General features: G+C 69.7%; 60 protein-coding genes (2 of these 60 cut by a window edge). 22 read left to right on the top strand and 38 right to left on the bottom strand.

Annotated elements, in window-relative coordinates; translation table 11 throughout:
• Window positions 1-535 carry the 5' end (the start) of a cysteine--tRNA ligase gene (cysS, locus tag HCT63_RS03850; protein WP_167001452.1) on the bottom strand. It extends 911 nt beyond the left edge of the window, so 535 of the gene's 1446 nt are visible here — the first part of the coding sequence; its start codon is at window positions 533-535; its stop codon lies off the left edge, out of view.
• A gap of 46 nt (window positions 536-581) precedes the next feature.
• Here cysS and HCT63_RS03845 point away from each other — a divergent pair, with 46 nt between their 5' ends.
• Together HCT63_RS03845 and ispF are read left to right on the top strand one after the other, a co-directional pair.
• Window positions 582-1832: a peptidase C39 family protein gene (locus HCT63_RS03845; RefSeq protein WP_167001451.1), complete on the top strand. Its 1251-nt coding sequence runs from the start codon at window positions 582-584 to the stop codon at window positions 1830-1832.
• 22 nt (window positions 1833-1854) lie between these two features.
• Window positions 1855-2334: a 2-C-methyl-D-erythritol 2,4-cyclodiphosphate synthase gene (gene ispF / locus HCT63_RS03840; protein WP_167001450.1), complete on the top strand. Its 480-nt coding sequence runs from the start codon at window positions 1855-1857 to the stop codon at window positions 2332-2334.
• Here ispF and nirD read toward each other — a convergent pair.
• Both nirD and HCT63_RS03830 read right to left on the bottom strand, forming a co-directional pair.
• Entirely contained in the window at window positions 2318-2671 is a 354-nt protein-coding gene (nirD, locus tag HCT63_RS03835) for a nitrite reductase small subunit NirD (RefSeq protein ID WP_167001449.1), read from the bottom strand. The two genes, ispF and nirD, sit on opposite strands and share 17 nt — an antisense overlap.
• A 141-nt stretch (window positions 2672-2812) precedes the next feature.
• Window positions 2813-3298: a CarD family transcriptional regulator gene (locus HCT63_RS03830; protein WP_139086947.1), complete on the bottom strand. Its 486-nt coding sequence runs from the start codon at window positions 3296-3298 to the stop codon at window positions 2813-2815.
• Between the two features lie 266 nt (window positions 3299-3564).
• Between HCT63_RS03830 and HCT63_RS03825 the strand changes: the two genes are divergently transcribed.
• Window positions 3565-4158 (top strand): hypothetical protein, encoded by a 594-nt coding sequence (locus tag HCT63_RS03825; RefSeq protein ID WP_167001448.1) that lies wholly within the window; start codon window positions 3565-3567, stop codon window positions 4156-4158.
• Between the two features lie 7 nt (window positions 4159-4165).
• Here HCT63_RS03825 and HCT63_RS03820 read toward each other — a convergent pair whose 3' ends face one another.
• The 3 genes from HCT63_RS03820 to HCT63_RS03810 all read right to left on the bottom strand — a co-directional run bounded on the left by HCT63_RS03820 (window position 4166) and on the right by HCT63_RS03810 (window position 6897).
• Window positions 4166-4960 (bottom strand): deoxyribonuclease IV, encoded by a 795-nt coding sequence (locus HCT63_RS03820; RefSeq protein ID WP_167001447.1) that lies wholly within the window; start codon window positions 4958-4960, stop codon window positions 4166-4168.
• Between the two features lie 78 nt (window positions 4961-5038).
• On the bottom strand, window positions 5039-5719 hold the full coding sequence (locus HCT63_RS03815) for a response regulator transcription factor (RefSeq protein WP_167001446.1): 681 nt from the start codon (window positions 5717-5719) through the stop codon (window positions 5039-5041).
• Window positions 5716-6897, bottom strand: coding sequence for an ATP-binding protein (locus HCT63_RS03810; protein WP_243842870.1), 1182 nt, complete (start codon window positions 6895-6897; stop codon window positions 5716-5718). The genes HCT63_RS03815 and HCT63_RS03810 overlap by 4 nt, the downstream gene beginning before the upstream one ends.
• Window positions 6898-7030: 133 nt before the next feature.
• On the opposite strand from HCT63_RS03810, the gene phoU reads away from it, so the two are divergent.
• Entirely contained in the window at window positions 7031-7678 is a 648-nt protein-coding gene (gene phoU, locus HCT63_RS03805) for a phosphate signaling complex protein PhoU (RefSeq protein WP_167001444.1), read from the top strand.
• A 94-nt stretch (window positions 7679-7772) separates the two neighbouring features.
• Here phoU and HCT63_RS03800 read toward each other — a convergent pair whose 3' ends face one another.
• Together HCT63_RS03800 and HCT63_RS03795 are read right to left on the bottom strand one after the other, a co-directional pair.
• Window positions 7773-8582, bottom strand: coding sequence for a sulfite exporter TauE/SafE family protein (locus HCT63_RS03800; RefSeq protein WP_167002319.1), 810 nt, complete (start codon window positions 8580-8582; stop codon window positions 7773-7775).
• Between the two features lie 3 nt (window positions 8583-8585).
• The gene (locus HCT63_RS03795; protein ID WP_167001443.1) at window positions 8586-9335 is read right to left on the bottom strand and encodes a phosphoglyceromutase; all 750 of its coding nucleotides are present in this window, start codon (window positions 9333-9335) and stop codon (window positions 8586-8588) included.
• Between the two features lie 79 nt (window positions 9336-9414).
• On the opposite strand from HCT63_RS03795, the gene HCT63_RS03790 reads away from it, so the two are divergent.
• Entirely contained in the window at window positions 9415-10425 is a 1011-nt protein-coding gene (locus HCT63_RS03790; RefSeq protein ID WP_167001442.1) for an NAD-dependent epimerase/dehydratase family protein, read from the top strand.
• Between the two features lie 2 nt (window positions 10426-10427).
• On the opposite strand, the gene HCT63_RS03785 is transcribed toward HCT63_RS03790, so the two are convergent.
• The 3 genes from HCT63_RS03785 to mshA all read right to left on the bottom strand — a co-directional run bounded on the left by HCT63_RS03785 (window position 10428) and on the right by mshA (window position 12998).
• A complete protein-coding gene (locus HCT63_RS03785; protein ID WP_167001441.1) occupies window positions 10428-11144 on the bottom strand; it encodes a Clp protease N-terminal domain-containing protein in 717 nt (238 codons plus the stop codon).
• A 32-nt stretch (window positions 11145-11176) separates the two neighbouring features.
• Window positions 11177-11653, bottom strand: coding sequence for a YbjN domain-containing protein (locus HCT63_RS03780; protein WP_167002317.1), 477 nt, complete (start codon window positions 11651-11653; stop codon window positions 11177-11179).
• Between the two features lie 76 nt (window positions 11654-11729).
• Window positions 11730-12998, bottom strand: coding sequence for a D-inositol-3-phosphate glycosyltransferase (gene mshA, locus HCT63_RS03775; protein ID WP_167002315.1), 1269 nt, complete (start codon window positions 12996-12998; stop codon window positions 11730-11732).
• Window positions 12999-13087: 89 nt separating this feature from the next.
• On the opposite strand from mshA, the gene HCT63_RS03770 reads away from it, so the two are divergent.
• On the top strand, window positions 13088-13846 hold the full coding sequence (locus HCT63_RS03770; protein WP_167001440.1) for an SDR family oxidoreductase: 759 nt from the start codon (window positions 13088-13090) through the stop codon (window positions 13844-13846).
• Here HCT63_RS03770 and HCT63_RS03765 read toward each other — a convergent pair.
• Window positions 13800-14387 carry a TetR/AcrR family transcriptional regulator gene (locus HCT63_RS03765; protein ID WP_167001439.1) on the bottom strand — a complete coding sequence of 196 codons (588 nt, stop codon included), beginning with the start codon at window positions 14385-14387 and terminating at the stop codon, window positions 13800-13802. The genes HCT63_RS03770 and HCT63_RS03765 overlap by 47 nt on opposite strands.
• 65 nt (window positions 14388-14452) lie before the next feature.
• Here HCT63_RS03765 and HCT63_RS03760 point away from each other — a divergent pair, with 65 nt between their 5' ends.
• Complete coding sequence (locus HCT63_RS03760; RefSeq protein WP_167001438.1) at window positions 14453-15616, top strand: acyl-CoA dehydrogenase family protein; 1164 nt, start codon at window positions 14453-14455, stop codon at window positions 15614-15616.
• Between the two features lie 7 nt (window positions 15617-15623).
• On the top strand, window positions 15624-16421 hold the full coding sequence (locus HCT63_RS03755) for an SDR family NAD(P)-dependent oxidoreductase (protein ID WP_167001437.1): 798 nt from the start codon (window positions 15624-15626) through the stop codon (window positions 16419-16421).
• A gap of 22 nt (window positions 16422-16443) precedes the next feature.
• On the opposite strand, the gene HCT63_RS03750 is transcribed toward HCT63_RS03755, so the two are convergent.
• On the bottom strand, window positions 16444-18000 hold the full coding sequence (locus HCT63_RS03750; protein WP_167001436.1) for a DHA2 family efflux MFS transporter permease subunit: 1557 nt from the start codon (window positions 17998-18000) through the stop codon (window positions 16444-16446).
• 226 nt (window positions 18001-18226) lie between these two features.
• On the opposite strand from HCT63_RS03750, the gene typA reads away from it, so the two are divergent.
• A complete protein-coding gene (typA, locus tag HCT63_RS03745) occupies window positions 18227-20101 on the top strand; it encodes a translational GTPase TypA (protein ID WP_167001435.1) in 1875 nt (624 codons plus the stop codon).
• Window positions 20102-20190: 89 nt separating this feature from the next.
• Here the strand turns inward: typA and HCT63_RS03740 are convergent, their stop codons facing one another.
• From HCT63_RS03740 to HCT63_RS03715, 6 genes are all read right to left on the bottom strand, one after another.
• The gene (locus tag HCT63_RS03740; RefSeq protein ID WP_167001434.1) at window positions 20191-20532 is read right to left on the bottom strand and encodes a DUF2200 domain-containing protein; all 342 of its coding nucleotides are present in this window, start codon (window positions 20530-20532) and stop codon (window positions 20191-20193) included.
• Window positions 20533-20733: 201 nt separating this feature from the next.
• Window positions 20734-21363 carry an alpha-ketoglutarate-dependent dioxygenase AlkB gene (locus tag HCT63_RS03735; RefSeq protein ID WP_167001433.1) on the bottom strand — a complete coding sequence of 210 codons (630 nt, stop codon included), beginning with the start codon at window positions 21361-21363 and terminating at the stop codon, window positions 20734-20736.
• Window positions 21364-21428: 65 nt separating this feature from the next.
• Window positions 21429-21776: a YrdB family protein gene (locus HCT63_RS03730; RefSeq protein ID WP_167001432.1), complete on the bottom strand. Its 348-nt coding sequence runs from the start codon at window positions 21774-21776 to the stop codon at window positions 21429-21431.
• Window positions 21773-22060, bottom strand: a complete 288-nt coding sequence (locus tag HCT63_RS03725) for a DUF2516 family protein (protein ID WP_208322254.1) — start codon at window positions 22058-22060, stop codon at window positions 21773-21775. The genes HCT63_RS03730 and HCT63_RS03725 overlap by 4 nt, the downstream gene beginning before the upstream one ends.
• A 76-nt stretch (window positions 22061-22136) precedes the next feature.
• Window positions 22137-22817, bottom strand: a complete 681-nt coding sequence (locus HCT63_RS20185) for a hypothetical protein (protein WP_208322253.1) — start codon at window positions 22815-22817, stop codon at window positions 22137-22139.
• Complete coding sequence (locus HCT63_RS03715; protein ID WP_167001431.1) at window positions 22814-23227, bottom strand: helix-turn-helix transcriptional regulator; 414 nt, start codon at window positions 23225-23227, stop codon at window positions 22814-22816. Before HCT63_RS03715 ends, HCT63_RS20185 begins: the two co-directional genes overlap by 4 nt.
• A 108-nt stretch (window positions 23228-23335) precedes the next feature.
• Between HCT63_RS03715 and cysC the strand changes: the two genes are divergently transcribed.
• From cysC to HCT63_RS03690, 5 genes are read left to right on the top strand one after another with little or no spacing between them, the layout of a single operon-like run.
• Window positions 23336-24493 carry an adenylyl-sulfate kinase gene (gene cysC, locus HCT63_RS03710; RefSeq protein WP_208322252.1) on the top strand — a complete coding sequence of 386 codons (1158 nt, stop codon included), beginning with the start codon at window positions 23336-23338 and terminating at the stop codon, window positions 24491-24493.
• On the top strand, window positions 24490-25440 hold the full coding sequence (locus HCT63_RS03705) for a sulfite exporter TauE/SafE family protein (protein ID WP_167001429.1): 951 nt from the start codon (window positions 24490-24492) through the stop codon (window positions 25438-25440). Before cysC ends, HCT63_RS03705 begins: the two co-directional genes overlap by 4 nt.
• Window positions 25437-26159 carry a lysoplasmalogenase gene (locus tag HCT63_RS03700; protein ID WP_167001428.1) on the top strand — a complete coding sequence of 241 codons (723 nt, stop codon included), beginning with the start codon at window positions 25437-25439 and terminating at the stop codon, window positions 26157-26159. The genes HCT63_RS03705 and HCT63_RS03700 overlap by 4 nt, the downstream gene beginning before the upstream one ends.
• Before the next feature lie 49 nt (window positions 26160-26208).
• Window positions 26209-27120 carry a sulfate adenylyltransferase subunit CysD gene (gene cysD, locus HCT63_RS03695; protein WP_220471286.1) on the top strand — a complete coding sequence of 304 codons (912 nt, stop codon included), beginning with the start codon at window positions 26209-26211 and terminating at the stop codon, window positions 27118-27120.
• Window positions 27120-28415 (top strand): GTP-binding protein, encoded by a 1296-nt coding sequence (locus HCT63_RS03690; protein WP_243842869.1) that lies wholly within the window; start codon window positions 27120-27122, stop codon window positions 28413-28415. The genes cysD and HCT63_RS03690 overlap by 1 nt, the downstream gene beginning before the upstream one ends.
• 431 nt (window positions 28416-28846) lie before the next feature.
• Here the strand turns inward: HCT63_RS03690 and manA are convergent, their stop codons facing one another.
• The 3 genes from manA to HCT63_RS03675 are packed head-to-tail and all read right to left on the bottom strand — an operon-like array spanning window position 28847 to window position 32767.
• Window positions 28847-29998, bottom strand: coding sequence for a mannose-6-phosphate isomerase, class I (gene manA / locus HCT63_RS03685; protein WP_167001427.1), 1152 nt, complete (start codon window positions 29996-29998; stop codon window positions 28847-28849).
• 3 nt (window positions 29999-30001) lie between these two features.
• Window positions 30002-31777 (bottom strand): DEAD/DEAH box helicase, encoded by a 1776-nt coding sequence (locus HCT63_RS03680; RefSeq protein ID WP_167001426.1) that lies wholly within the window; start codon window positions 31775-31777, stop codon window positions 30002-30004.
• 12 nt (window positions 31778-31789) lie between these two features.
• A complete protein-coding gene (locus tag HCT63_RS03675; RefSeq protein ID WP_167001425.1) occupies window positions 31790-32767 on the bottom strand; it encodes an NAD-dependent epimerase/dehydratase family protein in 978 nt (325 codons plus the stop codon).
• 133 nt (window positions 32768-32900) lie between these two features.
• Between HCT63_RS03675 and HCT63_RS03670 the strand changes: the two genes are divergently transcribed.
• Window positions 32901-34184, top strand: coding sequence for a nucleotide sugar dehydrogenase (locus HCT63_RS03670; RefSeq protein ID WP_167001424.1), 1284 nt, complete (start codon window positions 32901-32903; stop codon window positions 34182-34184).
• 2 nt (window positions 34185-34186) lie between these two features.
• Here the strand turns inward: HCT63_RS03670 and HCT63_RS03665 are convergent, their stop codons facing one another.
• The 5 genes from HCT63_RS03665 to HCT63_RS20350 are packed head-to-tail and all read right to left on the bottom strand — an operon-like array spanning window position 34187 to window position 39844.
• The gene (locus HCT63_RS03665; protein ID WP_167001423.1) at window positions 34187-34834 is read right to left on the bottom strand and encodes a GNAT family N-acetyltransferase; all 648 of its coding nucleotides are present in this window, start codon (window positions 34832-34834) and stop codon (window positions 34187-34189) included.
• A 13-nt stretch (window positions 34835-34847) separates the two neighbouring features.
• Window positions 34848-35450: a sugar transferase gene (locus tag HCT63_RS03660; protein WP_167001422.1), complete on the bottom strand. Its 603-nt coding sequence runs from the start codon at window positions 35448-35450 to the stop codon at window positions 34848-34850.
• Window positions 35447-36619, bottom strand: a complete 1173-nt coding sequence (locus tag HCT63_RS03655) for a DegT/DnrJ/EryC1/StrS family aminotransferase (protein ID WP_243842868.1) — start codon at window positions 36617-36619, stop codon at window positions 35447-35449. The genes HCT63_RS03660 and HCT63_RS03655 overlap by 4 nt, the downstream gene beginning before the upstream one ends.
• The gene (locus tag HCT63_RS03650) at window positions 36616-38619 is read right to left on the bottom strand and encodes a nucleoside-diphosphate sugar epimerase/dehydratase (RefSeq protein ID WP_243842916.1); all 2004 of its coding nucleotides are present in this window, start codon (window positions 38617-38619) and stop codon (window positions 36616-36618) included. Before HCT63_RS03650 ends, HCT63_RS03655 begins: the two co-directional genes overlap by 4 nt.
• Entirely contained in the window at window positions 38513-39844 is a 1332-nt protein-coding gene (locus tag HCT63_RS20350; protein WP_167249114.1) for a hypothetical protein, read from the bottom strand. The genes HCT63_RS03650 and HCT63_RS20350 overlap by 107 nt, the downstream gene beginning before the upstream one ends.
• Before the next feature lie 121 nt (window positions 39845-39965).
• Here HCT63_RS20350 and HCT63_RS03645 point away from each other — a divergent pair, with 121 nt between their 5' ends.
• A complete protein-coding gene (locus tag HCT63_RS03645; RefSeq protein WP_167001420.1) occupies window positions 39966-40553 on the top strand; it encodes a class I SAM-dependent methyltransferase in 588 nt (195 codons plus the stop codon).
• Here HCT63_RS03645 and HCT63_RS03640 read toward each other — a convergent pair.
• Window positions 40534-41799 (bottom strand): oligosaccharide flippase family protein, encoded by a 1266-nt coding sequence (locus HCT63_RS03640; protein WP_167001419.1) that lies wholly within the window; start codon window positions 41797-41799, stop codon window positions 40534-40536. The two genes, HCT63_RS03645 and HCT63_RS03640, sit on opposite strands and share 20 nt — an antisense overlap.
• A 72-nt stretch (window positions 41800-41871) precedes the next feature.
• Here HCT63_RS03640 and HCT63_RS03635 point away from each other — a divergent pair, with 72 nt between their 5' ends.
• A complete protein-coding gene (locus tag HCT63_RS03635) occupies window positions 41872-42927 on the top strand; it encodes a glycosyltransferase (RefSeq protein WP_167001418.1) in 1056 nt (351 codons plus the stop codon).
• Between the two features lie 15 nt (window positions 42928-42942).
• Here HCT63_RS03635 and HCT63_RS03630 read toward each other — a convergent pair whose 3' ends face one another.
• A complete protein-coding gene (locus HCT63_RS03630; protein ID WP_167001417.1) occupies window positions 42943-44061 on the bottom strand; it encodes a glycosyltransferase in 1119 nt (372 codons plus the stop codon).
• Window positions 44062-44213: 152 nt separating this feature from the next.
• Between HCT63_RS03630 and HCT63_RS03625 the strand changes: the two genes are divergently transcribed.
• Window positions 44214-45626: a polysaccharide biosynthesis tyrosine autokinase gene (locus tag HCT63_RS03625; protein ID WP_243842867.1), complete on the top strand. Its 1413-nt coding sequence runs from the start codon at window positions 44214-44216 to the stop codon at window positions 45624-45626.
• A 2-nt stretch (window positions 45627-45628) separates the two neighbouring features.
• On the opposite strand, the gene HCT63_RS03620 is transcribed toward HCT63_RS03625, so the two are convergent.
• The 3 genes from HCT63_RS03620 to HCT63_RS03610 are packed head-to-tail and all read right to left on the bottom strand — an operon-like array spanning window position 45629 to window position 48451.
• Window positions 45629-46942, bottom strand: coding sequence for a UDP-glucose/GDP-mannose dehydrogenase family protein (locus HCT63_RS03620; protein WP_167001416.1), 1314 nt, complete (start codon window positions 46940-46942; stop codon window positions 45629-45631).
• Between the two features lie 23 nt (window positions 46943-46965).
• Entirely contained in the window at window positions 46966-47949 is a 984-nt protein-coding gene (locus tag HCT63_RS03615) for a folate-binding protein YgfZ (RefSeq protein WP_167001415.1), read from the bottom strand.
• Window positions 47942-48451: an FABP family protein gene (locus HCT63_RS03610; RefSeq protein ID WP_167001414.1), complete on the bottom strand. Its 510-nt coding sequence runs from the start codon at window positions 48449-48451 to the stop codon at window positions 47942-47944. Before HCT63_RS03610 ends, HCT63_RS03615 begins: the two co-directional genes overlap by 8 nt.
• Window positions 48452-48513: 62 nt before the next feature.
• On the opposite strand from HCT63_RS03610, the gene dtd reads away from it, so the two are divergent.
• Both dtd and HCT63_RS03600 read left to right on the top strand, forming a co-directional pair.
• Window positions 48514-48975, top strand: a complete 462-nt coding sequence (dtd, locus tag HCT63_RS03605) for a D-aminoacyl-tRNA deacylase (RefSeq protein ID WP_167001413.1) — start codon at window positions 48514-48516, stop codon at window positions 48973-48975.
• 95 nt (window positions 48976-49070) lie between these two features.
• Window positions 49071-50186, top strand: a complete 1116-nt coding sequence (locus HCT63_RS03600) for an LCP family protein (RefSeq protein ID WP_167001412.1) — start codon at window positions 49071-49073, stop codon at window positions 50184-50186.
• Window positions 50187-50261: 75 nt separating this feature from the next.
• Here HCT63_RS03600 and HCT63_RS03595 read toward each other — a convergent pair whose 3' ends face one another.
• From HCT63_RS03595 to HCT63_RS03580, 4 genes are all read right to left on the bottom strand, one after another.
• Window positions 50262-50567 (bottom strand): DUF1416 domain-containing protein, encoded by a 306-nt coding sequence (locus HCT63_RS03595; protein ID WP_167001411.1) that lies wholly within the window; start codon window positions 50565-50567, stop codon window positions 50262-50264.
• Window positions 50568-50569: 2 nt separating this feature from the next.
• Window positions 50570-51418, bottom strand: coding sequence for a sulfurtransferase (locus tag HCT63_RS03590; RefSeq protein ID WP_167001410.1), 849 nt, complete (start codon window positions 51416-51418; stop codon window positions 50570-50572).
• Between the two features lie 69 nt (window positions 51419-51487).
• The gene (locus tag HCT63_RS03585) at window positions 51488-51967 is read right to left on the bottom strand and encodes a DUF4395 domain-containing protein (RefSeq protein ID WP_167001409.1); all 480 of its coding nucleotides are present in this window, start codon (window positions 51965-51967) and stop codon (window positions 51488-51490) included.
• 220 nt (window positions 51968-52187) lie between these two features.
• Window positions 52188-52658, bottom strand: a complete 471-nt coding sequence (locus tag HCT63_RS03580; protein WP_167001408.1) for a thioredoxin family protein — start codon at window positions 52656-52658, stop codon at window positions 52188-52190.
• A gap of 22 nt (window positions 52659-52680) precedes the next feature.
• On the opposite strand from HCT63_RS03580, the gene HCT63_RS03575 reads away from it, so the two are divergent.
• A complete protein-coding gene (locus HCT63_RS03575; protein ID WP_167001407.1) occupies window positions 52681-53364 on the top strand; it encodes a DNA alkylation repair protein in 684 nt (227 codons plus the stop codon).
• 17 nt (window positions 53365-53381) lie between these two features.
• Here HCT63_RS03575 and HCT63_RS03570 read toward each other — a convergent pair whose 3' ends face one another.
• Both HCT63_RS03570 and HCT63_RS03565 read right to left on the bottom strand, forming a co-directional pair.
• Window positions 53382-54206, bottom strand: a complete 825-nt coding sequence (locus tag HCT63_RS03570; protein ID WP_167001406.1) for a hypothetical protein — start codon at window positions 54204-54206, stop codon at window positions 53382-53384.
• On the bottom strand, window positions 54203-54589 hold the full coding sequence (locus HCT63_RS03565) for a MoaD/ThiS family protein (protein WP_208322251.1): 387 nt from the start codon (window positions 54587-54589) through the stop codon (window positions 54203-54205). Before HCT63_RS03565 ends, HCT63_RS03570 begins: the two co-directional genes overlap by 4 nt.
• Before the next feature lie 77 nt (window positions 54590-54666).
• Between HCT63_RS03565 and HCT63_RS03560 the strand changes: the two genes are divergently transcribed.
• A protein-coding gene (locus HCT63_RS03560; RefSeq protein WP_167001405.1) for a response regulator transcription factor crosses the window boundary here: on the top strand, window positions 54667-55385 show its 5' portion. The gene runs 40 nt beyond the window's last position; only the first 719 of its 759 coding nucleotides appear in the window; its start codon is at window positions 54667-54669; the stop codon falls past the right edge of the window.

The following is a 55385-nucleotide window of genomic DNA, read 5'->3' as shown; positions in this document are numbered from 1 at the left end:
CGCGCTTGCCGCGCGGGTCGGCGTCCTCGGCGTCGCGCATGTCGTCGATCTTCTGGTGCGACAGCTCGCCATAGTCGGGCCACGCCCGCACGTCGAAGTAGACGTCGCCGGAGCCGTCGGGGGCAACGTAGGCGTGCCCGCGGTCGATCAGCGTCTCGACGAGCTCGAGGATCTCGGGGACGTGGCCGGTGGCCCGCGGCTCGTACGTCGGCGGCAGGCAGCCGAGCACGTCGTACGCCTGGTGCAGCGCGCGTTCGTTCTCGTACGCCACGGCCCACCACGGGCGGTCCTGCTCGACGCCCTTCGCGAGGATCTTGTCCTCGATGTCGGTGACGTTGGCGACCAGCGTCACCTCGTAGCCCTCGTGCGTCAGCCATCGCCGCAGCACGTCGAAGACCACCTCCTTGCGGATGTGGCCGAGGTGGGGCGGGCCCTGGACGGTGAGCCCACAGTGATAGATGCCCACCCGTCCGTCGACGAGGGGCACGAAGGGCTGAGTCTGCATCGTCACAGAGTCGTAGAGGCGCACGGTCACGATGACCAGAGTAGTGGCTGCGCCTGATCCGCCTTAGCATCGACGGATGCTGGAGCCAATGGGGGGAATCGTCCGAAAGAGCCTGGTTCTGCTGTGCGGATGCGGTGCGGTCGTGGGAGCGTCGCTGACCGCCCCTGCGCACGCAGCCACCGCGCAGGCGTCGTCGGTCCGCTGGTCGTCGACCGCACAGCTCCAGAGGGGTGCGGAGGCGGGGACGACGGTGAGCGGCGGCACGATCCGCTTCGGCCGCGCCACCGGCACCAAGCGTCTCGGCGGCCGGACGTACGAGACGGCGCGCTGGACGTCGCCGTGGGCCTCGACCGGCTTCGCGGCCGACGAGCTGATCCCGTCGTGGAACGCCCGTACACCCGCGCGCTCGGCGGTCACGGTCTCCGTCCGCGTCCGGACAACCGCCGGCCGTACGGGCAGCTGGGACACCGTCGCCCGCTGGGCCGAGCGCGACACGACGCACAAGCGCCGGTCGGGCCCCGCGCAGAGCGACGACGTGGCGCGGGTCGTGACCGACGCCGTGCGTGCGAACAGCGGGCACCGCATCGCCTCGTGGCAGGTACGGGTGACGCTGCTGCGCCCTCGGGGCACAGCCACCAAGCCCCGGGTGACATCTGTCGGCGCCGTCGCGTCGGCCTCGGCGAAGGCGAGCCGTCCCACCTCTGCGACCACGATGACACGCACGGTGGAGCTGCCGGTGCGCCGCTACTCGCAGATGCTGCACCGCGGCCAGTACCGCCAGTACGGCGGCGGAGGCGCGGCCTGGTGCTCCCCGACCGCGACGACGATGGTCCTGCGCAGCCTCGGCAAGGGCCCGACGAAGGCCCAGTACGCGTGGGTCCGCAAGGGCGTCAAGCAGCGCTTCGTCGTGCACGGCGCCCGCAGCACGTACGACCACCGCTACCGTGGCGCCGGCAACTGGTCGTTCAACACCGCGTACGCGGGGACGCGGGGCACCGACGCCTTCGTCACCCGGCTCACTTCGCTGCGCGACGCCGAGGCGTTCGTGAAAGCCGGGATCCCGCTCGTCGTCTCGATCCGCTTCGGCCGCGACGCGCTGTCCGGAGCTCCGATCCGCTCGACGGCGGGGCACCTGGTCGTGATCCGGGGCTTCACCGCGAGCGGCGCCGTGATCGTCAACGATCCCGCCGCGTCGAAGGCGTCGACGGTGCGGCGGGTGTACCGGCGCGACCAGCTCGAGCGCGCGTGGCTGCGCGGCAGCGGCGGTGTCGCGTACGTCATCCGTACGAGCAAGCCCCTCCCGTCGCTCCCCGGCCACACCTGGTGACGCCCCACGGCATGATGGACCGGTGAGCATCCCTCGTACCGGTATCGGCACCGACGTCCACGCGTACGAGGTCGGGCGCCCGATGTGGTGCGCGGCGCTGCACTGGCCCGACGAGCCTGCGGGTCTTGCCGGGCACTCTGACGCTGACGTGGTCGCGCACGCGATCTGCGACGCGCTCCTGTCGGCGAGCGGGCTCGGCGACCTCGGGAGCAACTACGGCACCGCCGACCCCGACTGGTCCGGCGCCTCGGGCGTCGCCTTCCTTACCGAGACCGCGCGCCGCGTCCGAGAAGCGGGGTTCACCGTCGGCAACGTCGCCGTGCAGCTGATCGGCAACCGACCGAAGGTCGGCTCGCGGCGCGACGAGGCGCAGCGTGTCCTGTCCGAGGCGGTCGGAGCACCGGTCACGCTCGCAGGCACCACGACGGACGGGCTCGGCCTGACCGGCCGGGGCGAGGGCGCTGCCGCGATCGCGACCGCCTTGGTCATCCCCTCGTCGTGATGCAGACCTCGACGAACCCATTGACGACGCGCACCGGATAGGTCGGGACCCGGGTCATCGGGTCGTCGACGCACTGGCCGGTCTCCAGGTCGAACAGCTCGCGCCCGGCCGGTGCGGCCAGCAGCGTGTGCCCGTCGCGCTGGACGACCAGGCCGCGGGCCATCGTCTGGGTGCCCGCGTAGGGGTCGCGGTTGCCGACGGCCCGCAGGGAACGCTCGTCGGTCTTGAAGAGCGCGACCTGCTTACCGCGGATCAGCGCGGAGACGCCGATGCCGACGACGAGCTCCCCCGCGTCACACACCTTGACCCAGGTCGCCACCCCGCTCGACGTCGCCATGACGTGACGCTAGGCACTGCGCATTTCGGGAGGATTACGTCAAGATACGCCACAGAAAACAAACCCCTCGCACGCCGAAGCCGCCCCGTCGGACGGGGCGGCTTCGGCGTACCTGGCGTGGCGCGAGGCCACACCCCGGGCTCAGGACGCGAGCACCTCGTCGAGGAGGGTCTCGGCCTTGTCCTCGTTGGTGTTCTCGGCGAGCGCCAGCTCGGAGACGAGGATCTGGCGCGCCTTGGCCAGCATCCGCTTCTCACCGGCGGAGAGTCCGCGGTCACGCTCACGGCGCCACAGGTCGCGGACGACCTCGGCGACCTTCATGACGTCGCCGGAGTGGAGCTTCTCGAGGTTTGCCTTGTAGCGACGCGACCAGTTGGTGGGCTCCTCAGCATGCTCTGCCCGAAGCACACCGAAGACCCGGTCCAGTCCGTCCTTGTCAACCACGTCGCGCACACCGACCAGGTCGAGGTTGCACGCCGGCACCCGTACGACGAGATCGTTCTGGGCGACGATGCGGAGTACGAGGTACTGACGCTCCTCGCCCTTGATCGTCCGGACTTCGATGTCCTCGATGACCGCCGCACCGTGATTGGGGTAGACAACCGTTTCGCCAACAGTGAAAGTCATATGTCCATAGCCCTTTCTTAGGTGACTAGGATAACACGGGCCCCCAACGCCAGCCGGTTCGTTTATGCAGGTCAGAGGCCGAATCGTGACTTGACAAAGCGACATCTCGGTGGCAGGCGCACGCGCGTGAACGTGCTCTCGACCGACCTCACCGCACGTCACGGAGCGCCCGAAGATACGCTGTCCAGGTCCGCGTCGTGCCGTGCGTCCGCGCTGCTCAACGCGGCACTCACCTACGCTGTTCTCCTTCACGAAAGGGTCGGGCTGTGCTCACTCGCTCCCGCCGCGCTCTCGTCACCGCCGTCGTCGCAGGCCTCGCCCTGACCCTCGCCGGATGTGGCACCGGGTTCAACGCACAGACCAGCGCGGTCTACCAAGCAGCGATCGGCACCAACAACCGCTCGACCGACGTCGAGGTGCTCAACGCGCTGTTCGTGAAGAACGAGGACGGCACGGCGACCCTGTCCGCAGGCCTCGTCAACCAGGCGCTTCAGAGCGACAGCCTCACCACCATCAACGCAGCGACGCTCGCGGGCACGCCGGTCGAGGTGACCTTCGAGGGTCCCTTCGCCGTTCCCGTCCGCCGCCTGGCCCACCTCGGCACGAAGCCGCAGGCCGTGATCGCCGGAGACGAGCTCTTCGCCGGGCAGTTCCTCAACATCTCGCTGACCTTCGCCAACGCGGGTGACGTCGAGATGCAGGTCCCGATCGTGACCCGCACGGCGATGTACGACTCGGTGGCCACCCCGGCCCCGGCCGAGGCCGAGGGCGCCGAGCAGCAGGCCGATGCCGAGCAGCAGGAAGAGGAGGGCATCGCGCCCGACCAGTCCGCTGCCACCGACGAGGCCGAGGGCAACTGACCCCAGCTCAGCCGAGCTGTTCGCGCAGCCAGCTGATGTCGTCGCCGGTCATGTCGTCGGCGTGCGTCTCGATGATCACGGGCGCCTGCGCCTGACGGGCGACCTCCACGAGCTGGTCCGGCGGGATCGTGCCCTCGGTGAGGTGGGCATGACGATCGGCGCCTGAGTCGAACGCGTCGCGGCTGTTGTTGCAGTGGACGAGGTCGATCCGTCCGGTGACGCCCTTGATCCGGTCGACGATGCCGTCGAGGTCGATGCCGCCCGCCCAGGCGTGGCAGGTGTCGAGGCAGAACCCCCACGCATCTCCCGCACCGCCGGCCTGGATCGCCTCCCAAGTCCGCGCGATGCGGTCGAAGCGCCGCGCCATCGAGTAGTCGCCGCCGGCGGTGTTCTCGAGGAGGATCGGGACCTTCGCGTCGATCGCCTCCACGGCTTTGCGCCAGTTGTCGAAGCCCTTGTCGAGATCGGCCTCGGAGTCGACGTAGCCGCCGTGCAGGATCACCCCCTTTGCGCCGATCGCGGCGGCACCGTCCACGGCGTTCTGGACGAGCTTGCGGCTGGGGATGCGGACGCGGTTGTTGAGGCTCGCGACGTTGAGCAGATAGGGGGCGTGGACGTACAGCGGGATGTCCTTGGCCTCCGCGTCGTCACGCAGGGCGTCGGCCCCGCCCGCGTACTCGTACTGCGGCCACTTCCAGCTCTGCGGGTTGCCGAGGAACAGCTGGACGACGTCCGCCCCGACACGCGCGGCGTCGTCGAACGGGTGCTCCTGGTCGACGTGGGTCCCGATGCGGGTCTTCATGCGCCCAGCCTAGAACCCCCCGCGGACAAGCCGCTCGAGCCTGTCGAGACCCCTCCCGACGGTCGAGCCTGTCGAGACCTACGCCTCGTACTTGTAGCCGAGCCCTCGTACGGTCACCAACGTCGAAGGACGCGACGGATCAGGCTCGATCTTGGCCCGCAGGCGCTTGACGTGGACGTCCAACGTCTTGGTGTCGCCGACGTAGTCCGAGCCCCACACCCGGTCGATCAGCTGCCCGCGCGTCAGCACCCGGCCGACGTTGCGCAAGAACAGCTCGAGCAGCTCGAACTCCTTGAGCGGCAGGCGTACCTCCTGGCCGTCGACGGTCACCACGTGCCGGTCGACGTCCATGCGGACCCGCCCGACCTCGAGCGCCGCGTCGCCACCAGCGTCCTGCTCACCGCCGCGGCGCAGGACGGCACGGATGCGGGCGACGAGCTCGCGCGGGCTGTACGGCTTGGTGACGTAGTCGTCGGCCCCGAGCTCGAGCCCCACGACCTTGTCGACCTCGGAGTCCTTCGCGCTCACCATGATGACCGGCACCGAGGACGAGGCGCGCAGCTTGCGGCACACCTCCGTGCCGCTGATCCCCGGCAGCATCAGGTCGAGCAGCACGATGTCGGCGCCGCTGCGGTCGAACTCCTCGAGGGCGGCGTGCCCGTCGGTCGCCACCGCGACCTCGAACCCCTCTTTGCGCAGGACGTACGAGAGCGCGTCGATGTAGCTCTCCTCGTCCTCGACGACGAGCACACGGGTCACGGTCGGACCTCCTGGATCGGTTCGGGCTCAGGACGCGAGCGGGTCTCGTCGTGCTCGCGGGTACGGGCGGAGGCGGGCAGGACGAGCGTGAACGAGGAACCCTCTCCGGGCTCGCTCCAGACCTCGACGTAGCCCGCGTGGCTGGCGGCGACGTGCTTGACGATCGACAGGCCGAGACCGGTGCCGCCCGTGCTGCGGGCACGCGCCGGGTCGACCCGGTAGAAGCGCTCGAAGATCCGCTCCAGCTCGGGCTCGGGGATACCGACACCCTGGTCGCGCACGGTGATCCTGACCTCGTCACCGGCAGCGGCGGCGTCGACCGCAACGTGGGTGTCACCCTCGGAGTACGCGACGGCGTTCTCGACGAGGTTGTTGACGGCCTGGAGCAGCTGCTCCCCGTCGCCATGGACGAAGAGCTCGTCGTCGCAGCGAGTCGTGAGCTCGATGCCGCGGGCCTCGGCATCGACGGCGTTGCGCTCCGCGGCGGTCGCGATCATCGCGGCGACGTCGACCTCGTACGGGTCGTCGACCAGCGCGTCGCCCTGCAGCCGCGAGAGCTCGATGATCTGCTGGACGAGGCGCGTCAGGCGGGCCCCTTCACGCTTCATGCGGCCGCTGAATCGGACGACCGCCTCCGGGTCGTCACGCGCCTCCGCGACGGCTTCGGCGAGCAGGTTGAGCGCGCCGACCGGGGTCTTGAGCTCATGGCTGACGTTGGCGACGAAGTCACGCCTGATCATCTCGACGCGGCGCTCGGTGGTCCGGTCCTCGACCAGCACGAGCACCAGACGTGAGGTCAGCGGCGCGACCCGGACGAGCACGTGCCGCTGGCCACCGCGCCCGATGCCGAGGGCGAGCTCTTCCTCACGCACCTGCCCGTCGCGCCGGACCAGCCGGACGAGGTCGCGCAGCATCGCGTTCTCGAGGCGGGTGTCCTGGAGGAGTCCCATCGCGTGGGCCGGGGCGGAGGCCTTCACGACCCGGTCGGCAGCGTCGACGATGACGACCGAGGAGCGCAGGACGGCGAGGACGTCGTCGGCGCCGGCCGGCACCTCGGGGTCGGGACGGTCGGGTACGTCCTCCTGCTGGCGCTCGCTGTAGCGCCACGCCCACACCACGCCGGCCCCGAGCAGCAGGCCCACCGTGGTGCCGAACGCGAACGCGATGTTCGGATCCACATCTCGATCGTACGCACTCGCCTGCGACGCACCCGGCCTCTCGCGCTCCGGGGCGACCGCGGTTCCGCGAGAGTTCACCCGCCGTTCACCGCAGGTCGGGAGGGGTTCACCGGGCGGTCCTAGGTTGCGGAGCATGCGTGACTTCTACGACGACCAGCTCGATGCCCTGGACGCTGACCTGGTGGCGATGACGACCGCGGTGCGCTTCTCGCTCACCCGGGCCTCGACGGCACTCCTCGACGGTGACCTCGGTGCCGCCGAGACCGTGATCAGCGGCGATGCGGTGATCGATGCCGCCCGGGAGTCGTGCGAGAGCGACGCGATCTCGCTGCTCGCGACGCAGCAGCCGGTCGCGACCGACCTGCGCCGCGTCGTCGCCGGGCTACGCATCGCCGGGGACCTCGAGCGCATCGGCGACCTCGCCGTGCACGTCGCCAAGCTCGCCCGGATGCGGATGCCCGAGGCCGCCGTCCCGCCGTCGGCCCGGCCCATCATCGCGAAGATGGCACGTGTCGCCGAAGGCATGCTGGAGTCGGTCGCGATCGTGCTCGGGACCCACGACCTCGATGCGGCCGCGGCGCTGCTGGCCGCCGACGACGAGATGGACGGGCTCTATCGCCGGATGTTCCGCAACCTACTCGACGCCGAGTGGGACGGCGGCGTGGAGGCGGCGGTCGACGTCGCACTGCTCTCGCGCTACTACGAGCGCACCGGCGACCACGCGGTGTCGATCGCGCGTCGCGTCGTCTACCAGGTCACGGGCGAGGTCCCGCAGGCCTAACCCTGCCCGCCCCCGCGATTTGACGCCTTTCCCACCGAGTCGCGCCCGCACTACGTGGGAAGGGCGTCAAATCGCGGAGGAGGCGGCGGGGCGGTCAGCGCATGCCGAGGATGTTGTACAGCGCGACGAGGCCGAGCACGATGATGCAGGCCCGCAGCAGCGCAGGTGGAAGGCGGCGCCCGACCCCTGCCCCGATCACACCGCCGACCAGCGAGCCGGCGGCGACGAGGCCGACCGCCGTCCAGTCGAGCTCGTGCGTGCCACCTCCCCAGGTCGCGACGACGATGTACGTGGTCGCTGACACGACGTTGACCCCGAGCACGAGCACGTTCTTGAGGGCGTTCATCCGCTGCAGCGCCAGGGGTACCAGCAGGCCGAGGGCGCCCATGAGGAGGATCCCCTGCGCCGCCGCGAAGTAGCCGCCGTAGATGCCGGACAGGAACACCGTCACGGCCACGGCGGCCTTCCGCGGCACGCTCATCGTGTCGAGCGTGACGGCAGCGGCCCCGGAGGCTTCACGCCTCGCCTTCAACCAGCGCTGCAGCGGCGGCTGCACGACGACGAGCACCAGCGCGAGCACGAGCAGCACCGGCACGACGGCGATGAACGCGTCCTCCGGCAGGTGCAGGAGCAGGTAGGCGCCGACGACCGAACCGAGCAGCGACGCCGGGAGCAGGCGCTTGACCAGGAACGCCTGGCCGGCCAGCTCCCGGCGGTAGCCGAACGAGCCCGTCACGTTGCCAGGCACGAGTCCGATGGCGTTGCTCATCGTCGCCGTCACCGGCGGCACGCCGAACGCGACCAGCGTCGGGAACGTGATGAGCGTGCCGGACCCGACGACGGTGTTGATGACTCCGGCACCGACCCCCGCGAGGAGGACCAGCGCCATCTCGAGGACGGACAGAGGTCAGCGCCCCTGGTTGGCGACGGCCTCCGCAGCGGCCCGAGCAGCCTCGGGATCGAGGTAGCGGCCGCCGGACGTGAGCGGACGCATGTCCTCGTCGAGCTCGTACAGCAGCGGCATTCCGGTGGGGATGTTGAGACCGACGACGGCCTCCTCTGACAGTCCGTCGAGGTGCTTGACGAGCGCGCGGAGGGAGTTGCCGTGCGCGGCCACCAGCACCGTACGGCCGACACGCAGGTCGGGGACGATCGCGTCGTACCAGTACGGCAGGGCCCGGTGGAGCACGTTCGCGAGCGCCTCCGTACGAGGACGCACCTCCGGCGGCAGGTCGGCGTACCGGATGTCGTGGAACTGGCTGTACTCGGCGTCCTCGGGCAGTGGCGGCGGCGGGACGTCGTACGAGCGACGCCACTGCATGAACTGCTCCTCGCCGTACTCCTCAAGGGTGGCCTTCTTGTCCTTGCCCTGGAGCGCTCCGTAGTGGCGCTCGTTGAGTCGCCACGAGCGGCGCACAGGGATCCAATGGCGGTCGATGCCGTCGAGCGTGATCTGCGCGGTGCGGATCGCGCGGCGCAGCAGCGACGTGTGCACGACGTCGGGGAAGAGCCCTGCTTCGGCGAGCAGGGGCGCGGCGGCCCGCGCCTCGGCCTCGCCCTTCTCAGTGAGGTCAACGTCGACCCAGCCGGTGAAGAGGTTCTTCTGGTTCCACTCGCTCTCGCCGTGGCGCAGCAGGATCAAGGTGTACGGGCTCATGCGTCTCAGCCTAGCGACGGCTCGTCTGCCCACGGCAGAACACCTTGCCCGCGAGACGGCGGCCGACGAGGGTGGGCGGATGAGACTGCTCGTGCTCGGAGGAACCCACCACGTCGGACGGGCCGCGGTGGAGGAGGCGCTCGCCCGTGGGCACGAGGTCACCACGCTGACCCGCGGGACCAGCGGCCCGCCTGCCGACGGTGTCGACGCCCGGTACGCCGACCGGCGCGACCCGGCGGCCGTCGCGGCTGCACTGGGCGACGACTCTTGGGACGCGGTATTCGACACGTGGTCGCAGGAGCCGAGCACCGTACGGACGGGAGCGCGTCTGCTCGCCGACCGCGTCGCGCACTACGGCTACGTGTCGAGCCGGTCGGTGTACGCCTGGCCACCGGCCCCGGGGGCCGACGAGTCCGCGCCGGTCGTCGACGGTGATCCGGACATCGACGACGCGAGCGACTACGGCGCCGCCAAGCGTGGCGCCGAGCTGGCGGTGCTCGACGCCTTCGGCGAGCGGGCGCTCGTCGCTCGCGCCGGGCTCGTGATCGGCCCGTACGAGCAGGTCGGGCGGCTGCCGTGGTGGCTCGAGCGGGTCGCACGCGGCGGAGAGGTGCTCGCGCCCGGGCCGGCCGACCGGCCGCTGCAGTACGTCGACGGTCGCGACCTCGCCGCGTGGATGCTCGACTGCGCCGAGGCAAAGACGGGCGGTGTCGTCGACGCAGTCAGCCCGCCCGGACACACGACGACGCAGGCCCTGCTCCACGCATGCGTCGCGGCGACCAGAGCGGACGCATCGCTGGTGTGGGCGCCGCCCGAGGTGCTCGCCGCCGAAGGGATCACCGGCTGGAGTGACCTCCCGATCTGGGTGCCGCCGACCGGAGACCTGGCCGGCCTGCACGAGAGCGACACCCGCGCCGCGTACGAGGCAGGTCTGCGCTGTCGGCCGATCGAGGAGACGGTCGCGGACACCTGGGCCTGGCTGCAGGCCGAGGGTCGGCCGACGTCGGCGCACCCCGAGCGCCAGCCGTCCGGGATCGACGCCGAGACCGAGCGACTGATCCTCGCACGCGTGCGAGGATCAGTCGGCTGAGCTCAGCCGGCCGCGCTCGCGCGGAGCTGCTCGTCGACCGCGGCCGGATCAGCCCCGGCAGCCGCGAGGGCGTCCGCGACGGCGGCGTTGTCGAGGAGTGCCAGGAGCACATGCTCGGTCCCGATCTGGGTGGCGCCGAGCCCCTGGGCATGCGCGAAGGTTGCCTCGAGAGCCCGGCGCGCGTCGTCGTCGAACGGGATCAGCGCGGGAACGACGGCGACCGGATCAGGCAGGGTCACGACGAGGGCGCTCCGGAGCGCCTCGAGATCGACCTGCGCCGCGAGCGCCTGCGACGCCGTCGCGTCGGATCGATCGAGGAGCCCGATCACGAGATGCGCGGGGCGGATCTGGTCGTGGCCCGCCGTACGAGCCAGCTCCTGCGCACCCACGACCACCTGCCGCGCGTGCGCGGAGTACTGGCTGAAGCCGGCGGCCGGGTTGAGCGTAGGTGCTGCGTCGGTGGCCGGTCGCGCGACGAACCGCTTCTGCGCGGCCTGCTTGCTGACCCCCATGCTTTGACCGATCTGGGACCACGATGCTCCGGTGCGACGGGCCTGATCGACGAAGTGACCGATGAGGTGGTCGGAGATATCTCCGAGGCTCTCGGCGGCGACCACTGCGCTGGAGAGCTGGTCGAGCGGGTTGTCGTAGCCGCGCTTGACGGCGTCGATGAGGTCGTCGAGGCGGACAGGGAGCTGCGTGCGGGATTCTTCAGGCATTCGTCAACCGTATGTTGACGAATGCCTGGGCGTCAACCCTGAGTTGACTCATTTTCGAGCAGGTGCCGGAACGCCTCGAGGTTGCGGGTCGACTCGCCTCGCGAGACCCGCCACTCCCACTCCTTGCGGATCGACGTCGCGAAACCGAGCTCGAGGATCGTGTTGAACGACTCGTCGGCATACGTGAGCACCGACCCGAGGATGCGGTCGACCTCGTCCTCGGTGATCGCGTGCAGCGGCAGGCGGCCGTCGAGGTAGATGTCCCCCGCACTGTCGACCGCGAAGGCCACCCCGTACATCCGCAGGTTGCGCTCGAGCAGCCAGCGATAGACGGCTTCGTGGTTCTCGTCGGGCCGACGTGCCACGAAGGCGTGTACGCCGAGGGCGTGGTCACCGACCTCAAGCCGGCAGGTCGTCTGGAGCTTGCGCACCCCTGGAAGCGTGATCTCGAAGACGCCCGGTCGGAACTCGGTGTGCTCGAGCTCGGCTGTGGCCAGCGCGCTCCGGATCGTCGCCGCAGCCGCCCAGGGCGCGTCCTTCGTGTCGTCCACTGCATCCCCTCCGTGGGCGCCGGCGCGCGGCGCTCTACTGTCCGACGGCCGTCGGCAGCGCCTGCATCTCGGCGACCGCGTCGGCGTACACGGCGAGCGTACGCTCGGCCGTCGCGTCCCAACCGAACCGCGACGCGTGGCGAACCGCGGCGCCCGACATCGACGCGTGCAGGCCAGGCTGGTCGAGGATCTGCGCGAACGCCGCCGCATAGTCGGCCGGGTCGTGCCCGTCGACGAGCATCCCGGTGACACCGTCGTGGACGGCCGTCGCGAGGCCGCCGACCTTCGCCGCGACGACCGGCGAGCCGCAGGCCTGTGCCTCGACCGCCACGAGCCCGAAGGACTCGTTGTAGGAGGGCACGCAGACGATCGAGGCAGCGGCGTACCAGAGCGCGAGCTCGTCCTGCGCGACCGGCGGGACGAACCGGGCCCGATCGGAGATGCCGAGGCCGTGGGCGAGGTCGAGCAGGGCAGTCGGGCGCTCGAGCCCGCTGCCGGACGGACCGCCGACGACCACCACGGTCGTCCGGTCGCGGCGCCCGGACGACATCAGACGCGCCGCCGCCTCGAGCACCACGTCGGGCGCCTTGAGCGGCTGGATGCGTCCGGCGAAGAGGATCACGTCGCCGTCCTGCGGCAGCCCGAGCGCGGCCCTGGCGGCGGCACGGCCGCAGGGCTTGAAGCGTTCAAGGTCGACTCCGGGATGGACGACCTCGACGCGCGACGCGACGGCTCCGTACAGGTCGACCATCTGGGACGCCTCGTCGGCGGTGTTGGCGATCAGCCGGTCGGCCACGTCGACGAGCTGCTGCTCCCCCGCGACCCGACCAGCAGGCTCCGCGTGGTCGCCCGCAGCGAGGCTGGCGTTCTTGACCTTCGCCATCGTGTGCATCGAGTGGATCAGAGGCACGCCCCAGCGGTCACGGGCGACCAGGCCGACCTGCCCGGACAGCCAGTAGTGGCTGTGGATCGCGTCGAACCAACCGACGGGATGCGTCGCCTCTGCCCGCAGCACGTCGCGGACGAACGTGCACATCTGGGCCGGGAGGTCCTCTTTGCCCAGGCCCTCGAAGGGGCCGGCAGGGACGTGGCGGACGCGCACGCCCGGCAGCGCCTCGACGACCGGCGGCTGGTCGGAGGACGTGGCTCGGGTGAAGATCTCGACCTCGACCGAGCGCGCGGCGAGGCGGCGGGCGAGCTCGAGGACGTACACGTTCATGCCCCCGGCATCACCGTTGCCCGGCTGCGCGAGGGGCGACGTGTGTGCCGAGAGCATCGCGACGCGGCGCACCTCGGGGGACATCCTCACGATTCCATCCTAGGCAGGCACGCCAGGGGACTCGGGCAGGACCAGGTGCGCCATGGACCGTCGGTCGTGGCAGCATCTGCAGCATGCCGGACGCCACTGACACTTCCCGCCGTACCGCCGTCGTCACCGGTGCCAGCAGCGGGATCGGAGCCGCCACCGCACGCCGCCTGGCTGCCGACGGGTTCCGCGTCGTGTGCGCGGCCAGGCGCGCCGATCGCATCGAGGCGCTGGCCGACGAGATCGGCGGGATCGCGGTCGTGTGCGACGTGACCGACCAGGCGTCGGTCGACGCGCTCGCCGCCGCCGTCGGGCCGGACCTCGCCGTCCTGGTCAACAACGCCGGTGGCGCCGTCGGCCAGGAGCCGATCGAGCAGACCGACCCCGAGGCGTGGCGGCAGATGTACGACTCGAACGTCCTCGGGACGCTGCGGGTCACCAAGGCACTGCTCCCCGCGCTGCGCGCCAGCGGGGCAGGCACCGTCCTCAACGTCGGCTCCATCGCCGGCCACCTCGCGTACGAGGGTGGCGCGGGCTACACGGCGGCGAAGCACGGCGTCGCGATGATCACCGAGACGCTTCGCCTCGAGCTCAACGGAGAGCCGGTCCGCGTCACCGAGATCGCACCGGGCATGGTGCAGACCGAGGAGTTCGCGCTGGTGCGTTTCGGCGGCGACCAGGCGAAGGCGGACGCCGTCTATGCAGGCGTCGAGGAGCCGTTGACCGCCGACGACGTCGCCGATGCGATCGGCTGGATGGTCACGCGCCCGCAGCACGTGAACATCGACCTCATGGTCATCAAGCCGATCGCCCAGGCCGCGCCGTGGAAGGTCGCGCGGGGCTGACGCCGGCGACGAGGAGGCTGGCGAGCTGGTGGTAGGCCGTGGCGTCGTCCACGCCGGTCTGCGCCTCGAGCTCGCCGCTCTGGATGGACAGCATCACCTGGGCCGCGACGACGCCGGCGAACGCCGGGTCCACTCCGCTGCCCTGCGGCCCGAGGTCCGCGACGAGCTGGCGGACCCGTCGCGCCGCCCACTCGGTGTTGCGCCGATAGACGTCGCGCGCCGGCGCGAAGGCGTCGACGTCGGCGAAGAAGGCCGGCGACGCCGGGGCCAGCTCGCAGGAGATCGCCTCCAGGTACGTCCGGAGCCGTGCGACGGGGTCGGACTCCTCGGCGAGGCTCACCTCGACGTGCTCGGTCGCACCGCGGAAGAAGGCGCGGACCGCGGCCGCGATGATCTGCTCCTTGCTCGGCGCGATCGCGTACAAGGTCGTACGGGAGCAGCGCAGCCGCGCGGCGAGGTCGCCGATGCCGAACGACAAGAAGCCCTCGGCGAGGAAGAGCGAGATCAGCTCGTCCATGAGCGCGTCGCGGCGGGCTGGCATGCGGCGACAGTACCAGGATCGCTTCTGCAGTACTCTGCTCGATACACGACTACGAGAGGGGTGCCATGCCCGTCGAGCGCCTGATGCCGACCGAGGAGTCGGCCGATCTCATCGCCCTGACCCGCGACCTCGTCGAGGGCGAGCTGCGGCCCCGCGTCGACGAGGCGGAGCGGACTGCCACCTTCCCCCGCGAGGTCTTCCGCACGCTCGGGCGCGCCGGTCTACTCGGGCTCCCCTACCCCGAGTCGTACGGCGGGGGCGGGCAGCCGTACGAGGTCTATCTCCAGGTCGTCGAGGAGATCGCGTCCGCATGGGCGTCGGTCGGCGTCGGCACCAGCGTGCACGCGCTCTCGTGCTTCGGCCTGTTCACCGCGGGCACCGCGGAGCAGAAGCACGAGTGGTTGCCCGACATGCTCGGCGGCGAGCAGCTCGGCGCCTACTGCCTCTCCGAGGCCCACGCCGGCTCTGACCCGGCGGCGATGCGCACGCGCGCGGTCCGGCAGGGCGACGAGTACGTCATCGACGGCGCGAAGGCGTGGACCACCCACGGCGGTCAGGCCGACTTCTACAAGGTGATGGCGCGGACCGCGGACCCTTCGACAAGCTCAGGACAAGCAGCCGGCCGCGGGATCTCGTGCTTCCTCGTCCCCGCCGACACGCCTGGACTGGTCGCCGACAACCCCGAGGACAAGATGGGCCTGATGGGCTCGACCACGGCGACGATGCTGTTCGACGGCGTCCGTGTGCCGGTCGAGCGCCGCCTCGGCGCCGAGGGGCAGGGGCTGTCGATCGCGCTCGCCGGCCTCGACTCCGGCCGCCTCGGCATCGCCGCGGTCGCCACCGGCGTCGCGCAGGGCGCGCTCGACGTGGCCGTGCAGTACGCCAAGGAGCGCGAGACCTTCGGCAAGGCGATCATCGACCACCAGGGCCTCGGGTTCGTGCTCGCCGACATGGCGGCCGCGGTCGAGTCGGCGCGGGCGACCTACCTCGCCGCCGCGAGGCTCAAGGACGCCGGGCGACCGTTCGGCCGCCAGGCGTCGATCGCGAAGCTCGTCGCGACCGACAACGCCATGAAGGTGACCACCGACGCCGTCCAGGTGCTCGGCGGCGCCGGCTACACCAAAGACTTCCCCGTCGAGCGCTACATGCGCGAGGTGAAGGTCATGCAGATCTTCGAGGGGACCAACCAGATCCAGCGGCTCGTCATCAGCCGCGACCTCGCCCGATAGGAGCACCATGGACCTCGCCAACACCGCCGCGATCGTCACCGGAGGGGCCTCCGGCCTCGGTGCGGCCACCGCCGCCGCGCTGGCCGCACGCGGTGCGAGCGTGTACGCGCTCGACCTCGCGCCGGCGATCGAGAAGGTCTCGACAGGCTCGACCGGCGAGGGAGCCGTCGCCGGCGAGGAAGCCGTCGCCGGAGTCACGTACGTCGAGACCGACGTCACCGACGGCGCCTCCGTACGCAACGCGGTCGCGGCGGCGGTGTCGAGCGGTCTGCCGCTCCGTACGGTGGTCAGCTGCGCCGGCATCGGCCCGTCGGCCCGCATCTTGTCCAAGCGCGGCCCGCACGACCTCGACCTGTTCGCGAAGGTCGTCCAGGTCAACCTCGTCGGCTCGTTCAACGTCATGACCGTCGCCGCCGAGGCGATCGCGCAGACCGAGCCCGACGCGGACGGGCAGCGCGGCGTCATCGTCAACACCGCCTCGATCGCCGCGTACGACGGACAGGTCGGCCAGGCGGCGTACGCGGCCTCCAAGGGCGGCATCGTCGGCCTCACCCTGCCGGCAGCGCGCGACCTCGCGCAGTACGGGATCCGGGTCTGCACCATCGCTCCCGGCATCGTCGACACCCCGATGCTCGCGACGGTGTCGGAGGAGTTCCGCGCCGGGCTCGCCGCCGGCATCCCGTTCCCGCAGCGCCTCGCGAAGCCGTCGGAGTTCGCCGACCTCGTCACGATGATCGTCGATCACGACTACCTCAACGGCGAGGTCATCCGGATGGACGGCGCGCTGCGCATGGCACCACGCTGACGCCGGCTGCCGCCCCGTACGGTCAGTGCGCGGGCGGCACGGTCGCGTCCTCGGTGTCGAGCACCAGCACCTTCTCTCTGCGGCGAGGCAGGAAGGCCACGGGGATCAACGTGAGCAGCATCAGCACCCAGGCCACCCAGAACGTGCTGGCGAAGGCCTCCCCGGCATCGGCGAGGAACGCGTCGACCACCCGTTGGCCACCGAGCTGCGGCACGAGCTCGGGGTTGTCCCACGACCCGACGACGGCGTACCAGATCCGCTGTGGCGGCAGCCAGTTCGTGAGCAGCACCGACATCACCGCGACGCCCACCGAGCTCCCGATCTGCTGGTTGATGTTGATGAGCGTCGTGCCGCGCGCCACCTCGTGGTGCCTCAGCGTCTTGAGGGCCGCGGTGAACATCGGCATCATCGTGCCGCCCATGCCCAGGCCCATCACGAACAGCGCGAGCACGATCTTCCAGTAGTCGGTCTCTGACGTGATCTGGGTCAGCGGGAACATCCCCACGAGGATCCCGAGGATCCCGAACGGCACGATGCGGCCGATCGGGATCCTGTCGGTGAGGCGACCCGCGATCGGCATCGTCACCATCGCCCCGATGCCCTGCGACGCCACGAGCAGGCCGGCATTGAGCGTCGACTCGCCACGCACCTGCTGGAAGTACGTCGGGACCAGCAGCAGGCTGCCGAAGAACGCGGCGACGAACAGGAACATCACGATCACCGAGATCGTGAGGTCGCGGTTGCGGAAGAGCCGCAGGTCCAGCAGCGGGTGCTCCGGGCGGAACGAGTGCCACACGAACGCGAGCATCAAGAGCGCACCGACGAGCATCGAGACCCAGACGCGCGGGTCGGCGAACGTGCCCTTCTCAGGGATCGACGAGACGCCGAACAGGAACAGCGCGAGGCCTGGCGACAGGAGCAGCATCCCCACGACGTCGAACGACTCCGACGGCTCCGGCCGATCACCGGGAAGCGCCCTCCACGCGTAGATGACCGTCACGATCCCGATCGGCAGGTTGATCAGGAAGATCCAGTGCCAGCTCGCGTTCTCGATCAGCCAGCCGCCGATGATCGGGCCCAGGATCGGGCCGAGCAGCATCGGGATGCCGAGGATCGCCATCAGGCGGCCCATCCGGTTGGGGCCGGCGGCACGGGTCATGATCGTCATGCCCAGCGGCATGATCATGCCGCCACCGAGTCCCTGCAGGACGCGGTAGGCGATGAGCTGGTTGATGTCCTGTGCCGCGGCGCACAGCACCGAACCTGCGGTGAACAGGCCGATCGCGACGATGAAGAGGCGTTTGGTGCCGAACCTGTCGGCCGCCCAGCCTGTCACGGGGATGACCGTGGCCAGCGCGAGCGTGTACGCGGTGACCGTCCAGGCGACATGGGAGTACGCCAGCGGATCCTCGGCGGAACCGAACTCCTCCTGGAACGTCGGCAGCGCGACGTTGACCACCGTGATGTCGAGGATCGACATGATCACCCCGAGGATGACGACCCCCGCGATCTTGAGGACCGCGGCGTCGATGTTCTCTGGGTACTCCGGCTGCTGGGTCGAGCTCTGCGTGTCAGCCATGTGCAACGTCGCCTTCCATGACGGAACCGGCACCCCGTGGTGTCGTCCTTCCACAGTGACCCCCGCCACCGACAGATGTCATCGGAATTTGCCCAGAGCGAACGAGAGACGGCAGTCACACACGGCTCATGGCCACCGATTCGTCCACGGTCGGTAGGATGGACGATGCTCTGCGCCGTGCGTACCGTCCGGCGCCTTCTCCCACGCAAGGACCGAACGCCACCGCATGCCCACACGCTCCGATCTCCGCAACGTCGCGATCGTCGCGCACGTCGACCACGGCAAGACCACCCTCGTCGACGCCATGCTTCAGCAGCAGGGCACGTACGACGAGCACCACCAGCTCGCCGAGCGCGCGATGGACTCCGGTGACCTCGAGCGCGAGAAGGGCATCACGATCCTCGCGAAGAACACCGCCGTCTCGTACTCCGGCCCCGGCGCCCCCGACGGCGGCGTCACGATCAACATCATCGACACCCCGGGCCACGCCGACTTCGGCGGCGAGGTCGAGCGTGGACTCTCGATGGTCGACGGCGTGGTCCTGCTGGTCGACGCGTCTGAGGGCCCGCTTCCGCAGACGCGGTTCGTGCTCCGCAAGGCGCTGCACGCCAAGATGCCGGTCGTCCTCGTCGTCAACAAGGTCGACCGTCCGGACGCCCGCATCAGCGAGGTCGTCGAGGAGGCGTACGAGCTGTTCATGGACCTGCTCGACGACTCCACCGACGCCGACGCGCTCAACTTCCCCGTGGTCTATGCCTCGGCGAAGGCCGGCCGCGCGTCGCTCACGCAGCCCGCGGACGGGGGTCTGCCCGACAGCGAGGACCTCATGCCGCTGTTCCAGACGATCCTCGACACCGTCCCCGCACCGACCTACACCGAGGACGCGCCGCTCCAGGCGCACGTCACCAACCTCGACGCCTCGCCGTTCCTCGGTCGTCTCGCGCTGATCCGCGTCCACGAGGGCACGCTGCGCAAGGGCGCCCAGGTCGCGTGGTGCAAGCGCGACGGCTCGGTCGACCGGGTCAAGATCACCGAGCTGCTCAAGACCGAGGCGCTCGAGCGGGTCCCCGCCGAGGAGGCCGGCCCCGGCGACATCGTCGCAGTCGCCGGGATCCCCGAGATCATGATCGGCGAGACGCTCGCCGACGCCGACAACCCGCAGCCCCTGCCGCTCATCCAGGTCGACGAGCCGGCGATCTCGATGACCATCGGCACCAACACCTCGCCGATGGCGGGGCGCGAGAAGGGCACGAAGGTCACCGCCCGCCTGGTCAAGGACCGCCTCGAGCGCGAGCTGGTCGGCAACGTCTCGATCAAGGTCCTGCCGACCGAGCGTCCGGATGCGTGGGAGGTGCAGGGGCGTGGTGAGCTCGCCCTGGCGATCCTGGTGGAGCAGATGCGCCGCGAAGGCTTCGAGCTGACCGTGGGCAAGCCCGAGGTCGTGACGCGCATCGTCGACGGCAAGGTGCAGGAGCCCGTCGAGCGCCTGACGATCGACTGCCCCGAGGAGTACCTCGGCACCGTCACCCAGCTCCTCGCCGTCCGTAAGGGCCGCATGGAGCAGATGACGAACCACGGCACCGGCTGGGTCCGGATGGAGTTCCTCGTCCCGGCGCGCGGCCTGATCGGTTTTCGCACGGAGTTCCTCACCGACACCCGAGGCACCGGCATCGCGCACCACGTGTTCGAGGGGTACGAGCCGTGGCTGGGCGACATCTCGACGCGTCCGAGCGGCTCGCTGGTGGCCGACCGTGCGGGCGCCGCATCGGCGTACGCGATGACGAGCCTGCAGGAGCGCGGCGTCATGTTCGTCGACCCGACGACCGAGGTGTACGAGGGCATGATCGTCGGCGAGAACAGCCGCGAAGACGACATGGACGTCAACATCACCAAGGAGAAGAAGCAGACCAACGTGCGCTCCGCAACCTCCGACAACTTCGAGAAGCTGATCCCGCCGAAGAAGCTGTCGCTCGAGCAGAGCCTGGAGTTCTGCCGCGAGGACGAGTGCGTCGAGGTCACGCCGAGCAACGTCCGGATCCGCAAGGTGATCCTGGACGCCGGCGAGCGCGCGCGTTCGAAGCGCCGCGGCCCCAAGGGCTGACCCTCCACCCTCCGCGTTGGTCGCTGAGTGGTCACCCGCCGATCCCGGGTGACCACTCAGGCACCGACGTGTGCGAGGGACGCTGATTCCTAGGCCCGGAGAATCTTCTCCATCGCCTTGCCCTTGGCCAGCTCGTCGACGAGCTTGTCGAGGTAGCGGATCTTCTGCATCAGCGGGTCCTCGATGTCCTCGACCCGCACCCCGCAGACCACTCCGGTGATCAAGGGCGCGTTCGGGTTCAGCCGCGCCTCGGCAAAGAAGTCCTCGAAGGTCGTCTCCGCGTCGAGGTGACCCTTGAGCTCCGCGTCGTCGAAGCCGGTCAGCCACTCGATCACCCGATCCACCTCGGCCTTCGTACGCCCCTTCTTCTCGACCTTCTCCACATAGAGCGGATAAACCGAGGCGAAGCTGACGGTGAAGATACGGCTCATGCTCGCGAGGGTACGCGGCGTGCCGCCGCGGCGAGAACCCCTGCACGTCACTCACGAACCGACGCTACGTACGGCGGGAGCGGATCTTCCGGAACAGGGCGCGGGAGTCGCGTCCGAACACCGGCGAGGGCCCGTCGTAGCCGAGCCGGACCAGGTCCGCGTGCTCCTCAGGCACCGACGCGCGGGGCCGGGGGCGCGAGGCTAGAGGACGCCGCGGGGGCGGAGCTGGACGCTGATGCGCGGCCCCACAGGCTTCGCGGTCTTGGGGATCGCGTGCTCCCAGGTGCGCTGGCACGTGCCGCCCATCACGAGCAGGTCGCCCGAGCCGAGCGTGAACGACATCGAGGCGCCCCCACCGCGAGGGCGCAGCGCGAGACGCCGCGGCGAGCCCAGCGACAGGATCGCGACCATCGTGTCCTGCGAGCGGCTGCGCCCGATCCGGTCTCCGTGCCACGCGACGGAGTCGCGCCCGTCTCGGTAGAGGCACAGCCCGGCCGTCGCGAAACGCTCGCCCAGCTCGGCCTCGTAGTGGTCACCGAGCTCGTCGCGCGCACGGTCGAGCAGCGGGTGCGGCCACGTCGCGCGCTCGCCGAACCAGGCGAGCAGCCGAGGAACGGCGACCACACGCTCGTACATCTCGCGCTCGTCGGCACGCCACTCCACCCGGTCGTGCAGGTGGGCGAACAGGTCGTCGGCACCGTCCACCCAGCGGGGCCGCAGGTCGATCCATGCCCCGTACGCGAGGTCGTGGCGCACGAGGCCGTCAGCGAGGGGGCCGAGGGTGGGCTCGTCGGCGGTGTCGAAGAGCGACCCCTGGAACTGGACGGACATGACCTCAGCGTACGCCCTCGATCGAACATGTGTTCGATCTTTCGCCACGGCGGGTCGCTGGCGGCTCAGTCCCGGCGCAGCGCGGCAGTCGTCACCGCCACCGCGACGAGGACCAGCGCCCACAGCGAGAAGCCGGCGAGCGCACCGAGCGTCCCGACCGCGATGTAGAAGGCGGCCTTGACCCACAGTCGTTGCGGCATCGCGACGCGACGCGGCGAGGTCGGAGCGAGCCAGCGCCCCCAGAACCAGACCGCGACGGCAACCAGCGCGGCCGCCAGGACGAGCCCGCGCCACCAGCCGTCACCCAGCACCCAGCCCGCGAGCGCGAGGAGGACGAGCGCGGCCAGCTCGCACGTGAAGGCGAGAAGGTCGAGGGGTCCGACGCGTTGCGCCTCGGGCTGCGCTCCGCTCACCGTCCGCTGACTTGCTGCAGAGCGGGACGTGCGTCAGCGAGATAGACCAGCGCGGCGACGATGCCTGCGAGGTTGAGCAGGCTGATCGGCTGCCAGATCAGCAGGTTGGCGACCAGCGAGAGTCCGAGGACAATCAGCCAGAACGGCTTCGTCTGCTTGTCGGCCGCCACGAACGCCTGCGGGGTGCGCGAGACCGCGTCGATGGCGGCGAACGCCTTCACGGCGATCATCGCGATGGTGATGAGCAGCTCGACGAGGTTCTGGACAGCGAAGAGATCGAACACCTTACGAGCCTATCTTGAGCACAGCGCCGTACGGCAGCCTTCGACCCGCCAGAGCGCGTCGAAGGCGGCCGGAGGGTCAGCTCGCGTCAGAGGAGGGCGTCGCCTTCTTGGCAGCGGGCGCGGTCTTCTTTGCCGGAGCGGACTTCTTGGCGGGGGCAGCCTTCTTGACCGCCGGCGCCTTCTTGGCGGGGGCAGCCTTCTTGACCGCCGGCGCCTTCTTGGCGGGGGCAGCCTTCTTGGCGGGGGCAGCCTTCTTGGCCGCGGTCTTCTTGACCGGCGCCTTCTTGGCAGCAGCCTTCTTCGCGACAGGCGTGTCGCCGGCCGGAGCGGACTGGGCCTTGGCGGCCGACGTCGTGGCGGTCTTCTTCGTCGCCTTCGGGGCGGGCTTCTTCGCCAGCGGCGATCCGGCGGCGACGTCTGCGGCAGCCTTGCGCGCGACCGCAGCCAGCATGACGACGAGCTCCTTGACGTCCTCGGCGATGTCCTCGAGCTTGTCCTCGATCTTGTCCTCGAGCCCGTCGAAGAGCTCCTCGACGTCGACGTCCTTGAGGCGCTTGACGACGTCGCCGTACAGCGCGCCGGCCTGCCCCGGGAGGGCCTTGGCGTCGGACTCGACCTTCTTCTGGAGCTCGTCGAGATCGAGCTCGGCGAGCTGCGAGACGAGTGCGGTGGCGGTTGCCTGCGCCTGTCCGGCGAACGCGGTCGCCTGCGCGGGAAGGCCCTTGACGGTCTTGGTGATGCTGTCCTGGATGCTCATGAGCGGGTGTCCTGTTCTGGGTTGTCGGTGGCGTCGGCAGTGTCGGGGACGGAGTCCACCACACCGACGAACGAGCGGTAGATCTCGAGCAGGGCGCGGCGCTGGGCCTCGTCGAGCCGGGGGTCGGCCGCAATGGCCGCCTCGACCCCGCCCCCGCCGAGGGAGTCGTCAGGATCGAGCAGGCCGGCCTGGACGTAGACGGACTCGGCGGAGATCCGTAGCGCCTGCGCGATCTGCTGGAGCACCTCGGCCGAGGGCTTGCGCAGGCCACGTTCGATCTGGCTCAGGTAAGGGTTGGAGACGCCCGTGAGGTCGGCGAGCTGCCGCAACGAAAGCTGCGCATGCTTGCGCTGGTCTCGGAGGTATCCCCCGAGGTCACCCACGGTCTTTCCGACGCTGATCCTGGCCACGCCTCCATTGTGCTTGCAAGAGCAAGCAAACGCAAGCTGGGAGCATCCGCCCCGCCAGCATCCGGCTCACGAACATCGTTCTCAATCTCGCGTGGAACAATCCCCTTCGTGAGCGATGCCCAGTGGACCCCGGACGCACGGGAGCTCGCCGACCTCGAGCTCGTCCTGCTCGGCGCGTGGCCGCAGGACCGCCGGCTCGACGTCGTCGTGCCCGGCGACGTCACCGATCCCGTCGAGCTGCTCGACCCCGAGGGCCTGCCGCTGGCTGAGTACGACCCGGCGTCCGGTGCGGTCCGCCCGCTCGACACCCCCACGTACGGGGCGTTCCGGCGCCTGCACCTGTCGCCCGCCGAGGTTCGCGCAGCCCACTCCCACGCCCTCGCGGTCATGGTCGACCAGCCCCTCACCACCGACGACGTCGCCGCGATCGTCGACGCCGAGGACCGTACGGGACGGCGGGCCGTCCTCCTGGTCCGCTCCGGCCCGGACCCCCGCCGTACGGTCACGGTGCCCGCACTGATCCGCGCCACCAAGGCGGCACTGCCCGACCACCCGGTCGTGGCCGTCGCTCTCGCCCGGCGTGACGACGCCGAGGACGACCGGAGCCTGAGCGACGCCGTCGTCGCCGCGTACGCCGACGAGCGCGTCGACCTGCCTCGTACGGGCGTCCCGTCCGACGCCGTCGCCGCCCTCGTCGCGGCGGACCAGCCCCCGCTCGACCAGCGTGGCCTCGTCGTCTTCTTCACCGGCCTGTCCGGCTCCGGCAAGTCGACGATCGCCCGGGCGCTGTACGACCGGGTGCTCGAGGAAGGCCGCCGTACCGTCACCAGCCTTGACGGCGACGTCGTCCGCCACCACCTGAGCAAGGGTCTCGGCTTCTCCAAGGAGGACCGCGAGACCAACATCGCCCGCATCGGATGGGTCGCCGCCGAGATCGCCCGCCATCGCGGTCTCGCGATCTGCTCGCCGATCGCGCCGTTCGACAGCACCCGCAAACTGGTGCGTGCGATGGTCGAGGAGGCGGGCGGCTCGTTCGCACTGGTCCACGTCGCGACCCCGCTGGAGGAGTGCGAGCGGCGCGACCGCAAGGGCCTGTACGCCAAGGCGCGTGCAGGACAGATCCCCGAGTTCACCGGCATCTCGTCCCCGTACGAGGCACCCGACGACGCGCTGATCGCGGTCGACACCACCGGCCGTACGGTCCCCGACGTGCTCGACGAGATCGTCGCCGCCCTCGTCGCGGCGGGGCTCTGGGAGCGCGTGTGACGGAGATCCTCACCTTCTCCGCGCTGTCGATCCTCGCGGTCAGCTTCGGCGTCGGGATCGTCGTCGGCCTGACGGGCATGGGCGGCGGCGCGCTGATGACACCCGCGCTGATCTTCCTGGGGGTCAACCCGACCGCCGCCGTCGCCAACGACCTCGTCGCCGCCTCGGTCAACAAGTCGGTCGGCGCCGCGGTCCATGCCCGCGAAGGCTCCCCCAACTGGCGGCTCGCCGGCTGGCTGATGCTCGGCTCGATCCCGACCGCAGCGGCCGGCGCGTTCATCATCGACGCGATCGGCGCCCACGACGACCAGACCGCGTTCGTCAAGACCGCGATCGGCGTGGCGCTGCTGCTCACCGCGGCGACCTACACGCTCCGCTCGTACCTCAACGTCCGTGCCGCCCGCCAGGGCAAGGCCGTCTCGAACGACAACCCGACGATCAAGCCGCTGGCGACGTTCGCGGTCGGCGCGGTCGGTGGGCTCCTCGTCGGCGTGACCTCCGTCGGCTCCGGTTCGCTGATCATGGTCTCGCTGCTCCTCCTCTATCCGACGCTCACCGCCGTGCGGCTCGTCGGCACCGACCTCGTGCAAGCGGTGCCGCTGGTCCTGTCCGCCGCGATCACCCACGTGATCGTCACCGGCGTCGACTTCGGGGTCCTCATCCCGCTCGTCGTCGGCGGGATGCCGGGGACCTACCTCGGCGCCCGCATCGCGAACCGCGTGCCCCAAGGGATCGTCCGCCGCGGCATCGTGGTCGTCCTGAGCATCACGGGCCTCACCCTGCTCGGGGTGCCGCCCGTGGCTGTCGGGATCATCGCCGCCGGGCTCGTCATCCTCGGCCCGATCGCGTGGGCGCTGCTCCGTGACCGGATCGGAGTCCCCGACGGTGTCGACCTGTTCGCCGAGAAGCGCGATCTCGAACGCCTACGTCAGGAAGGCCCCTCGTGAGTGCACCGATGCACCCTCTCTCCCCCAGGACCGTCGCCCGCCACCCCGCGATCGTGGTGTTCGCGGCCCTGGCCGTCGTGCACGTCGTCCTCGTCGCCGCCGACACGCGCCTCTCGGCGTCGTTGACGAAGGCGCTGCTCGTCCCTGCTCTCGCGGTGTGGGTCGTCGCGGTGGGCGGGCCGAGGCTCCTCGTCGCCGCGCTGTTCTTCTCGTGGATCGGCGACGTCGCCCTCGAGATCGACGGGCTGTTCCTGGTCGGCATGGCCGGCTTCGCGCTGGCGCACGTCTGCTTCGTGACGTGGTTCGTCAGACACGGAGCGCTCGCCGGCCTGAAGAAGCGCTGGTGGATCGTCGTGATCGGGCTGGCGGCCTGGGGGGCGACGATCACGACGCTGTGGGGTCCGCTCGGCGACGAGGACGCCGGGTTGCAGCTGCCCATCTTGGTCTACTCGCTGCTGCTCACCGCGACCGCCGTGACAGCCTTCGGCGTCAACGTCGTCGCCGGGGTGGGGGGCGCGCTGTTCCTCGTCTCGGACACACTGATCGCCCTCGACATCGCCGGGATGTCGCGTCCGGAGCCCGGCGGCGTCTGGGTGATGGTGACCTACCTCGCGGCCCAGCTCTTGCTCGCCGTGGGTATGGTCCATACGGAGCGGATAGGCAGCAGCATCCACGATGCGATGGCCGAACCCGCCCGCACCGGGGGCTCGATACCATGACCTTTCGCTCGCTGTCGCACGAAACCCAGGAACGACGGGAGAACCCCTGGTGACGCCCATGCACGACTATCGGCTCAGCCAGCTGGATCAGCTGGAGGCCGAGTCCATCCACATCTTCCGTGAAGTGGCGGCGGAGTTCGAGAAGCCTGTCCTGCTGTTCTCCGGCGGCAAAGACTCCATCGTGATGCTCCGGCTGGCCGAGAAGGCCTTCTATCCCGCACGGATCCCGTTCCCGGTGATGCAGATCGACACCGGCTTCGACTTCCCCGAGGTGCTTGCCACCCGCGACAACTGGGTCGAGCGCCTGAGCCTGCGGATGATCGTCGCGTCGGTCGACCAGGCCATCGCCGACGGCATCGTCGTGGACGACGGCAAGACCAGCCGCAACCGCCTCCAGATCGGCACGCTCCTCCACGCGATCGAGGAGAACGGCTTCACCGCCGCCTTCGGTGGCGGACGCCGCGACGAGGAGAAGGCCCGCGCCAAGGAGCGCGTCTACTCTCACCGCGACGAGTTCGGGCAGTGGGACCCGAAGAACCAGCGCCCCGAGCTCTGGAGCCTCTACAACGGGCGCATCTCCGAGGGCGAGCACATGCGGATCTTCCCGCTGTCCAACTGGACCGAGCTCGACGTCTGGCACTACATCCACCGCGAGAAGATCGAGATCCCGTCGATCTACTTCGCGCACAAGCGTGAGGTCGTCGCACGCGACGGCATGCTCCTGTCGGCCGGCGACCACCTGACGCTCAAGCCGGGCGAGACGGTCGAGGAGCGCCTCGTACGCTTCCGTACGGTCGGCGACATGACGCTCACGGGCTGCGTCGACTCCCCGGCCGCCACCACCGGCGAGATCATCGACGAGATCGCGATCGCGCGCGTCACCGAGCGCGGCGCGACCCGCGGCGACGACAGGTTCAGCGAGGCAGCCATGGAAGACCGCAAGAAGGAGGGCTACTTCTGATGGCCGCCCCCGCGACCGAGACCACCGACACGACGGCGTCCGCCCCGCGCATGGACCTCCTGCGCTTCGCGACCGCCGGATCCGTGGATGACGGCAAGTCCACCCTCATCGGGCGCCTGCTGCTCGACTCGAAGGCGATCTTCGAGGACCAGCTCGAGGCCGTCGAGCGGACCTCCGCCGACAAGGGGTACGACTACACCGACCTCGCCCTCCTCACCGACGGCCTGCGCTCGGAGCGCGAGCAGGGCATCACGATCGACGTCGCCTACCGCTACTTCGCGACGCCTCGGCGCAAGTTCATCATCGCGGACACCCCGGGCCACGTGCAGTACACGCGCAACATGGTCACCGGCGCCTCCACGGCCGACCTCGGGCTCGTCCTCGTCGACGCCCGTACGGGGCTGACCGAGCAGAGCCGCCGCCACGCGGTGATCCTGTCGCTGCTGCGGGTCCCGCATCTGGTCCTCGCGGTCAACAAGATGGACCTGGTCGACTTCGACCAGTCCGTCTACGAGAAGATCCGCGACGAGTTCGACACGTTCGCCGCGAAGCTCTCGATCCCGGACCTGACGATCATCCCGATCTCGGCGCTCCAGGGCGACAACGTCGTCGAGCGCAGCACCAACATGCCGTGGTATCAGGGCACGTCGCTGCTGCACCACCTCGAGAACGTCCACGTGTCGTCCGACCGCGACCTCGTCGACACGCGCTTCCCCGTCCAGTACGTGGTGCGCCCCAAGTCCGAGGAGTTCCACGACTACCGCGGCTATGCGGGCCAGGTCGCCGGTGGTGTCCTCAAGCCCGGCGACCAGGTCCAGGTCCTCCCCAGCGGGTTCACGACGACGATCGAGGCGATCGACCTCTTCGACCAGTCGGTCGCCGAGGCGTTCCCCCCGATGTCGGTGACGGTCCGGCTCGCTGACGACCTCGACGTCTCGCGTGGAGACATGATCTGCCGTCCGCAGAACGCGCCGACACCGACGCAGGACATCGACGCGATGATCTGCTGGATGACCAACGCGCCGCTGCGTCCGCGCCAGAAGCTCGCGATCAAGCACACCACCCGCAGTGCCCGTGCCCTGGTCAAGGACATCCAGTACCGCCTCGACATCAACACGCTGCACCGCGACCAGGAGACCGGCGAGCTCGGCCTCAACGAGATCGGTCGCGTCAAGCTGCGGACGACGGCGCCGATCTTCATCGACCCGTACGAGAAGAACCGCACGACGGGCTCGTTCATCCTCATCGACGAGGCCACCGGCATCACCGTCGGCGCGGGCATGATCAACGGCTGACGCCCGCCGCCGTCACACCGCGCAACGACGATGCCCGGCCAGGATCTCCTGGCCGGGCATCGTCGTGTCTGCCGGTCAGGGCGCGTGCACCTCCAGCTCGCTCATCTGCACGTGCGACGGCGTCCCGTTGTCCCACGCCTTCGCGATGCGGGTCCGGACATAGCGCGCCTCCACCGTGCCGACGGAGGTCCTCGCGCCTTCCTTGTCCGCGTCGACGACGGTGGCGACCGTACGCCACGTGGTCCGTCCTGAGCACGATCGCGCTCGCGTCGTGGGCGGCGAGGTCGACGTCGACCGTGACGGTCCCGTTGTGGCGCTCGTAGTCGGTGATCGGGGTGACTTGCCTATTGAAACGAGTCAGAGTCCGAGCCGACGCTAGGAGTGACGCCCATCGCTGTCAACGCAGATGACCGCATCCGGTCACTGCCGGCTCAGCTGCTGGGCGTGAAGGCCTGCACGACAGTGCCTGCCCCGCGGACGCAGACCGGTCCGGTCCCGCGGCCGGTGAACGCCGAGCGCCCCGCGGTGAGGGCCACGGGACCGGCATCGGCCTGGACCGAGACCTCACCGTCGACGCAGAGCACGATCCGCGGCCCGGTGCCCGGCAGCTGCGTTCCGTCGACCCCGTCGACCGTCGCCACAGCGAGGGCGAACTCGTCGACCTCCGGGGCGAAGATGCGCACCCCCGCCTCCTCCTTGGGGGTCACGACGTGCGCCTCGGCCATCCCGAGATGGACGCAGTCGACCAGCGCCTGGGGCTCGACGTGCTTGCCGGTCAGCCCGGCACGCAGGACGTTGTCCGACCCGGCCATGACCTCGACGCAGCACCCGCTCAGGTAGGCGTGGATCACGCCGACCTCGACGAACGCCGCCTGGCCGGGCTCGAGCCGGATCCGGTTGAGGAGTGCGGCGACGACCAGGCCGGGATCGTCACGGTGGTGCTCGGCCAGCTCGGCGACCGTCTCGTACGCGCGCCGCCGGTCGAGACCCGCGGCGTGCTTCGTCTGGCAGTCGACGACGAACGCGCCCACCTCCTCGCGGGTCGGCCCCATCCACGGTGACAGCAGCCGGCCAACCATCCGGACCAGACCCGGGAAGCCGGGGTCGGCGCGCAGCTCGTCGTTCAGCCTGAGAGCGAGCGGCGAGTCGAGGCCGTCGAGGACGTGCCAGACCTCCGCGGTCGGCCGGAAAGCGATGAGGCCTTCGAACGGCGTGAGCGCGTAGACCATCTCAGGTTTGTGGTGCGGGTCCTTGAAGACCCGCACCGGGGAGCCGAGCGGAACCTCGCGCTCGGTCTCGCGGAGGAACCCGCGCGCCGCCATCGTGGCGTCGGGATGCACCTGGAGCGACAACGGCTTGGCGATAGCGAGGATCTTGAGCAGATACGGGAGGAGCTCACCCGCGATCTCGCTCAACGGCACGGTCGTGCCGTCCTGCATCGCGACGGCCGAGCCGCCAAGAGGGTGCGTGCCCATCCACAGCTCCGCCCACGGGGTCCCGTCGCGCTCGACGCCCAGCATGTCGGGGAGGACGTCGACAGAACCCCAGTCGTAGTGCTTGACGACCGAACGAAGCTCGTGCACGCACTATCCCTTTCGTCGACGCGGCGTCCTCGCAGAGCGTACGGGGCCCTTGCCCGCATTGTCCCAGCTACGGCCGCCACCCGAACGGCGAGGCGCGGAGGAGCTGCCGCTGCGGCGCGCGCCGCGGTCGCGCTCGAGGTTGATGAGGTCGCCCCCGATGCGGGTGCGGCTCAGCGCGCTCTCCGTACCGCTGGGCAGCGGGTCGGGGAGTTCGACGAGCGAGTGGTCGAAGCGGATCGAGATGTTGCCGAAGTCGGACCGGCCGAGGCCGCCCTCGTTCGCGAGCGCACCCATGATCGACTTCGGGGTGACGCGCTGGCGCTTGCCGACCGCGAGCCTGTAGACGGCCATGCCGTCCGGCGTCGGCCGCTGCGGGCGCTCGGGACGGTCTCCACGATCACCGTGGTCGCGAGCTCGGTCACGCTCGCTGAGGACGATGTCGTCCTTGGCGTCGAGGAGGAAGGACCGGCCCTCGTGAGCGCGGACGGCGAGCGCTGCGGCGACGTCGATCGGATCGACCCCCGTGGCCTCGGCGTACTTGCTCACGAGCCCGCGGAACATGTGCACGTCCTTGGTCGCGAGCGCGTCGGTGATCGCCTCCTCGAACTGCTCGACCCGGCGGGCGTTGACCTGCTCGGCGGTCGGGATGTCCATCGGGGTCACCGGCTGGCCGGTGGTGCGCTCGATGACGCCGAGGAGACGGCGCTCACGGGGCGTGACGAAGAGGATGGCGTCGCCGCTGCGCCCGGCGCGTCCCGTACGGCCGATCCGGTGGACGTACGCCTCCGGGTCGTGCGGGATGTCGTAGTTGACGACGTGGCTCACGCGGTCCACATCGAGGCCGCGCGCGGCGACGTCGGTGGCCACGAGGATGTCGAGAGAGCCGCTCTTGAGGGCGTTGACGGCCCGCTCGCGCTGCGCCTGGACCAGGTCGCCGTTGATCGCCTGCGCGCTGTGACCGTACGCTCGCAGCTGCTCGGCGAGCTCCTCGGTGACCTGCTTGGTCCGGACGAAGACGATGACGCCCTCGTGCGGCTCGACCTCGAGGAAGCGGGCGAGCGCGTCGAGCTTGCGGAAGTGCGGGACCAGCAGCCAGCGCTGACGCACGTTCTTGGCCGTGACCGTCTTGGCCTGGACCTTCACCTCGACCGGATCGGTGAGGTACTGGTTGGCGAGACGGCGGATCGTCGACGGCATGGTGGCCGAGAACAGCGCCACCTGCTTGGTGGTAGGCGTGTCGCGGAGGATCCGCTCGACGTCGTCGGCGAAGCCCATCTTGAGCATCTCGTCGGCCTCGTCGAGGACGAGGTTCGAGATCGTCGTCAGGTCGAGCCGTCCGCGCTCGAGGTGGTCGATCACGCGACCCGGCGTGCCCACGACGACGTGGGCGCCCTTGCGGAGCGCGGCGAGCTGCTCGGAGTAGCCCGCACCGCCGTAGACGGGGACCACATTGAGCCCGGGGAGGTGCTTGGCGTACGAGGCGAAGGCCTCGGCGACCTGGAGCGCGAGCTCACGGGTCGGTGCCAGCACGAGCGCCTGGGTCGTGGGGTTCGTCACGTCGATGCCCGAGAGGATCGGCAGCGCGAACGCAGCGGTCTTGCCCGTGCCCGTCTGTGCCATTCCGATGATGTCGTGGCCTGCGAGCAGTGGCGGGATCGCCTCGGCCTGGATGGGGGACGGCGACTCGTAGCCGACGTCGGCAAGGGCGCGGACCAGTCGCTCGTCGGCGAGAAGATCAGCAAAAGAAGGGTGCGCTTCAGTCGGCGCGGAATCAGTCATAACCGGTCAAGTCTAGGGGCCGGACACGCCGGACCACGAATCGAGCGAGTGTGATGTTGACGGGCGCGTGGCGAACCATTCGGCCGTGCTCCGGAGTCCGTCACGCAGCGCGACGGGCTCCGCAGCGGGGTACAGCTCATGCAGCAGGCCGCTGTCGGCACGCGAGGCGCGCACATCGGCAGACCGCGGTGGCTGCCAGTCGATTCGTGCCGAGCGGCCTGTGACCTCCTCGAGAAGGCTCACGAGCTCCGCGATGCTGGTCCGCGTCCCGAAGGCCAGGTTGACCGGCTCCGCGCACGCCTTCGCAGTCACCGCCGACTCCACCAGGACTCGACACACCGAGTCCACGAAGGTGAAGTCGCGCGTCTGCGCACCGTCGCCGTGCACGGGCACCGGAGTCCCCCGCAGAAGCGCGTCCACGAACACGGGGACGACTGCGGAGTACGTGTGCCCCGCAGGTTGCCGCGGCCCGTACACGTTGAAGAAGCGGAACGCCGACACCCCCAGCCCGAACGACTCCTGATAGGCGAGCGCCATCTGCTCGGCGGCCAGCTTGCCGGCAGCGTACGGGCTGAGCGGCCGGACCCATCCACGTTCGTTCTTGTACTCCGCAGGGTTCGCGCCGTACACCGAGCTCGATGACGCCACGACCACATGGCCCACGTCGGCTGTGCGGCACGCCTCCAGCACCTCGACCGTCCCAGACACGTTCACCTCGTACGACCGGCGGGGGTCGACCAGCGACCGCGGCACGCTCGGGATGGCGGCAAGGTGGACGACACCGTCGATGCCCTTCAGCGACCTCGCCAGCGCATCGGGGTCGCACACAGACCCGCGGTGGAGTTCGACCGGCACGCCGTGGAGGTTCTCCTCGTAGCCGGTCGAGAAGTCGTCGAGGACACGGACCTGTGTCAAACCGGGGTGACGCAGCGCTGTGCGCACCAGGTTGGAGCCGATAAATCCTCCGCCACCAGTCACCAGAAGCCGCATGTTCCCCCTATGACACTCACGTCGTTGGCCGGTCGAGCCTATGCACCAAATGTCCGAACCGCGACTCGTGCGGGCACGTCCGCTGGCAGTTAGCGTGGTCGCGACTGCAGGACGACAAGGTGGGGGGCCCGTCATGCCGACCTCGGGGGTCGAGCACCGCAAGGGTGAGCGCATGGTCGTTGTCGGACAAGGCTACGTCGGCCTTCCGGTCGCCGTGCGAGCCGTCGAGGCAGAATTCGACGTGGTCGGATTCGACACCGATGAAGCCCGCGTCGCCTCACTGAGGTCGGGCATCTCGTTCGTGGAGGACGTCACGGACTCGGTCCTGCGCACGACGCTGGCGACCGGCCGATATCTCCCGACCACCGACGTCGCTCATGTCGATGGCTTCGACTGTGCGCTGGTCACGGTGCCGACCCCCTTGCGCGAGGCCGTCCCCGATCTCACGTTCGTGGAGGACGCCGCACGCCTGCTCGGCCCGCGGCTCCGGCCCGGCAACACCGTGGTGCTCGAGTCGACGACCTACCCCGGCACGACCGAGCAGCTCTTGGCCCCGCTCCTCGGTGACCTCAGCGGCATGGAACCCGGGGTCGACTTCAATCTCGGCTACTCGCCCGAGCGGATCGATCCGGGCAACACCCGCTTCGCCTTCACCACGACCCCGAAGGTGGTCTCAGGGGTCACGGCGAAGTCCGCCGCTGCAGTCGAGGGGATCTATGCACGGCTGGTCGACCGGACCGTCCCTGTGAGCTCCACTGCGGTCGCCGAGCTCACCAAGCTGCTGGAGAACACGTTCCGCCACGTCAACGTCGCCTTGGTGAACGAGCTCGCGATGTTCGCTCACGATCTGGACATCGACGTCTGGGAGGCGATCTCGGCAGCATCGACCAAGCCCTTCGGCTTCATGCCGTTCACCCCTGGACCGGGGGTCGGTGGGCACTGCCTGCCGGTCGACCCGTCCTACCTCTCCTGGCAGGTCCGCCGCACGCTCGGACAGAGCTTCCGCTTCGTCGAGCTGGCGAACGACGTCAACGACCACATGCCGGAGTACGTCGTACGAAGGCTCTCGGCGGGGCTCAACGAGCGCAGCCGGTCGTTGCGAGGGAGTCGGGTCCTCGCCGTCGGACTCGCCTACAAGCCCCGCTCGAGCGACACGCGGGGATCACCGGCCGTGCGAGTCTGCGAGCTGCTCGTCGCGTCGGGCGCCGACGTCCGCGTCGTCGACCCTTACGTCGACGAGTCGAAGGCGCCGGCTGGAGTCTCAGTGGTCACCGCATCCCTGGCGGAGGTCGAGGCGGCACACGCGATCGTCATCCTGACGGACCACGACGGTGTCGACTACGACGCGATCGCCCGCGCAGATGCGTACGTGCTCGACACCCGTAACCGGCTGAACCACCCGGGAACGGCGCTCTGACCTCACGCTCGCGGATCTGCGCTTGCCCAGACCCTGACGTACTCGATGAGTCTGCGACCTTCGGGAGTGACGTGCTCCGAGGCGGGGACGAGACCCAGCCCGACATAGAACGCGTTCACGCGATCGTTGTCCTCGGCGTCGGTCGTCAGGGTGTATCCCGCGGACCCTCGACTCTGCACCACCCGGTCGAACGCCCGCACCAGCTCACGCCCCGCTCCTGTTCCCTGCGCCTGTGGCGCGACGCCCAGGGACATGAGGGATCCGGGAGCCTGGTTCACGCCCGCGTCGCCGGGGTCGTTGCCGCGCTCGGCGCGTTCGCGGCCACGCACGACCCGCCTCGCCATCGACGGGTGCCGGACCACCGCGGGGACCGCGGCGAGCGCGAAGCGCCACCCGCGCCGGCGGAGCAGGCGGCGGTAGAAGGCCGGCCGGTCGTCGGTGCCGCCCAAGAATCCGATGACCCGGCCATCCGGCATCTCGGCGACCAGGAGGATTCCCTCGTCGAGCGCCAACAGCCCGCGATAGAGCTCGCGCAGGAACGTCGGCCCGAGCAGGCTGAGGAAGAACCCAGGGAAGGACGCTTCGTGGAGGGCGACCACCCGTTCGATGTCGGAGGATCGGGCGTGGCGCACGGCACACGGCACACTCATCGCGCGGCCACCCTCAAACCCACAGCGCCGCCTTGACGGTACGGGCGAGGATCTTGGCGTCACCTCGCAGGCATCGCGTCCTCACGTACGCGGCGTACATCGCGGCCTTCCTCGGCAGGAGCACCTCGCGGTAGTACCGCTCCGGCTCGGGCTGGCGTCCGAGCAGCCCCTCCTCGTCCCGAAGCGCGATCGACGTGGGGTCGGTGAGGCCGGGCGGGATCGACAAGATCACCTCGCGCAAGCGGGCCGGCCACAGCGCGACATATCGCGGGACTTCGGGCCGAGGCCCCACGAGCGCCATCTCACCCCGGACCACGTTCACCAGCTGAGGAAGTTCGTCGAGCTTCCTTCTTCGCAGCAAGCGCCCCACGCGTGTGACCCTGACGTCCCCGGCAACGGTGACCTCTTGCCCGTGGTCTTCGTCGGAAGACTCAGGCTGCGTCATCGTGCGGAACTTCCAGATCTCGAACTCGCGTCCCCCGTGACCGACCCTCAGCTGGCGGAAGAGGGCCGGGCCGGGCGTGTCGAGCCGGACCACGATCCCTATCGCGACGAGCACCGGCGCCAGGAGAACCAGCGCGATCAAAGCCACGAAGGCTTCAGCGAGGCGCCTCACCTGACGACCTCGCGTACGGCGTCCGCGACTCGGTCGACCTCGTCGTACGTCATGGCGCTGAAGATCGGGACGCTGACGATCCGCGGGAAGACCGTGTCGGCGACGGGAAAGGCATCCGGCTCAGGCCTCAGCGAGGTGCGCCAGTACGTGAGCTGGTGCAGGGGGATGAAATGGACGCTGGACCCGATCCCGCGTTGCGCGAGGGCTTGGATGAGAGCGTCACGGTCAGTCTCCGAATCGGGGCGCAGCCGAAGAGTGAAGAGGTGCCAGGCATGGAGGTCGGCCCCCGCTGGTCGAGCCGGCAGCTCGATCGGCAGGTCGCGCCATGCCTCGAGGTACGTCGCTGCGATCTCCTCCCGGCGATCCCTCATCGCGTGCGCACGGGCGAGCTGGACGCATCCCATCGCCGCCGCAGGGTCCGGGAGGTTGTTCTTGAAGCCCGGCGCGACGACGTCGTACTCCCAGGCGGACGCCCGGCGATAGCGGTCGAACGCGTCCCGGTCGATCCCGTGGAGGCGCATCACCCGAGCGCGTGCAGCGATGGTGGGATCGCGTGTGGTGAGCATTCCGCCCTCGCCCGTCGTCACGGTCTTCGTGGCATAGAAGCTGAAGATCGCTGCGTCGGAGTGCGCCGCCGCGCCGACGATCTCGCCGGCACGAGTGCTCGGCAGCGCGTGAGCGGCGTCCTCGACGATGCGAACTCCCCGTGGCCGCGTGACGGCTGCGATACCCGCGGTGTCAGCCGCAAGGCCCCCGAAGTGGACGACAATGACAGCGCGTGTCCTCGGACCCAGCGCAGCGGCGACGGCAGACGGCGCGATGTTGAGAGTCACGGGGTCGACATCGACGAGGACGGGAGTCGCCCCGAGATAACGCACCACCTCCGCAGTCGCCGTGAACGTCCAGGTCGGCACGAGAACCTCGTCGCCGACACCGATGCCACACGCCTCCAACGCCAGGTGCAGCCCCGCCGTCGCTGAGCTCACGGCCACGGCTTCGACCCCGCCGCCGACGAAGCCCGCGAAGGTGTCCTCGAGCTCGGCGGCGGCAGGCCCGGTCGTCACCCACCCTCCGCGCAGCGCACGGACCACGGCGTCGATCTCCGCGTCGGTGATGTCGGGACGTGTGAAGGGGACGACGGCTGGTGTCGTCATGGCACGGCGTGTCACCCCGCCTCCTCGGCGAGCTCGACCGGGAGACGCTGCGTGAGGCGCTGCATGCCGCGGATCACCGCCGGCGGCGATGCACCGGGATCGAGTCCGGCCACGGCCGTGAAGGGCAACGGCGGGACGGGAACGTGCGAAACGGCTGGGTGCTCCGGCCGCACATCGACCTCTCCGTCGCCGAGCAGCTCCTCGTGCACCTTCTCGCCAGGTCTCAGGCCGATGAACTCGACACCGACCGTCGCGTGCGACAGCGCGATGAGCCTGCGCGCAAACGAGTGGATGTTCACCGGCTCCCCCATATCGAGAACGAGAACCTCAGCTCCGCGTCCGATCGCCGCCGCCTGGATCACGAGGCCGACCGCCTCCGCGATCGTCATGAAGTAGCGCGTCGCATCCGGGTGGGTGACCGTCAACGGCCGGCCTTCGGCGATTTGGCGCATGAAGGCCGTGGCGACTGATCCGCGGCTACCGAGCACGTTGCCGAAACGCACGCTGACGTAGGTGCCCGCGGAGTTGTGGTCGCACGCGGCTGTGAGTCCCTCGGCGACCCGTTTGGAGTAGCCCAGGACGCTGATCGGGTTGGCCGCCTTGTCCGTCGAGATGTTGATGAACCGGTCGACGTGCGCCGCCCGCGCCGCCTCCAGCACATTCTGCGTCCCCCAAACATTGGTCTTCACCGCCTCGCCAGGGAACCGCTCGAGGACAGGGAGGTGTTTGAGCGCCGCAGCATGGAAGACCACCTCCGGTCGGTGCGTCTCGAAGACCGAGCGGAGCGCTTCAGCGTCGCGGATGTCGGCCAGCACCACGTCGTCGGTCGCCATGGTGGCGCGGCCGTAGACATCCATCTGCGTCGTATGGAGTGCGGACTCGTCATGGTCGAGCATCACCAGGGTCTGAGGCCCAAGCCGACGGAGCTGGCGACAAAGCTCGCTCCCGATCGATCCGCCCGCCCCGGTAACGAGGACTCGGCGGCCTGTCAGGCAGTCGGAGATGCTCTTCAGGTCCGTCTGCACCTGCGCTCTGCCGAGCAGATCTGAGATGTCGAGGTCGCGCACGTCCTCGATCCCGACATTGGCCTCCAGGATCTCCGACACCTGCGGCAGCACCTTGACGTCGACATTGAGGGACTCTGCCGTGTCGGCGACCGCACGGACCAGCTCTCGCCTCGCCGAGGGGATGGCGACGATGATCGTCTCGACCCCGTGTTCCTGAACCGCCTCGGCGATCATGCTCCTCCCGCCGACGACGGGCACGCCTTCGATTCTCAGGTGTCGATTGAGCGGGTCGTCATCGATGAGTCCCACAGGGCGCCATCGCGCATGGGGATCGCGGTGGATCGCGCGGACGAGCTGACGGGCACCCTCCCCCGCGCCCACGACGAGGACGTGCGTCGCTTCCGGACCCACGAACCGCAGATCCCTTTCCTTCCAGCGCCGCCATACGACCCGGCCCCAGGCGATAAGAGCGACGGCAAGGACGGTTGCCCCGATCGGCACTGCGCGGGGCACCCACTGCGGGTCGATGACGACGTTGAGCGAGAAGCCGACGAGACCGGCGCTCACACCCACTCCTGTGACGAGGACGACCTCCTCAAGACTGCCGGTCACCGCACGGCCGCTGTGGAGACGGAACACGCTCCCGAAAGCAAGATAGGCGGCGCAGAGCAGAGCAGAAAGGCCGATGACGCCCGGCAGGTTCACCTTCGAGAGGTCACCGTCGAACCTGGCAACAGCCGCACCCAAGGTTGCGGCGAACCAGGCGAGACTGTCGTAGCCGACGAGCACTGACGAACGGTGCTGGCGCAGCCACTGGCGTGTGGCACCCACCGAAATCCTTCCCCCCGAGGCTTGCACCAGGGACGATAACGGGCAAATCGCCCTCCGGCACCTCGTCGGCTCACGGTTCGTGGCGCGTGGGCGCCGTTGACGCGACGTTGACACACGCAAGGAAGAGCGCAATCGCCCACAAATGCCCTGGAGCCTGGAGGTAGGGGTTCGTGGCATTGGCGACCAGGAATCCCACCATCGCACTCCCCGTCACGACGACGACCGGGAAGAGATCGGGGCGCCGCCGCAGGCCTTGGACGACCGCCCCGACCACGAGGCCGGCCGCCGCCAACAGCAGCACGAGACCGAGCAGGCCCACCTGGAAGATGAGCATGTGGTACTGGAGCTCGAAGTTCCAGGGCCTCTCCACGCTACGCAGGTAGTCCGGAAGCCGGGCTCCGAAGCCCTGGCCCCACCACGGGCTCTCCCCCCAGGCTTGCAGGAGCCGAGCGGCCTGCTCGCGTCGCACGCCGTTGCCGCTGACCGCGCCGTCCCCAAACAGAAAGTCGACGACGGCATCCCAAGAGCTCTGCGTGAGCGCCGACCGACTGCCCACCACAGCCACCACCGCGAGGACCGCCGAGCCGGCGATCAGCACTGACGAGCCGCGCCCACCGGTCGTCTCACGCCCCTCACGTCGCCGCCACACCATCACCGCTGCGCCGGCCATGACGACCGCAGCTGCGGCTGCCACGACGATGCCACGCCGCCCACTGTGCAGTGCGGCGAGCGTGCACAAGAGCGTCGCGACGAGACGAAGCCACACAGGCGGCAGGAGCGCGTGTCGAGGGACGAGGAGGCTCGCCATCCACATCGGCAGCGCGCCCACGAGGGTCGAGAGACCGTGATAGCGGAGTGCGTTGGCGTACGGATCGTAGATCAGCCCGCCCTCGGTCACGAGGGCATCGGGGATGAGGTCCGGAAGCGTGCCCCGCTCACCCTGCACGTACAGGATGAGCAGGGCAGACGTGACGGACGTGGCAACGGCGGCTGTCACGAGGAGCATCCTCAGTCCTCGCTCGGTCACCACGAACGTGTAGCTGGCGAAGAGCACGGGGGCGATCACCCAGACACTGAAACCGCTGATGAAGCCTGGGTTCGCGACCCCTATCAGCGAGCCGATCGCGCCGAGGACGAGGACGATGAGGAGAGCGCCGAGCAGGCGACGCGACATCGGGCGCCGCTTCGCGACGATCGTCACACCACAAGCGATCGCCCCCACCGCCAGCAACGGATAGAGGACGTTGCCCGCCGTCACCGGTCGCGCCAGCACGTAGGCGAAAGCGAGGGCGCCTGCCACCGGCAGCACGTTTGCGCGGAGTGGGCGGCGCGAAGCGCCGTCCCCGAGCTCGCGCACCTCCATGTCAGGGGCCGCCGCCGCTGCCCTGCCCGCGATGGTCACCGTCGCATGCTAAATCCGGGTGGCCTCTGCCGCACGAGCGCTTCTCGCGGAGTGCCCAGGTGCATCAGCGGTCAGGTTCGTCACCGTGCAGCAGGGCGAGGGCCCTCATACAGTGCTGCGCATGCCGAGTCTCGCCACCCGTCCCCTCCGTCTCGAGCTCGGTTGCGGCGCAGCCAAGCGTGACCCCCGCGCGGTGGGGATCGACACGCGACCGCTCCCGGCAGTCGATGTCGTCGGGGACGCGCTGGAGGTGCTCCGCACGATCCCGGACGCGAGCGTCGAGTCGGTCTACAGCGAGCATTTTCTGGAGCATGTCGACGATGCGCGCGAGGTCCTCAGCGAGATCTCGCGCGTGCTCGTCGACGGCGGCACGTGCGTGACGGTAGTGCCTCACTTCTCCAACCCTGCGTTCTACTCAGACCCGACGCACCGGCAATTCTTCGGCCTCTACACGTTCGGATACTGGGTCGAGCGCACCGCGCTGCGCCGCGGGGTCCCCCACTACGAGGCTCCGCTCCCGCTGGTGCTGACCTCCACCCGGTACGTCTTCAAGTCATCGCCGCCGTTCTACGCACGCCATGCCGTGAAGAAGGTGCTCTCCGCATGGGTCAACCTGTCGACGTGGACCCAGGAGCTGTACGAGGAGCACGTCTGCTGGATCCTCCCCTGCTACGAGATCGCCTACACGGTCAGGCGGGTCCCCCGCTGACGCGCCGATCGTCTGGCTCATCCTCGCGAGATGCTGAGCGTTTGCCCGCGCGGGCGGCCACGGCAAACCCGAGGTAGCCAGCCACGCTCGCGATCGCTGCCCCTGCCAGCCCGAGGGTGGGAATGAGCCAGAGGTCGAGGGCGACGACTGCTGCCGCCACCGCGAGGCACATCACGCTCGCGCGACCGAAGCGCCCCATCCCTGCCAGGTGGTTGAGGTCGACCCAGAAGGAGACGACCGCCAGCTCCCCGATCAGAAGGATCCGCAAAGGCAGCACCGCGTCGAGGAACTCCGGCCCGACCAGGAGCGTGATGATCTGCGGCGCGAACACGGCGATCACGATCAGGATGGGGGCGGTGACGACCAGGAGCACCAAGCGCGCGTGCTCGACGGCCACCGTCGATCCTCGGCGCGTCGCGACCCGGTGCAGGACGACCTCGCTCAAGATCCGGGGCGCGAAACGGAGCGCCTCGCTCACGGTCGAAGCGATGGAGTAGACACCTGCTGCTCCGGCACCCATCACGACCCCGACCACATACCTGTCCAGACGGAACACCACCGTCCGGGCACCCACGATGCCGAGGGCAGGAATCCCGAGGCGCACCAGAGTCCGCCACGAGGACAGCGCGAAGGCGGGTGCCCGCAGGAGCCCGCGCGCCGCACCGTACGCGCCGAGGACCACGAGCTCGAGCAACGCACCCAGTCCGAACGCGATCAGATAGACATCCACCGCTCCGCTGTCACGGAGGGCAAAACCGCACACGAGCACAAACGTCAGCACCACGCCGCCGGCAGATGCGCACGCTGTCACGAGAAGGTGACCGTACGCACTCAGAAGTCCTCGGAGCATCGCCGCGCTGTGGAACACCGCGGCGAACGCCGAGGAGAGCAAGACGAGGTCGCGCGAGAACTGGACGTCACCCCACTTCCCTGTGGCGACCAGGACGGCGGCCACCACGACGGTCTCGACCACCACGAGGATGAGCGAGGCACCCAGGTACGCCCCTGCGGTCACGCCGGTCTCAGCACGTACCAGCGCGAATCGTGCCGCCGTGTCCAGCCCGAGGGTCAGGACGACCGAGCTGATCGTCACGACGGTCAGCGCGAGGACGAGCTGCCCGCGCCCGGTCGGGCCGAGTGACCGTGCTGTGACGATCGCCGTCACCGCCCCCAGGCCCACCGCAAGCACGGTGGGAAGGGTCAGTCGGGCAGACGCCCTCAGGAGCTCGCTGCCGGGACGGCTCATCGATCATTGCCTGCTCGTCGCCGGTCTCGCCTCCGGGTGGCAGATGCGCTGAACTCCCCCACCATGGTTCCCGTGAGCATCGAGTCGCCAGGGTTGATCACCGTGGCAGCGTACGGCCGGGGCGCCGCGAGCGCCCGAGTCCGACTCCACGACTGGGTCGATCACCTGCAGATCCCGGCGGTCTCGTGGGAGTACGCCGGCACCAGGGACGCGGCACCGCGCACGCTGGGTCGCCGGCTCCCCGCAGCGGTGCGCGCGGAGGTCCGCTTGCGGCGCGACGCCTGCCGGGTCGACAACTCCACCGTCCTCCTGAGCAGGGCGGCCTCCCCGTTCAGCAACGGAGGGCTGGAGTCGCGGCTGCTGAGCACGGCACGCCGGGGCGTGTACGACTTCGACGACTCGCTCGCCCACTATCCCGACTCTGCCCTCAGGAGGGCATGGTCGCGCCGTCGCGTCTGGCAGCGCAGTCTCGCGAGCGCCGACCAGGTCATCGCGGGGAACGCGACGCTCGCGGAAGAGGCGCGAGCCGCCGCCCCGGCTGGCACGCCGGTGACGGTCGTCCCGAGCTGTATCGAGCCGAGCTCCTACCGGCCGAAGTCCTCGTACGAGGGACGCGAGACGCCTCGTGTGGTGTGGCTCGGCTCTCCTGCGACAGAAGCCTTCCTCGTCGCAGTCGCCCGCTCCCTCCGCGCGTGTCTCGACCGTGTCGGCGGAAGAATCACCGTGATCAGTGCGGGAGAGGGCCCGCTCGGTGCCCTCGCTCCCGTCGCCGACAGGGTCACGTGGAGCGCTGATGCGCTCTCGCTGCTCGCCGACGCGGACGTCGGCATCATGCCGCTGCCCGACACCCCTTTCACCCGCGGAAAGTGCGCCTACAAGCTGTTGCAGTACGGCGCGACCGCGCTACCGGTCGTCGCGAGCCCGGTGGGTGTCAACCGGGACGTCGTCACAGGCTGCGGAGGCTGGGCTCCAGCAACCGACACGGAGTGGGACGACGCGCTCACCGAGGTCCTCACGGCGCCGGAGTACCTCCGCGCTTCTGCGGGACGTGCCGCACTCGCACACGTCCAGGAGAACTACAGCTTCGCCAGCTGGGAGCCGACCTGGCGCAAGCTCGTGCTCGGATGACGCCGGGCCCCCGGCTCATGGCTCGAGCTCGCGGTACGCCTCGAGCAGGCGTGCGTGGACGTTCTCGAGACGTCGTCCTTGTGCGACGGAGCTTCGGGCTGCCGTCGACATCCGCGCGTACTCGGCAGCAGGCAGGTCACGCATCCGCTGCAGGGCAACCCGTAGGCCTGCCGGGTCGCGCGCTCGCACCACGTAGCCGTTGACGCCGTCGTCGACCAGCTCACGGCATCCCCGCACGTCCGTGACGACAGTCGGCCGCCCGGCCGCGAGGGCCTCGATGACACTCTGCGGAACCCCTTCGCGGTAGCTCGGGAGACACAGCACGTCGGCGTCGGCGACCACCTGGCGCAGCGTGGGCTGATCCACACGACCATGGACGACGACCGTACCCGGCGCGGCCGTCGCGGCGATGGCCGCGGGGTCGACAGGGCGCGGGTCAGTAGGTTCGGCAGCACCGACAAGGTGCAGCCGAACCCCCTCCAGTCCTCGGACCGCTTCCACCAGGTCGAGCACGCCCTTCTCCTCAACCATCCGGCCGACGTAGACGATTTCGAGCGGCCCTGTCGATCGGGGGGCGGGCACCATGTCGAACCATGCGTCCTCGACGCCGTTGCCGAGGTAGCGCAGCCGGCTGTTGTAGCGGCGCCCACGCGACTCGTCGAGGTCCTCGGTGCTCTGGAAGAGCATGAGGTCCGTGCGCCGTGCCAGCACCCGCTCTGCCTGTTGGATGGCGCGGGCGCGGCCCCGTGGCGGCCAGACATGGCCGTACCCGTGAACGGTATAGACCATCTGCATCCCGACCGGCCAGCACGAACGGGGCACCCACCGTACGGTCAGCGCGACAGCGGGCGAGTGGAGGTGGAGGTAGGTCGGCCTCCACTCGCGCGCGGCGCGTACGAGCTCCACGAGCGTGGCGGCCACGCGGTGCGGCAAGGGCCGGCGAGGGAACGGAATATCGATCGGTTCGAAGGGTGCGAGCCGTGCCCAGTTGACGTCGGATGACCGCCCGCAAGCCACACGCACGTCGTACCCGTGTTCCTGCTGGAACCCGAACTGGGGCTGCAGCCGGGCGATCGCATCACCGGGGGCGACGTGAAGGACTCGTCCTCGGACGGCTGTGCTGCCCTGCGACATCTCGACCCACCCCTCATCCGTTCGGCAACCCCGGTGCGGCCGACGTGACGGGAGACTAGTCGTCACCGCCCACCTCGGCAGGTCGCACGCATCGCTCGCCGTCATTGGCGACCTGTCCTAGTGTGAGGAGGCACTGACGAGCCAAGGGGGGCATGTTGGGGGTCCACGAGCTACTGCAGGTGCTGCGCAGGCGATGGCGGGTCATCACGGCGTGCGTCGTCGTCGCGCTCGCGATCGCCGGGGTGTTCCTAGTCAGGGCGACGCCGGAGTACACCTCAACGACGAGACTGTTCGTCTCGACTCCGCAGGCCGACAGCACCGACGCCTATCAAGGTGGACTGTTCTCCCAGCAACGCGTTGCCTCGTACGCGACGTTGATCACCGGGCAGGCTGTCGCCGAGCGGGTGGCCGACCGCCTCGACCTCGACGCCACGCCGAGCGAGCTCGCAGAGCAGATCAGCGCCTCGGTAGTCCCCGAGACGGTGATCCTCGAGGTGAGCGCTACTGACCCGGAACCTGAGCAGGCGCAGCGGATCGCAGAGGCGACCGCGGCAGAATTCAGCACCTATGTACGAGAGCTGGAGCGTGCGGGACGCAACGGACGCGCGCCGATCACCGCGACGGTCGTGGACGAGGCCACGCTTCCCGAGACCCCCAGCACGCCGAACATCGAGCGGACCGTGGGGCTCGCGCTCCTCCTCGGCCTGCTCGTCGGGGTCGGGGCAGCGCTGCTCCGCGAGAACCTCGACACGTCGGTGCGCACGAGCGACGACCTCGGGGAGGTGACCGACGCTCCCGTCCTCGGCTCCATCCCGTACGACTCCGCAGCGTCGAAGAGCCCGCTCGTCACCCAGATCGGTCTGCTCGCTCCGCGGACGGAGGCCTTCCGCGTCCTGCGGACCAACCTCCAGTTCGTCGACGTCGACGCGTCCAACAAGGTCATCGTGGTGACGAGCTCGATCCCCGACGAGGGCAAGTCGACGACGGCGACGAACCTCGCGCTGACCCTCGCGATCGCCCAGCACCGCGTCGTCCTCGTCGAGGGTGACCTCCGGCGACCGCGGCTCACCGACTACCTCGGGCTCCGCTCGAGCATCGGCCTCACGTCGGTGATGATCGGTCGGAGCAGCCTCGGCGACGCGCTCCAGCCGACGAGCAACAAGTTCCTCGATGTCCTCACGAGCGGGCCGATCCCGCCCAACCCTGCCGAGCTTCTCCAGAGTCAGGCGATGGCGGAGACCTTGCGCACGCTGCGGGAGTCGTACGACGTGGTCCTGATCGACGCCCCTCCGCTGCTGCCGATCACCGACGCCGCTCTGCTGGCCTCGCAGGCCGACGGCGCCATCCTCGTGGTGCGGTCGAAGAAGACGACCCGGGACCAGGTGCGACGCGCGGTCGACCGGTTGCAGGGCGTGGGTGCGCGGTTGCTCGGGACGGTGCTCACCATGACGCCGGTGCGGTCCCAGGAGGGAAGCTGGTCCGGCTACGGCTACGGCTACGGCCACACCGACCCGCCGACCGAGGCGCACCCCCACGACGACGAGGCCGTGCGGCATCGCGCCTGAGGTTAGGGGCGACCGAGTCCGCGGTAGGTCCAGCCGGCGTCGCGCCACGTCTCAGGGTCAAGCACGTTTCGTCCGTCGACGACGACCGGGTTGCGGACCTGCTTCGCAAGGTCCGCCGGATCGAGTGTGACGTACTCGCGCCACTCGGTGAGCAGCAGCACGAGGTCGGCACCCTCGACGGCCTCGTCGACGGTGGCGACGTAGGTGAGGTCGGGGTGCAGCCGGCGGGCGTTCTCGACCGCATGCGGGTCGGTGACGCGCACCTCCGCACCGTGGACGTGCAGCCGTTCGGCCACGTCCAGGGCGGGCGAGTCGCGCACGTCGTCGCTGTTCGGTTTGAACGCCGCACCCAGCACCGCGATCCGGCGGCCGGTGACGGTGCCGTCGAGGACCTGGCGCGCGATCTCGACCACGCGGTCACGGCGTCGCAGGTTGATGGTGTCGACCTCGCGCAGGAACGTCAGCGCCTGGTCGGCACCCAGCTCGCCGGCGCGTGCCATGAAGGCGCGGATGTCCTTGGGCAGGCAACCGCCGCCGAAGCCGATCCCGGCGTTGAGGAACTTGCGTCCGATGCGGTCGTCGTGACCGATCGCGTCGGCCAGCGCAGTGACGTCGGCGCCGGCGACCTCGCACAGCTCGGCCATGGCGTTGATGAACGAGATCTTGGTGGCGAGGAAGGAGTTGGCGGCGACCTTGACCAGCTCGGCGGTCGGGTAGTCGGTGACGACCAGCGGCACGTCCTCGGCCAGCGGTGCAGCGTACACCTCGTCGAGGATCGCCCTGGCGCGCTCGCCGGCCGGGCCCTCGGGCACGCCGTACACGATCCGGTCGGGGTGCAGCGTGTCCTGGACCGCGTAGCCCTCACGCAGGAACTCGGGGTTCCACACCAGCGTCGCCTCCGGCTGGACCTCGGCGATCCGTGCTGCCAGCCGCGCCGCCGTACCGACCGGCACCGTCGACTTGCCGACCACCACATCACCCGGGGCGAGGTGCGGGAGCAGGGCCTCGATGGCGCTCTCGACCTGGCTGAGATCGGCGGCGTTCTCACCGGCGCGCTGCGGCGTCCCGACGCAGACGAAGTGGACGGCGCTGCCGGCGACCGCTGCCGCGTCCGTGGTGTAGCGCAGCCGCCCGGTGTCACCCTGCTCGCTCAACAGCTCCTGGAGGCCAGGCTCGAAGAACGGTGCGCGCCCGGCCGAGAGCTCGTCGACAATGCGGGTGTCGATGTCGACTCCCGTGACGTCGTGTCCCATGCGGGAGAGGCACGACGAGGTGACGGCACCCAGGTATGAGCAGCCGATGACCGAGATACGCATGCGGGCGACGATAGCAACCAGGCTCAGAGCGCCGGACGCACGTGCAGGCCGACCTCAGGATCGACCAACGCCTCCTGCGTGGCGGCGACGCCGTCAGCGACCACGGTCGCCTCGACGGGCACGTTGCGCTTGACGACGGCGAGGGCGATCGGACCGAGCTCGTGGTGGCGGGCGGTCGAGCCGACGAACCCGACACGGCGCCCGTCGAGCACGACGTCGGACCCGTGGAGCGGCAGGTGCTCGGCCGAACCGTCGAGGTGCAGCAGCACGGCGCGGCGCGGCGGGCGTCCGAGGTTGTGGATGCGCGCGACCGTCTCCTGGCCGCGGTAGCAGCCCTTCGCGAGGTGGACGGCCTGCATGAGCTCCGGGGTCCCGGTCGAGGCGTCGTACTGCCAGCCGTACTCGTTGGGGATCGACTTGTCGTCGGTGTCGAGCCCGAGCCTCGGCACGCCGGCGGCGATCCGCAGCGCCTCCCAGGCCCAGGTGCCGACGGCCGCGCCGTAGGTGTCTGGGGCGGCCGCGAGCTCCGTACGAGGCACCACGGCAAAGCCGAGCCCGGACAGCCCGAGCACCGCGTACGCGTCGGTCGCGAGCGTCACCTCGACGCGCATCATGAAGCGCATCGAGTCGAGGTACGAGGCGAGCGTGGCGCCCTGGCCGGGCTCGGTGTGCGCCACGAACGTCTCACCGTCGTCGACGCCGTGGAACGCGTGCTCCACCCGACCCTGCGGCGACAGCACCAGGGCCTGCGTCGGCGCCCCCGGGGCCAACCCCTCGAACGCCTGAGTGGTCAGCGAGTGCAGCCAGCCCAACCGGTCGGGTCCGGTGATGGTCACGACGTCGCGGTGGGAGAGGTCGACGAAGGCCTTGTCTGCCTCGAGCGCACGCTGCTCGGTGCTGATCGCGCCGTAGTGCGCGGCCACACCACGGTCGATGCCCTCCCCCTCGACGGCGCCGGGTAGGTCGAGGAGCGGGCTGCGGTAGGTCGGTGCATCGAGATCAGACACGCTTGAGCTGCCCCCAAAGGTGCGACTGCATGGGTTGCCCCTGTGCAGCCATGTCGTAGGCGTACATGAGGTCGCCGTCCACCAGCCCGTACATGCGCTGGCCGGCCGTGTACTCCTTGGCGGTCGGCGTCCGTACGACCGCGTCGGTCTGCAACGTGAGGCGCGGGCCGTCGAGCTCGCCGAAGTAGATCTCCACGAACCCGGTCGGGTGCGTCAGCAGGAGCTCGACCGGCCCCTTGGCCTTGTCGATCGGTCCGCCGGGGCGCAGGAAGCCCGTCTCGAGGGCGCCAGGGCGAATACGCTCACCGGACTCGTCGGTGAGCCATGTCTGGCTGAAGTAGTGGAGGAACGGACGCCCGTCGTGCGCGAAGGCGATGTCCTGCTCGAAGGAGAACGGCTCGATCGTCGGGTAGTCGCCGCGTCCGTTGCCGTGCCACTGGCCCAGCAACCACGCGAGTCCGAGGATGTCGGGGTGAAGGTCCTCGGGGATCTCGAAGGGCATGCGCTCAGTCTACGGGCGGGTCCGAGGGTTGACGCCCGTGCCGTACGCGCCAGAATGTTGCGGTGCGTGCCGTCGTCCAACGAGTCAGCTCCGCCTCGGTACGTGTCGACGGCGAGGTCGTCGGCGCCTTCGACGGCCCGGGACTGGTGGTCCTGGTCGGCATCACGCACACCGACAGCGCCGACGACGCCGCTGCTCTGGCCACCAAGATCTGGAACCTGCGGATCCTCCGCGACGAACGCTCCGCCGCAGATGTCGATGCACCGCTGCTCGTCATCAGCCAGTTCACCTTGTACGCCGACGTCCGCAAGGGACGGCGCCCGTCGTGGGGTGACGCGGCTCCCGGGCCGGTCTCCGAACCCCTGTACGAGGAGTTCTGCAGGGTCCTTCGGGAACTCGGAGCGACTGTCGAACGTGGAAGGTTCGGGGCCGACATGGCGGTCGACCTCGTCAACGACGGACCGGTGACGTTGGTCCTCGACAGCAGTGAACTGACAAGGAGAGACACTGTTCGCCTGGGATGATCGCCGGTCTTGAGGCAGAATAAGGGGATTGCAGCCCCGGCCAGACGTCCTGGGCTGCCGTCATGCCGGGTGGCATGTACTGAACAGGGAGTTGGATGAGCGACTACGACGGCGCCGGCAAACGACGCGCTGAGAAGCCGCGCGGCTGGGTGCGCCGCCACTGGGTGGCGGCCACGATCGCGACTCTGCTCTCCGTCTTCCTGGTCGCCTCCGGCGCGTACGCCCTCGGCATGATGAACAGCCTCGGCGACATCGACAAGGTTGCCGGCGACAAGACCATCAAAGAAGAGAACCGCCCTGATCCCGCTCCCGGCGAGGCGCTCAACATCCTCGTGCTCGGCGCGGACGCCGAGGCCGACGGCAACAACAACAAGTCCTCCATCAAGGCCGACCTCGGCGACGACGGCCGCTGGAAGGACGGGCGGATCCACCGCAGCGACACGATCATGGTCGCCCACGTCTCCGCCGACCGCAGCCGCGTCTCCGTCATCTCGATCCCCCGCGACTCTTACGTGACGATCTACGACGAGGAGGGCGAGCCGCGGGGCGAGGACAAGATCAACGCCGCCTTCGCCAACTACGGACCCTCGGGCGCGATCTCGACCGTCGAGCACTTCACCAACCTGCGGCTCGACCACATGGTGATCATGGACTGGGACGGCTTCCGCGACATGACGGAGGCCGTCGGCGGGGTCCGCGTCTACATCCCCGAGACGTTCTACGACTCCTCCCAGAAGGTCAGCTGGGAGAAGGGCTGGCACAGACTCAAGGGCAAGAAGGCCCTTCAGTACGTCCGCACCCGCTACGGACTCACTGACGGCGACTTCGGCCGGATCAAGCGCCAGCAGAACTTCATCCGGCTCGTCCTCAAGAAGATGATGAGCAAGGAAAACATCAGCAACCCGATCTCGCTCCAGAAGACGGTCTCGTCGGTCGCGAAGCACCTGACCATCGATGAGAACTTCAGCGTCTCGACGATCACCGACCTCGCCTGGAACCTCAAGGGCATCAATGTCGACGAGGTCGACTTCATGACGGTCCCGCTGGGCACCCCGTCGACGCGCAACCTCGACAGCGGCATGAACGTCGTCAACCTCGACCTGGAGAAGGGCGAGGAGCTGTGGAGGATGGTCCGCAACGACAGGGTCAAGAGATACCTCCGCCTCAACCCGGACGCGGCGAAGCTCGGCTCCGAGACCGAAGTCAACTGACCGTACGCCGAAGCCCCCGCCCCGGAGATCCGGGGCGGGGGCTTCGTGGTCTCGACAGGCTCGACCAGCGGCAGGTCAGACGGTCTCGAGCGTCACCTCGACGTCGACCGCGCTTCCCCGCTGGGCCTGGACCAGCCGGTCGACCGGCTGGACCCGCGGCGCGAGCGTGCGCAGCGTCCACTGCCCGGGAGCCGCGAAGAACCGGAACTGTCCGGTCGCCGACGTCGGCACCTCGGCGGTGAACTCACCGGTCGCGTCGAGGAGGCGTACGTAGGCGTTGCCCACGGGCTCGCCCGCCTTCGTCACGATGCCCTGGATGACGGACTCCTTGTCGAGGTCGACCCCGTCCAGGCTCGGGCCGCCACGCGTCGCGCCGCACATGCTCAGGCCTCGCCGGGCTCGTCGCCGAGCGCGACCGGCACGCCGATGAGCGAACCGTACTCAGTCCAGGAGCCGTCGTAGTTCTTGACGTTCGGGATCTCGAGGAGCTCCTGCAGCACGAACCACGTGTGCGAGGAGCGCTCACCGATGCGGCAGTACGCGATGGTGTCCTTGCTGCGGTCGAGGCCGGCCTCGGCGTACAGCGCCTCGAGCTCTTCGTTGCTCCTGAAGGTGCCGTCGTCGTTGGCCGCCTTGCTCCACGGGACGTTGCCGGCCGTGGGGATGTGGCCGCCGCGCTGCGCCTGCTCCTGCGGGAGGTGCGCCGGCGCCAGCAGGCGCCCGGCGAACTCGTCGGGGCTGCGGACGTCGATGAGGTTCTGGACGCCGATGGCGGCCACGACCTCGTCGCGGAACGCGCGGATCGACGTGTCCTGCTCCTGCGCGGTGTAGGACGTCGTCGCGCGGGTCGGGATCTCCTCGACGAGCTCACGGCTGTCGAGCTCCCACTTCTTGCGGCCGCCGTCGAGCAGCTTGACGTCCTGGTGGCCGTACAGCTTGAAGTACCAGTAGGCGTAGGCGGCGAACCAGTTGTTGTTGCCGCCGTAGAGCACGACGGTGTCGTCGTTGCTCACGCCACGCTCGGACAGGAGCGCCTCGAACTGCGCCTTGTTGACGAAGTCGCGGCGGACCGGATCCTGCAGGTCGTTCTTCCAGTCGAGCTTGATCGCACCGGCGATGTGGCCCTTGTCATAGGCGGTGGTGTCCTCGTCGACCTCGATGAGCACGATGCCGTCGTCGGCGAGGTGCTCCTCGACCCAGTCGGCGGTGACGAGCGCAGATTCGCGGCTCATGGTGTTACCTCCACGGTTGTTGTCAGGCTGAAATGTGACAGTGATGGGTTTGTGGTGTGAGTCGGTGAGTCAGGCCCGGTGCGGTGCGACGCGACGGACCAGCAGGTACATCTCGCAGCCGAGGCAGAAGCCGGTGACGGCGTTGAGCAGGGCCGCCGCGAGCGCGAAGCCGACGGCGACCGCAGCGACCGCGGTCAGGCCGGCGAGCGACGCCACGAGGCCGACGAGCGCGAAGACCCCGCCGACCGCCTGGGCGAACCGCGGCGGACGTGCATCCTCGGTCTCGGCCGGCGCCCCGATCCGGGGGCGGACGACACGAGCGAACAGCTGCGCGTACGGGGTGCGTGCCGGGCCGCCGAGGACACCGACGGCGAAGACCGCGAACTGCAGACCGATCAGGACCGTCGCGAACGGCGAACCGATCGCGACGAGCGCGACACCGAGGACGACCGCCGTGATCGTGGCGGCGAAGCGCTGGCCACGCGGATCGACGCGACCGACGGGACGGTCATCGTTGGGACGCACGACAGGCTGGGAGGTTGCAGACATCAGGGACTCCAGGCGCAGAACGTGTGCCGCATCGAGGCGGCGGGCTTTGTCGCCGTGAGGCGACGTGGGCGGGTTCGTTCAGCGCATTCGACACAGCGCCGAGCGCACGCGGCAGTGGTCCACTGCGCGTCGCTTGGTCAGAAGTGTCGTACGAGGCATGTCGGCAAGAGTAGGCGGCAACCCGGGCCTGGTCACGTTCGGGTCTCGAATAGCGAGACGGCTATCCGACATCTGAGATGCGAGATCGGGTGACCGAGGTCAGCACTGCCTCGATCTCGGGCATCTTGGGCACGCCGCTCGCACGGGCGACGACAGTGCCCGCGCTGTCGAGCACCAGCACGGTCGGGGTGCGCCGGATGTCGAGCCGACGGACGAGATCGAGGTGCGACTCGGCGTCGACGTCGGCGTACGCCACGTCGTCGCGCGCGTCGGCCACCTTCGTCAGCAGCACCCGCGCTGCGCGGCACGGCGCGCAGAAGGCGCTCGAGACCTGGACGAGCGTCGCCCCACTCCCCAGCTCGGCGCCGATCTCGGCCGCAGTCAGCACCTCACGGGCCGGGGCGACCGGGGCAGCAGCGCTCACCGACGTGGGCGACGTCGTGCGCACGCGACCGTCGACGCGCTTGCGGACCAGCGCGAACGCACCGGTCGCCACGAGCACGACGAGGAGGACGGAGACACCGAGAGGCACGCGTCAAGAGTACGTTCCCCTCATGAAGGACGACGTCGCGTCCGTCGCCGACCGCCTCACCGTCGCGCTCGCAGGGCACGGTGATGCCGAACGCGCCGAGGGCGCCGCGCGCTACCTGAAGAGCATGCGCCCTCACCTCGGCGTCCGGGTGCCGGACGTCCGGGGCACGGTCCGCGCCACCCTCCGTACCAGCGGGGTGGCCGACCCCGAGGACGTCCTCCACCTCGCCACCCGGCTGTGGGCGTCCGAGGTTCACGAGCACCGGCTCGCGGCTGTGTTCGTCCTCGCCCAGCGTGCGGGCGCGCTCACCTGCGAGGACCTGGCGATTGTCGAGCACATGCTGCGCGAGGCGGAGACCTGGGCGATCGTCGACCCGCTCGCGACCGAGGTGGTGAGCGCCGTGACCGCGCGACCGGGCAGCACGGTCGCCTGCGGCGACGTCCTTGACCGCTGGGCGCGGGACGCCGACTTCTGGGTACGCCGGGCGGCGCTGCTCGCGCTGCTACCGGCGCTGCGGGCGGGCGGAGGCGACTGGGAGCGCTTCAGCCGGTACGCCGACTCGATGCTCGACGAGCGGGAGCTCTTCGTTCGCAAGGCGATCGGGTGGGTCCTGTGCGACACCGCGCGACGTCCCCCGAGCTCGTCGCCGAGTGGATCGCCCGACGTCGCCGGACCCCTCGTCGCGCAGGCCTACCGCGCGCGCTGAGTGCCCTGCCCGACCCGTCAGATGCCTGCCCAGAGGAGGGCGGCGACGAAGACCACGGGGCCGGCGAGCGCGATCGGCGCCACGACCTCCATCGGCCACCGCGCAGGCGGGAGCGGACGCCACCACTGACCGAGCTTGCGCCCGGCCATCACCGATCCGGCGATGGCGACGGCAGCGACACCGCCCGCCACGGCGTTGACGCCCTCCCAGGACGCCATCACGATCCCGACCAGCGCGCACACCGCCAGCGCCCACACCTGGACCACCGCCCGTGCGCGGCGAGCCCGGTCGGCGACGAGCGCAACGACCGTGACGACTGCGGCGACCACGACGGCCGCGCGACCGACCGGGGACTCCGCCGCGGCGAGCCACCCCGTCACCAGCAGAGCGACGAAGCCCGTGGTGACCACGTCACCGAGGGCCGTCACGACGTCCGTACGAGGCGCCGGGCGCCGCACCTGCGCGATCAGCGCCAGCAGGATCAGGACCGGGAGCGCCAGCCCGATGCCTGCGAGCGTGCCGCTCTCGACCATCGCGCCCGCCATCACCGTCGTCCCGCGGGCACCGGCGGCGGTCGACGGCCACATGGTCACCACCGCAGCGACGAGACCGGCGACGGCGATGGGGACGACCTTCGGCGCGCGGACCGGCGTACGGGAGACACCGGGTGCCGACGGCGCCGACGCGAGGAGGAGCTGGATGAGCAGAACGGCCGCTGCCATCACCACGGCACCGGCCTGCGCCGCGAGCGCAAGGAGGCCGACGAACGCCGTGGTCACGAGACCGGGCGCGATCGCGGTAAGCCCGAGGGGCGATCGTGCCTCCTCGCGGACGCGACTCACGTCTGGGCTCGTCGCCTGCGTCCCCCGACCGACAGATTCGTGTGCGCGGTGCCACCGGAGCCTCCGGCGCTGTGCCGACTATCGCCTCCGGCGAAGGGCGGCAGCAGCTCCAGCTGGCCGCCGGCGGGCACTATGACGGTCGCCGGGTCGGTGCCTCCGAGCGGCTCCTCACCCACCAGCACCGAGCAGATCTCGAGCACTCGCATGAAGCGCTCGTTGCCGTCGTGCAACGCGCGCACGGCGTCGAGGACGTCGGCGACGGTGCCTGGATCGACGTGATCGACCTCACGACCTGCGGCCGCTCGGGCCGCCGCCCAATAGCGCACCGTGACGCCCGCACTGCGCTCGACGTCACGGTTACCGGTTGTTGATGCATCGGTCACGTAGCCTATTGTGGAGCAAGCAATGAAGCCCTGGGCACAGCCCTGGGCTTTCTTTGTATCCGCAGAAGGGTTCCGCGATGTCCACCTTGCTCCTGCTGACGCCGAGTACGCAGTCGTCCATCGAAGTACTTCCTGCCCTCGCGCTCCTTCCCCATCACGTCAAGATCCTTCCTCCTGACGCCAGCGCCCTCCTCGACGCACCCTCGTGCGACGCCGTCCTCATCGACGGGCGTGCCGACCTCGCTCAGGCGCGCGGACTCACCCGGCTCCTCCGCACCACCGGCGTCGACGCGCCGCTCGTCCTGATCGTCACCGAGGGTGGCCTTGCGGTCGTGGCCGCCGACTGGGGCATGGACGACGTCCTGCTCACCACCGCAGGCCCCGCAGAGGTCGAGGCCCGTCTGCGTCTCGCCATCGGCCGCGTCTCCGCCGAGGCCGGGACCGACCCCGACGCCCACGTCATCAAGTCCGGCGGCCTCACCGTCGACGACGTCACCTACACCGCACGCCTCGATGGCCGCTCCCTCGACCTGACGTTCAAAGAGTTCGAGCTCCTCAAGTTCCTCGCGCAGCACCCCGGCCGCGTGTTCACGCGCCAGCAGCTACTGCAGGAGGTCTGGGGCTACGACTACTTCGGCGGCACCCGTACGGTCGACGTCCACGTACGGCGACTGCGGGCCAAGCTCGGCCCGGACAACGAGACGCTCATCGGCACCGTCCGCAACGTCGGCTACCGGTTCGTCGCGCAGGCGCGTGACCGGCGTGAGGCCGGTGCCTCGGAGGAGACAGACGACGC

It is taken from the genome of Mumia sp. ZJ430 (assembly GCF_011751845.1).
In the GTDB taxonomy this organism is placed as follows: Bacteria; Actinomycetota; Actinomycetes; order Propionibacteriales; family Nocardioidaceae; genus Mumia.
Note: the sequence above shows the minus strand (reverse complement) of the source record. Positions and strands in the feature narration are given on the sequence as shown.

Excerpts from the sequence above, each read along its gene's own strand:
- HCT63_RS03610 (WP_167001414.1), bottom strand. The coding sequence starts at position 48,451 with ATGCCCTTCGAGATCCCCGAGGACCTTCACCCCGACATCCTCGGACTC.
- HCT63_RS03830 (WP_139086947.1), bottom strand. The coding sequence starts at position 3,298 with ATGACTTTCACTGTTGGCGAAACGGTTGTCTACCCCAATCACGGTGCG.
- HCT63_RS03735 (WP_167001433.1), bottom strand. The coding sequence starts at position 21,363 with ATGTCCGTCCAGTTCCAGGGGTCGCTCTTCGACACCGCCGACGAGCCC.
- HCT63_RS03600 (WP_167001412.1), top strand. The coding sequence starts at position 49,071 with ATGAGCGACTACGACGGCGCCGGCAAACGACGCGCTGAGAAGCCGCGC.
- HCT63_RS03630 (WP_167001417.1), bottom strand. The coding sequence starts at position 44,061 with ATGTCGCAGGGCAGCACAGCCGTCCGAGGACGAGTCCTTCACGTCGCC.
- mshA (WP_167002315.1), bottom strand. The coding sequence starts at position 12,998 with ATGTCCCCCGAGGTGCGCCGCGTCGCGATGCTCTCGGCACACACGTCG.
- HCT63_RS03755 (WP_167001437.1), top strand. The coding sequence starts at position 15,624 with ATGGACCTCGCCAACACCGCCGCGATCGTCACCGGAGGGGCCTCCGGC.
- HCT63_RS03585 (WP_167001409.1), bottom strand. The coding sequence starts at position 51,967 with ATGTCTGCAACCTCCCAGCCTGTCGTGCGTCCCAACGATGACCGTCCC.
- HCT63_RS03760 (WP_167001438.1), top strand. The coding sequence starts at position 14,453 with ATGCCCGTCGAGCGCCTGATGCCGACCGAGGAGTCGGCCGATCTCATC.
- HCT63_RS03665 (WP_167001423.1), bottom strand. The coding sequence starts at position 34,834 with ATGAGTGTGCCGTGTGCCGTGCGCCACGCCCGATCCTCCGACATCGAA.
- HCT63_RS03820 (WP_167001447.1), bottom strand. The coding sequence starts at position 4,960 with ATGAAGACCCGCATCGGGACCCACGTCGACCAGGAGCACCCGTTCGAC.
- phoU (WP_167001444.1), top strand. The coding sequence starts at position 7,031 with ATGCGTGACTTCTACGACGACCAGCTCGATGCCCTGGACGCTGACCTG.
- HCT63_RS03740 (WP_167001434.1), bottom strand. The coding sequence starts at position 20,532 with ATGAGCCGTATCTTCACCGTCAGCTTCGCCTCGGTTTATCCGCTCTAT.
- HCT63_RS03620 (WP_167001416.1), bottom strand. The coding sequence starts at position 46,942 with ATGCGTATCTCGGTCATCGGCTGCTCATACCTGGGTGCCGTCACCTCG.
- HCT63_RS20185 (WP_208322253.1), bottom strand. The coding sequence starts at position 22,817 with ATGAGCATCCAGGACAGCATCACCAAGACCGTCAAGGGCCTTCCCGCG.
- HCT63_RS03770 (WP_167001440.1), top strand. The coding sequence starts at position 13,088 with ATGCCGGACGCCACTGACACTTCCCGCCGTACCGCCGTCGTCACCGGT.
- HCT63_RS03625 (WP_243842867.1), top strand. The coding sequence starts at position 44,214 with ATGTTGGGGGTCCACGAGCTACTGCAGGTGCTGCGCAGGCGATGGCGG.
- HCT63_RS03575 (WP_167001407.1), top strand. The coding sequence starts at position 52,681 with ATGAAGGACGACGTCGCGTCCGTCGCCGACCGCCTCACCGTCGCGCTC.
- HCT63_RS03640 (WP_167001419.1), bottom strand. The coding sequence starts at position 41,799 with ATGAGCCGTCCCGGCAGCGAGCTCCTGAGGGCGTCTGCCCGACTGACC.
- HCT63_RS03750 (WP_167001436.1), bottom strand. The coding sequence starts at position 18,000 with ATGGCTGACACGCAGAGCTCGACCCAGCAGCCGGAGTACCCAGAGAAC.
- HCT63_RS03765 (WP_167001439.1), bottom strand. The coding sequence starts at position 14,387 with ATGCCAGCCCGCCGCGACGCGCTCATGGACGAGCTGATCTCGCTCTTC.
- HCT63_RS03670 (WP_167001424.1), top strand. The coding sequence starts at position 32,901 with ATGCCGACCTCGGGGGTCGAGCACCGCAAGGGTGAGCGCATGGTCGTT.
- HCT63_RS03590 (WP_167001410.1), bottom strand. The coding sequence starts at position 51,418 with ATGAGCCGCGAATCTGCGCTCGTCACCGCCGACTGGGTCGAGGAGCAC.
- HCT63_RS03845 (WP_167001451.1), top strand. The coding sequence starts at position 582 with ATGCTGGAGCCAATGGGGGGAATCGTCCGAAAGAGCCTGGTTCTGCTG.
- HCT63_RS03785 (WP_167001441.1), bottom strand. The coding sequence starts at position 11,144 with ATGCCTGAAGAATCCCGCACGCAGCTCCCTGTCCGCCTCGACGACCTC.
- HCT63_RS03790 (WP_167001442.1), top strand. The coding sequence starts at position 9,415 with ATGAGACTGCTCGTGCTCGGAGGAACCCACCACGTCGGACGGGCCGCG.
- HCT63_RS03645 (WP_167001420.1), top strand. The coding sequence starts at position 39,966 with ATGCCGAGTCTCGCCACCCGTCCCCTCCGTCTCGAGCTCGGTTGCGGC.
- HCT63_RS03595 (WP_167001411.1), bottom strand. The coding sequence starts at position 50,567 with ATGTGCGGCGCGACGCGTGGCGGCCCGAGCCTGGACGGGGTCGACCTC.
- typA (WP_167001435.1), top strand. The coding sequence starts at position 18,227 with ATGCCCACACGCTCCGATCTCCGCAACGTCGCGATCGTCGCGCACGTC.
- HCT63_RS03650 (WP_243842916.1), bottom strand. The coding sequence starts at position 38,619 with ATGCCACGAACCCCTACCTCCAGGCTCCAGGGCATTTGTGGGCGATTG.
- HCT63_RS03680 (WP_167001426.1), bottom strand. The coding sequence starts at position 31,777 with ATGACTGATTCCGCGCCGACTGAAGCGCACCCTTCTTTTGCTGATCTT.
- HCT63_RS03795 (WP_167001443.1), bottom strand. The coding sequence starts at position 9,335 with ATGAGCCCGTACACCTTGATCCTGCTGCGCCACGGCGAGAGCGAGTGG.
- HCT63_RS03675 (WP_167001425.1), bottom strand. The coding sequence starts at position 32,767 with ATGCGGCTTCTGGTGACTGGTGGCGGAGGATTTATCGGCTCCAACCTG.
- HCT63_RS03690 (WP_243842869.1), top strand. The coding sequence starts at position 27,120 with ATGGCCGCCCCCGCGACCGAGACCACCGACACGACGGCGTCCGCCCCG.
- nirD (WP_167001449.1), bottom strand. The coding sequence starts at position 2,671 with ATGGCGACGTCGAGCGGGGTGGCGACCTGGGTCAAGGTGTGTGACGCG.